Raw genomic sequence first — 56,842 nt, 5'->3', positions numbered from 1 at the left:
CAACAGTATCGGCTATACGACCACAGCCGCCGAAGACGGAATCGATGCACTGGAAAAAGCGAAAGATCAAAAATTCGACGTGATTATGACCGACTGGAATATGCCGCGAATGGACGGACTGCATTTGGTACGAGCACTCCGAGCGATGGAAGAGTATAAAAAAACGCCGATTATTATGGTAACGACCGAGGGCGGCAAGCAAGAAGTCCTTACCGCAATCAAAGAAGGCGTGAATAATTATATCGTCAAGCCTTTTACCGCATTTGTTTTAAGAGAAAAACTCAAAGACATCGTCTAAAATCTAAAAAGCCTCGGTTATGATACCGAGGTATCAAAATGAATCGTAAAGAAATTCTGCCCTTCCGCGTAAAGATAACTCAAACGAAACCCGTGTTTTTCGACAATCGCGTTTGCGATGTACAAACCAAGTCCCAAGCCGTTGCTCGCTCCTTCCGTCGTGCGGTTGAACGGACGCGAAAAATCGCGACAACTCTCCAAAAGAGCTTCGCCGAAACTTCCCACCGTTAAAGCGTGTGCGTCGACATCCACTTCAATCGCTTCACACGAATGTTTCAAAGCGTTGTCAAGCAAGTTTTTGACCGCCGTCGCAAAGAGCTCAAAATCGACGTTTATCAAAGGGGCTTCTTCATGATGACGAAAGTGAATGCGTTTCGTATCGCACAACAGTAAATCCATCGCATGATCGAGTACGTCCACCAAACGATACTCCTTAGCTTCGAGCACCCATTCGTTGGAACTTAACTTCTCGATTTTTACCATTTCGCCCAAAAGCGTTTCCAAACGCTCGAAAATACGCTCCATCTGTTCTTGTTTTTGATTGTTTTCCAAAGTGTTTGAGAGCAGTTTCCCTTTCATAATCGGCGTTTTGAGTTCGTGAAGGATATTGCGTAAAAAAAGCGTTCGTGCCTCTTTTAACATGTGAATCTTTTCCATCGCCAAGTTAAATTCGACCGCGATTTCGCCTAACTCGTCTTCGCTTTCAATCGCAATAGGGTGAAATTTTTTTCGTTCGCCCACATACCGGATGTCGCTTTTCAGCTGTCGCAAGCGAAGCAGCTTTTGAAGTACCATCGTAAAAAAAAGAAGCAATAAAACATTAATCACGCCGCCTAAAATCCATAAGCGATACGGCGAGTAGCTTTCGGTATTTTCCAAAACCGACTCTTCCGCAAACCTCGGTTTCATGGGCGCATCAAAAGGCATCGGATGTTCTTTCGCAAAAGGCGGAGGCGGCGGAGGGGGATTGGGAACGAAAAAGAGCCGCTTTTCAAAAAGTACCATATGGAAAAACGGGTCTTCCAAGAGTTTTTCTCCCACGTTATCGAGCAAGTGCTTATCGAGCAAAGAGATACGAACGCCGAGTTTTGCGAGTGACGCGTCTTGATCGTCGGGATGATCGTGTAAGATTTTAACCGCCATAATAAAACGCTGAAACGTAAAGTACCGCAAATCGCTTTGCTGGCGTTTGTATTCGATCATTAAAGCGATGTTAATGACCGTGAACGTTAAGGCAAAAAAGATGCAGATAAGCGTTAAGATAGAAGCTTTACGCATTGACGAATTTATACCCGACTCCTCTTACGGAGACGATAAAACGGGGCTTTTTAGGATCGTCGCCTATTTTCTGGCGAATTCTACCCATAATCACGTCGATACTTTTTAGACTGCTCTCATATTTGATCGAACCGATATTGAGCAGTAACTCCTCTCTGGAAATCACAAAACCCTCTTTTTTTAACATGTACGAAACGATGTCGTATTCCGCCATGGTTAAACGAAGCTCGCGATCGGCTCGCGTGATCGTATGACGTTCCTCATCGATACAAAACGTTTGACATGTCGCCTCGTGATGCGTACCGTTTGCCGTGCCTCTTCGTAAAATGGCCCGTAAGCGAAACGCTAATTCTCTAGGATCGTAAGGTTTGGGTAAAAAGTCGTCCGCGCCCCGCGCAAAACCCATCTCTTTGTCGTTCATATCGGAGCGTGCCGAAGAGATGATGATCGCAAGGGAAGGAAACGTTTCGCGAACGATGCGGCAAATTTCAAGTCCGTCGATTTGCGGTAAGGAGAGATCTAGCACCAAAGCATCGAAATTTTCGTTTTGCAACGCGACAAGTCCTTCCAAAGGCGTACATGTCAAGAGCGTTTTGATCTGCTCTTTCTCAAGCGCGTTTTGAAGCAGTTGTCCCAATTCGACGTCGTCTTCGATCATTAAAATTTTAATCATGGTTTGATTATAGCAAAGCGCAAGTAAATGAAGAGTAACACAAAAACCGCGCTTTGCTTAGAGCGCGGTTCCTAAACTAAGCGTTAAAGCTAACGGACGTTCCCGACAAGGTATTTTGAGAAGCATAGTTGGAAATGATTTGCGCTAAAAGCGTTTTCATCATCTCGTCGTTGCGATCCATCGTACGCTCTTGCGTAGAAGCTACCTCGGAAGTATTTGTCGTCGTATCGCTTGAGTTTTGCGAATCCCGATAAGCACGCGCTTCTACGGCACTTACCTTACCGTCTCCGTCGGCATCGGCATCGTCAAAGTTCGAAGCCAGCGTCTCAAAAAGCGAAGATAAAGCACTATCCGTTGAAGAAACGTCATTTGCCATAGCCGAAAGTTCATCTTCGGTATAGCCCGTATCCTCTTCCTCAGAAGAAGAAGGCGGCGGTGGAGGCGGGGGCGTGCCTCCGGCCGCAGATACGGTACTCATCTTTGTCGTATCGGTGCTAGCTTCAGTCGATTGACTATAGCTCATCGCTTCGGCAAACGTCACTTTTCCGTCTCCGTCGGCATCGGCGGCGTCAAAATTTTCGACCACCGAAGAGAGCAAATCTGCCAAAGGATCGTCCGTAGAGGAACCCTCTTTCAATAAAGAAGTCATCTCCTCTTCGCTCAATCCGGTATCGTGCTCAGACGAGGATGACGGCGGCGGAGGTGGGGGCATAGAACCTGCCGCCGAAGAAGACATTTGCGCTAGCGTAGAGTTCAACTCGTCAAAACTAACGGAACCGTCTCCGTCGCTATCTATAGCAGTAAAAGCACTACTGATAGCACTTTCGTCACTGATGGAAAGCGCCAAAGCGGCACTACTAAACTCGGCACTATCGATTGATCCGCTTGAATCGCTGTCCATAGAAGTAAGCAACGCTTCTGCGAACGAGGACTCGGACGTAGCGGAATTTTTAGTACCGTAACCGTACGTTGCGCCCAAAGACGCTCCGTAAAGAGAATTTGAGCTAAGCGTCATCTTCTCCTCCTGTTTTTGGCTTGGGAATTTCCCGATAGCAATCCTAACGCCAAAGCGGTAAACGGTGGGTAACATCGAAAAAGTTTTTACATGTAAGGGGATTTTGGATAGGAAAAACATCATTGCATAGAGAACTTAAGTACCAAATCGGTACAATCGTAATGCTCATTTAAGGAATATACCGTGTTACAAAAAATCGAATCATCAAAAACAAAAAACAAGAGAGCTTACGATGAATCATCAGTCTCATATGGTTGTCTACAGTGATGGCGAAATAGAATTAAACGTTTCCGTCGATGAAGAAACGGTATGGCTAAATAGAAATCAAATATCTGATTTATTTGGGAAAGATGTCAAAACCATCGGTAAACATATCAACAATATTTTTAATGAGAATGAGCTCGCCAAACCTTCAACTGTCGCAAAATTTGCGATAGTTCAAAAAGAAGGGGAGCGAGACGTTAAAAGAGATGTCGAATTTTATAACCTCGATATGATTATTTCTCTTGGATACCGTGTCAATTCAAAAAAAGCGACCAAATTTCGACAATGGGCAACATCCGTACTCAAACAATATATCCAAAACGGCTATGCGCTCAATTCGCATAAAATGACAGAACAGCGATTATCAGCTCTTGAGAAGGATATAGCTACCATCAAATCGCATATTCAAAACCGCTCACTTGAAATTAAACAAGGTATCTTTTTTAACGGGCAGATATTTGACGCATACGTCTTTTTATCCGACCTCATTAAAAGTGCCAAAACAGCAATCACTCTCATAGATAACTACATCGATGAGTCTATCTTGACACTCTTTTCAAAAAATAAAACGATAAAATTCACCATTTATACGGCAAATATCTCCAAACAACTCCAATTAGATATTGAAAAATACAACAAACAATATAACAATTTAACCGTCCAAACTACCAAAAACTTTCATGACAGGTTTCTCATCTGCGATGAAACCGTGTATCATTTCGGTGCAAGTTTGAAAGATTTGGGTAAAAAAATATTTGCGGTCAATCAAATAAACATCGAAGTAAATCAACTATTAAAAAATATATAGGAATTCAAAAATGGCACAATCGATAGAACCAAATATTGCAGATCTGGCTAACGGCTGGCTAAAGTCTTACAAATTAGATTATAAATTAGAACAAGAGTCGCTAAACAGCGAAATAGACAAAGCCCTTTCCGATTATTTTACGAAAAACGGTGGAACAGGGGCAAACCGCCCCGATGCAAAACTACTCTTGCAAGATAAAAATTTAGATTATTACCCTATCCTCATTGAGTACAAAGGCTATAAAGGCAAACTCGAAAAACTTGATGCCAACAAGCAAGTTGAAAATAAAACAGCTAAAAACGAACCCCATTTTAAAAATATCAACTCCTTTGCCGTAAACGGTGCAGTACATTACGCAAACGCTCTACTTCATCATACGAGTTACACGGACATTATCGCTATTGGTATGACAGGTTATAAAGATGAAAATAATGGGAAAATCCATCATCAAATCGGTGTCTATTACGTTTCAAAATCCAATTTTGGTGTGGGACAAAAAGTTGGAGACTTCTCAGATTTTTCATTCTTGAAAAAAGAAAATTTCGATGCGTTTATCAAACAAGTAAAAACTTTGAGTCTATCGCAAGAAGAACTCGATCAACTCAAAGAACAACGCGAAAAAGAGATAGACATTAGTTTGGTAAAGCTCAATAACGATATTTACCAAAAAGAAAAAGGCTTGGGCGAAAACGACCGTGTTTATCTTGTTGCCGCTTCTATTATTGCGACACTAGGAATTCCCGGAAAAGTTACGCCACTTGAAAAATCCGATTTAAAATCTTCAATCGAGGAAGGTAATACCGACGGTGAAATCATTGTCCGAAAAATCAAAGCGTTTTTGAGTGAGAAAAAGCTACCCGAAGAGAAAAAAGAACTTATTATTAGAACCTTACAAAACACGCTTCTAACAGAGAATATCAACAAAGTTGAAAATGGCGAAAGCCAACTTAAAAGGGTTTTTACAAAAATAGTCGATGATTTAGGCATTTACTACAAAATAGGTTTAACCACGGATTTCACGGGAAAACTTTTTAACGAAATGTACGGTTGGCTTGGTTTTACGCAAGACAAACTCAATGACGTAGTGCTAACGCCTTCTTACGTCGCAACACTCCTCGTAAAATTAGCCAGAGTCAATAAAGACTCCTTTGTCTGGGATTTTGCCACAGGCTCAGCCGGTCTTTTAGTTGCGGCGATGAATGAAATGCTAAACGATGCTAAAAACACTATCACGTCACCTGAAGAGCTCTCTCAAAAAGAGATTCACATCAAAGCCGAGCAACTTTTAGGACTAGAGTTACTTTCAAGTGTTTACATGTTAGCCATTCTCAATATGATTTTGATGGGCGATGGAAGCTCAAATATCTTAAATAAAGACTCCTTGAGTGACTTTGACGGCAAGTATGGTTTTGGCAAAACAGATGCTACCTTTCCCGCCGATGCGTTTGTCCTCAATCCGCCTTATTCGGCAAGCGGAAACGGTATGAACTTTGTGGAACGTGCGTTAAGCATGATGAACAAAGGCTATGCCGCTATCATCATCCAAAATTCAGCAGGTTCTGGAAAAGCCAAAGAGTACAACAAACGCATTTTAGAAAAGCACACGCTTATCGCTAGTATCAAAATGCCGATAGACATCTTTATCGGCAAATCAAGCGTACAAACCAATGTGTATGTATTTAAAGTAAACGAAAAACACCATAAAGACGAGATGGTCAAGTTTATCGACTTTTCCAATGACGGCTACACACGAACCAACCGCAAAAAAGCGAGCAATAACCTCAAAGATACCGACAAAGCCAAAGAGCGTTACGAAGAAGTAGTAAATCTGGTTCGTTTTGGAAAAAGCAAACTCAATATCTTTACATGTAAAGAGTATTATGAAGGAGTGATTGACCCTCAAAACGGAGCGGATTGGAACTTTAATCCCACTATAGATACAAAGCCTACGCTGGAAGATTTTAAAAAAACCGTCAGTGACTATTTGGCATGGGAAGTCTCAACAATTCTCAAACAACGAGGTGACTCGGGAAAGTAGCTTCCCCACTTAACGAAAAATTGAAAAACGTTAAGTGGGGTGAGTTTAAATTAGGTGAGTTATTTGAAGTTAATTCTTATAAAAAAAGATTTGATGCAAACAAGGTTGAAGTTCTAGATAATGGAAAATTTCCTTACGTTGTGAGAATGGGTTCAAATAATGGACAAAAAGGTTATATAAATGAAGATGAACAATTTCTGAATGATGGAAATACAATTTCATTTGGACAAGATACAGCTACAATGTTTTATCAAGAAAAGCCTTATTTTACGGGTGATAAAATCAAAATTTTAAAGTCAAAATATGAAAGGTTTAGTAAGAAGAACGCTCATTTTTTTATTTTGACAATGTCAAAAGCATTTAGTTCATTTTCTTGGGGAGCTTCAAGTTTTAATATAAAAATAATTGAAAGCCAAAAAATCCAACTCCCAATCAAAAATGGAAAAATAGATTTTGATTTTATGGAAAATTTTATAGCGGAGCTTGAAGCGGAGCGTATAGCGGAGCTTGAAGCGGAGCGTATAGCGGAGCTTGAAGCGTATTTATTAGCAACAGGGCTAATAAATACGACTTTAACAGCTGAAGAACAGAAGGTTTTAAAGAATTTTGAGAATGTTAAATTTGAAGAATTTAATGTCATTGATGTATTTAACGTAAAAAATTCTGGAAATATTTTATCAAGAGATATTGTTGAAAATAGTGGAGAAACTCCCTATTTGTGTGCGAGCAGTGAAAATAACGCGGTAAGTTCTTACATATCCTATGATAAAAAATATCTTGATAGAGGAGATTGTATTTTTATTGGAGGAAAGACTTTTGTTGTTACATATCAAGAAAAAGATTTTTATTCAAACGATAGTCACAATTTAATTTTATATCTCAAAAATGAAGAGAAAAAAAGCAAATTAAACCAGCTATATTTAGCAACGTGCATCAATAAAAGCTTAGGACATAAATACTCTTGGGGAGACAGTATAAGCAATAAAAAAATTCAAAAAGATAAGATGACACTTCCAATCAAAAACAACCAACCCGATTATGCAACCATGAATACTTTTATCTCGGCTATTCAAAAGCTCGTTATCAAAGATGTAGTTTTATATGCCGATAAAAAAATAGCCGCTACCCAACAAGTCATCGCATAATTTTTTACACACATGTCAAAGAAAAGTTTGAAACTTTTCTTTGACATGTAAGCATTTTCCACAACCTACTAAACCGCATAAAATTATGCATTGATACGCTTACATGTAACCGTCTGGAAACTCTTTCGTACTACGATTCGCTAAAACAGCGAAGGGGTTTTTATGAAATCAGGGATTCAAGGGGTTATTTGCGATTGGGCGGGGACGACGGTGGATTTCGGGTCGCTCTCTCCGGTTGCGGCGTTTGCCGAAGCGTTCGATCGTTTCGGGTTTAGCGTGAGTTTTGAAGAGATTCGGACGTTTATGGGAATGCTCAAATTTGACCATACCCAAGCGATTTTAGAGTTGACGAAAGAGCGTTTTTCGGAGCAGTTTGGACGCTTTCCGGACGAAAAGGACGCGCGAGCGATTTACGCATATTTTGAACCGGCACTTTTTGACGTTTTGGCAAGCCATAGCGTGCCGATCAAAGGTGCGGTGGCGTTTGCCGAAACGTTGAAAAAACGCTCGATAAAGCTTGGTTCTACGACGGGCTATACCGCTTCGATGATGGACGTCGTGACGCGCGAAGCGGCAAAACACGGTTACAAACCGGATTGTTACGTGAGCCCATCGGCTTATCTTCCCGGACGCCCGCACCCTTTTATGATCTACAAAAACGCCATCGAATTGGAAATCTATCCGTTAAGTTCCATCGTGAAAATCGGCGACACCTTAAGCGATATACGTGAGGGCTTAAACGCGGGATGTTGGAGCATCGGCGTGGCGTTAAGCGGCAACGAAACGGGCATCTCGCACGACGCGTACGAACACCTTCCCAAATCCGTTTTGGACGAAAAACGCCGCCAAGCGAAAGAGAAGCTGGAAAATGCCGGAGCGCACTACGTCATCGACGGTATTTGGGACGCGTTGGAGGTTCTTGAACGCATCGAAGAAAAGATCAAAAACGGAGAAAAACCATGCCGCATTCATGCCTAAATACGATTGATCCGACACTCATACCGGACAACCCTTACCTTCTTTTAACACCCGGTCCTTTAAGCACGAGTAAACGTGTTCGCGCGGCTTTACTGAAAGATTGGTGTACGTGGGACAAGGAGTACAACGACGTCGTACAGGAGATTCGCTCCCGTTTGGTCGCTTTGGCGTCCAAAAGCGGTGCTTATACCGCCGTATTGATGCAAGGAAGCGGCACGTTTAGCGTCGAGTCCGCAATGACGACGCTCCTTCCGCCGATCGACGCGAAAGTGCTGGTCTTAACCAACGGCGCGTACGGCGAACGCATCGCGCAAATCGCTTCGTACGCCAAAATTCCGTGCCTTACATGTAACGTTGAAGAGACGACGACGTTTTCGCTCGAAGCCCTTGAACACCTGCTTTGCAACGATCCGTCCATCCGTGCCGTCGCCGTGGTGCATTGCGAAACGACGACGGGCATTTTAAATCCCATTGTCGAGATCGCGCGCATCGTTAAAGCGCACCGCAAACTGTTGATCGTCGATGCGATGAGCAGTTTCGGCGGCATCGAAATCGACCTTGACGCGTTGGACGCCGACGTGTTGATCTCAAGCTCCAACAAGTGCATTCAAGGGGTTCCGGGATTTGGCTTTATGCTCTTTAAAAAGACGACCTTAGCGACATGTCAGGGCAATGCGCGCTCTTTGAGCCTTGATGCGTACGAACAATACGCGACAATGGAAAACGGCGGCGGCAAATGGCGTTTTACGTCGCCGACCCACGTCGTGCGCGCTTTTGCCGAAGCTTTGTGCGAACTCGAAGACGAAGGCGGCGTCGCGGCGCGATATGAGCGTTACCGCACCAATCAACGCCTTTTGGTCGAAGGTATGGAAGCCTTGGGCTTTGAATGCGTGGTGGAGAAAGCCTTGCAAAGTCCTATTATTACGAGTTTTTACAGTCCTAAGAGCGCTTCGTACGACTTTCAGACCTTTTACGCGCGCCTCAAAGCAAAAGGCTTCGTGATTTACCCCGGGAAAGTCTCACATGTCGAAAGTTTTCGCATCGGCACGATCGGTCACGTTTTTCCCGAAGACATTACGCGCTTGCTAAAAGCGGTACAAGAGGCTATTTTTTGGTAATTCCTTATGCCCTAGAGATCGGCTTTAGTTTCGTTTTTTTAGCATACTTTGCGCAACTCTACAAAATCTTTCGCACCAAACAAAGCGACGGGATCGCCTTAAACGGCTATCTCGTCACGTTTATCACGCTTTTGAGCTACATCGCGTGGGCAAAAAGCACGATCGGTACGGCGAAAATCTTGGAGCTTGGTTTACACACGCTCACCTTTGCATACATCTACAAACACGCGCGTCGCGTCGCTTTTTCCAAAAAAGATTTGGGCGTGTTTGCCGTAGCCTTGCTCGGCTCGTTCAACCTCATCGGCGGCATCGCGCAAGCGTACAAAAGTTACCGCGCCCTCTCCCCTCAAGACGTCAGCTTTTTACACTACGCCTTGATCTTCGTCGCCAATCTTTTTTTCTTACATGTAGCATGGTATGAGCACGAGCGCACGGTCGTATTTGTCGGACTTATCGTGACAAACATCATTTACAGTTACATTCTTTTTCAAACAAGCAGGGCTATCGTTACCAAACGGTTACGGTAACCAAATTGTGGCGATCTCGCGTTAGGATGTCGCTACGATAATTTATACCCAAAGGGGAAACGATGGTACTCAAAAAAAGTATTTTGGCAGTGACGGGTTTAATGTTGGCGACGCACATGTTCGCGGCAAAAGAGAGCATCACGGTTTACACCGCGTTGGAGTCTGATCAAGTTAAGCCCTATTTAGAAGCTTTCAAAAAAGCGCAACCCGACATCGAAGTCAAAATCGTACGTGATTCCACGGGTATCATCACCGCTAAACTCCTTGCCGAAAAAGAAAATCCTCAAGCCGACGTCGTCTGGGGAACCGCCGCGACCAGTTTGGTACTCTTAGAGCAAAACGGTATGCTTGAGCCGTACGCACCCGCGGCACTCAAACACATCGACGCCAAATTCAAAGACACGAAAACACCTCCGGCATGGGTCGGCAACGACGTGTGGGGCAGTGCGATTTGCGTTAATGAAGTCGAAGCTAAAAAACAAAACCTACCGATTCCTACGAGTTGGGAAGATTTAACGAACCCCGTTTATAAAGGCAAAATCGTTATGCCCAATCCCGCAAGTTCGGGCACGGGCTTTCTAGACGTTACCGCTTGGCTTAAAATCTTCGGCGAACAAAAAGGCTGGGAGTATATGGACAAACTCCACGACAATATCGGTCAGTACACCCATTCGGGTTCCAAACCGTGCAAAATGGCGGCATCGGGCGAATTTCCCATCGGTATCAGCTTCGAATACCGTGCCGCCAAGTCTAAAAAAGAGGGCGCGCCGATTGCCGTCGTTTTCCCCAAAGAGGGCTTAGGCTGGGATTTGGAAGCCACGGCGATCATGAAAGGAACGAAAAACCTCAAAACGGCTAAAACCTTCGTCGATTGGGCAACGGGAGAAGACGCGAACAAACTTTACGCCGAAAACTTTGCCGTCGTCGCGTATCAAGGGCTTTCCAAACCGATTGAATTTATCCCTTCCAACTACGCTTCGATGCTGATCGACAACGACTTTGCATGGTCGGCAAAAAACAGAGAGAGCATTCTCAAAGAGTGGTCTAAACGCTACGAATCCAAATCCGAACCCAAAAAATAACAGACGCTAACGGGGAATTTTTCCCCGATGCGTAAGGAAAAAACGTGTCCGATACGACGGCTCTTGCCATTTACAATGTTTCCAAACGCTTTGAAACCTTCCGCGCTTTAGAAGCGATTCATTTAGAAGTTAAAAAAGGTGAATTGGTCTGCTTTTTAGGCCCTTCCGGTTGCGGTAAAACAACGCTGCTTCGCATTATCGCGGGACTCGAGAGTTGCGATGAGGGCGAAATCGTCCAATACGGCAAAACCGTGACGCAGCTTCCGCCTTCCAAACGCGACTACGGCATCGTCTTTCAAAGCTATGCCCTCTTTCCCAACCTCACCGTCGCGAAAAACATCGGATACGGATTGCGAGAAAAAGGGATGGAAAAAAAGGAGACGAAAAAGCGCGTCAAAGAGCTTTTGGCGTTGGTGGGACTAAGCGGTAGCGAAGAGAAATACCCCAGCGAACTCAGCGGCGGACAACAACAGCGCGTTGCTTTTGCCAGAGCCATCGCGACCAAACCCTCGTTGTTGTTGCTAGACGAGCCGCTTTCGGCATTAGACGCACGGGTGCGCGAACACCTGCGACAAGAGATTCGGGAACTGCAAAAAACCCTCGGCATTACGACGATCATGGTCACGCACGATCAAGAAGAAGCGTTAAGCATCGCCGACAAAATCGTCGTGATGAACCACGGCGTAATTGAGCAAATCGGAACGCCTTTAGAGATTTACCGCCATCCCAAAACGCTCTTCGTAGCAGATTTTATCGGTAAAATCAATCTTCTCAATGCCCTTTATCGAGGCGAAAATCTTTTTAGCGTCGGTAAGCTTTCGTTTAGCGTGCATCTGGAAGAAAACGCCCTACCCGTTGAAGATCAAGCCGCAAAACTGCTGATTCGTCCCGAAGACATTAAACTCTACGACGCCGAAGCGGAAAATATCATCGAAGGTATCGTGCTTAAGATGACGTTTTTAGGGAGCTTTTGTCGGCTTTTCGTATCGATTAACGGTTTATTGGAAAACGTTTTACTGCTCGATCTGCCGCACAAGCTTTTACTGCGCGACGCGATTCGTGAACAAAGCCCGATCAAATTGGCGATCGCCCCTAAAGATATTCGCTATTTTCTAGAGCCGACGCATGCGTAGCGTTTGGGAAGACTCCAACCGTTTGGTTTTAAGCGCGCTCACGCTTTTGCTGACGCTTGGCTTGTGCGTGATGATTTTAGCGCCTCTGGTTCAGATTTTGGCGCAAAGCTTTTTTGATGCGGCGCATCGATTTGTCTTTTTAGACAATTTCATCGACTACCTTTCGCAAGAAAAATCCTTACGCCTCATTCGCAATTCCCTTTTCGTCGCTTTAACCAGCACGCTGATCGTCGTACCCTCGGCGTTTGGTTTTGCCTATGCGCTGATGCGTTCGCGCATGCCTTTGAAACCTCTCTTTCGCTATGTCGCGTTTTTGCCTTTGCTCGCTCCGTCCTTGCTTCCCGCCATTTCGTTCGTGTATCTTTTCGGACACCAAGGCTTTTTCAAACCGTGGATGGGCGGCAGTACGATTTACGGGGCGTGGGGCATCGTCTTGGGCGAATGCTTTTACGTTTTTCCGCATATCGTGATGATCTTTTTAAGCGCGCTTTCGCTCTCCGACGCACGGCTTTACGAAGCGGCACAAAGTATGGGTGCGAGCAGTTTGAAAAAATTTTTTACGATCACGCTTCCCGCACTCAAATACGCGCTCGTTTCGGCAACTTTGGTGAGTTTTACGCTCGTCGTTACCGACTTTGGCGTTCCTAAAGTTATCGGCGGCGATTTTAACGTTTTGGCGACGGAAATCTACAAACATGTCATCGGTCAGCAAAACTTTGCGCTCGGGGCGACCGTCGGCGTTTTACTGCTCGTTCCTTCCGTCGTTACGTTTATCGTAGATAGCTTCGTGCAACGCAAACAAAAGGCGGTTTTAGGCTCGAAATTCGTTCTTTACGTGCCCAAAAAAGCTCCGATTTTCGATACCGCGATGTTGATTTTTGCCCTTGTAATCGCCCTGTTTTTTCTCATCGTCTTAGGCGTTTCGTTCTTTGCTTCGTTCGTTAAATTTTGGCCTTACGATCTCAGCCTCGTTCTCAAACATTACGACTTTTCGTCGATGGACGGCGGCGGTTGGGATTCGTACTTTAACAGTCTTTCTTTGGCATTTTGGAGTGCTTTGCTCGGAACGATTGCGGTTTTTACGACCGCGTATGTTGTCGAACGCGGAAAGGTTTTCCCGCACTTACGCGCATTTTTAAAGCTTTTGGCTCTGCTTCCTATGGCAGTTCCGGGCTTGGTCTTGGGGCTTGGGTATATCTTTTTTTTCAACCACCCCGACAATCCCTTAAACGCGTTGTATCAAACGATGGGCATTTTGGTCGTGTGTACGGTCGCACACTTTTTTACCGCAAGCTTTATCACTGCAACGACGACGATCAAACAAATCGACGACGAATTTGAAGACGTCGCCGAGTCGATGGGTGTTGCCTGCTACGAAACGTTTTTCAAAGTCATCGTCCCGATCGCGACGCCTTCTATTTTGCACATCGCGCGTTACTTTTTCGTCAATGCGATGACCACGGTTTCCGCAGTCGTTTTTCTCTATGCACCCTCCACGACGCTCGCATCGGTCGCGGTTTTAAATATGGACGACGCGGGAGACATCAGCTCCGCCGCGGCCATGGCAAGCTTGATCGTCGCCACCTCTCTTGGCATCACGCTTCTTTTCGACGCACTTTCCCACGTCGCCCTCAAACAAAGCCAACAATGGCGTAAGGCGCGTTAATTGCGTCTTGCGTACTCGTCGTACCCGAACCGACTCGTCACTTCGTAGCGTCCGTCTTTATGAAGCACGGCAAGATCGGGAAGTTTGACGCCGTTAAAGGTCGTATTTTTCACAATCGTATAGTGGATCATATCTTCAAAAATCAGCTTATCGCCGATCTTAAGCGGTGCGTCAAAACTGTAATCGCCCATGATGTCACCCGCTAAACAGGTAGGGCCTCCAAGACGGTACATGTAAGGTTTTTCGCCGACCTCTCCCGCACCTCGAATTTGTGCGCGATAAGGCATCGCAAGGGTGTCGGGCATATGCGCTTCGGCGGAAATATCTAAAATAGCGATGTCGATGCCGTTGTGTACGATGTCTAAAACACTTGCCACGAGCGGGCCTGTTTGCCAACCCACCGCTTCGCCCGGCTCCAAATAAACCGTAATGCCGTTGTAACGCTCTCTAAAATCTTGAATCAGCGCGATGAGTTTTTCCACATCGTACCCTTCACGCGTGATGTGATGCCCACCGCCGAAATTGACCCATTTCATGCGCGGTATTAAGTCGCCAAAGCGCGCTTCAAACCCTTTTAAGACTTCTTCTAAAGCACTCGCGTCTTGTTCGCACAGCGCGTGAAAATGAAGCCCTTCGATGCCCTCTAGTTTGTCATACTGCATATTCTCTTTGGTGATACCAAGGCGACTGTAAAGACCGCAGGGATTGTACAAATCGACGGGGCTGGAAGAGACCTCAGGGTTGAGTCTTAGACCGCAACTGGTTTTACCCATGGCTTTATGCTTGTATTTTTCCCATTGGTTAAACGAGTTAAAAATCAGATGATCGCTTAAAGCGACGACCTCATCGATATCTGCTTCTTTGTACGCGGGCGAATACGTACACACCGAACCTTTGAAAAATTCTTTGGCAAATTTAGCTTCATGCAATCCGCTACATGTACAACCGCTAAGGTATCGGTCTACCAACGGGGCAAGTGCTTTAAATGCAAAGCCTTTAAGAGCAAGTAAAATCGTCGCACCCGAACGCTCGCTTACCTCTTTTAAAAGCTTTAAGTTTTGCTCTAAAAGTGCCTCTTCACAGACGTATGCGGGGGTTTGAATCTGTTTCATAATCGTTTCTATTTTGCTTTGTTTTTCCACGGCGCTTCTCCCAAAATAACTTAATTTAATGTAACATTTTTCCTCTTAATAAAGCCCTATATATTTTTTAGAGTAAACTTTTGGCACAATTACGTTATTAGAAATACCGATATTAAAAAGAAGGAAACGTAATGAATGCTTTAAGTATTCGAGTCAAAACGCTAATGCTTTTCATCGCGGGGATTTTTTTTGTCGTGGCAAGTTCCCTATGCGTCACGATTTACAAGTCCAACGCATTAGCAAAAGTTCAAGTCGCCGACGAGCAAGAATTGATCTTAGAAACCAATAGAAACGAACTTAAAGCCTACACGATGATGGCGGAAAAGGCGATCGACGCCTTTTACAAAGCCTCGTCTTCGCAAGAACAGATTGCCGTAAAAATCAAAGCCGATGCATTAAGATTTAAAAAAATTTTAGACGACATGTACAAAAACAATCGTGACAAGCTTTCCAAAGAAGAGCTTCGTACGATGCTCTTAAGCCTCATTGAGGGGTATCGCTACAACAACGACGTAGGCTATTTTTACGCTTATACGACCGAGGGCATCAACGTCGTTCATCCGATCAACAAAGCCTTAGTCGGAAAAAACTTGATCGAGATGAAAGACAAAGAGGGCAATTTCGTTATCAAAGACCTCATTAAGGCGGCAAAAGAAGGAAACGGCGTCACGCGTTTTATCTGGCCTCATCCGCTCAGCAAAAAAGACGAACCCAAACTTTCGTACAATTTTTATTACGAGCCGCTTGACATCGTTATCGGAACGGGCGACTACGCTTCGGATATAAAAGCTTCTTTTCAAGCACAAGCCGTCAAACTATTGCAAGAACTTCGCTATGCGGGAGACGGCTATTTTTACGGTATTCAAAAAACCGATAAAGGCTATAGCTACGCATTTCACGGTATCAATCACGACTGGATCGGCAAAGAGATTCCGATTGACGGGAAAGATTCCCAAGGACGCCCTTTTAGAAAACAAATCATCGAAGGAGCGACGGGATCGAAAGACGGAGCGTTTATCACGTATAATTTTATGAATCCGGAAACCCAAAAAGACGAACCCAAACTCACGTACGCTAGGTACTATAAAGAGTGGGATTGGATATTGGTTTCGGGTGTTTACATCGGACATATCGATACGCACGTCGCACAAAAGAGCGATAAAATCAACGCCAACATCAACTCCATGATCTCCGATACGATCGTTCTTGGTAGCTTAACGGCATTAATAGCGATCGTGTGCATCTATTTTCTTATCAACTCTTTGATCGCCAAACCGCTCGTGAACCTCAAAACGACCGCCAATAACTTGGCTTCGGGGGACGGCGATTTGACCAAACAACTCGAAGTCAAACACCGCGACGAAATCGGCGAAGCCTCTTTGGAAATCAACCATTTTATCGAAAAAGTACGCTCAACCATTGCGCTTGCAAAAAATACGAGTAGCGAAAACGCCTCCATCGCGCACGAACTCTCCGCAACAACCTTACAAGTCGGCAAACGCGTCGAAGAATCTTCATTGATTATCGCCCAAGCAACCGACATGTCAAGCGCAACCAAAAAAGAGATCGTTACTTCCGTCGATGAAGCGAAAACCTCCAAAGAAGAGATCGTCAAAGCCAACCTTGAACTCCAAACCGCACGCGGTTTTATCCAAGACTTGGGAGATCGCGTGGAGAACAGCGCAGCGACCGAAATGGATCTCGCAAACAAAATTCAACAATTAAGCAATGACGCCGAACAAGTCAAAAGCATTTTAACCGTTATCAGCGACATTGCCGATCAAACCAATCTTTTAGCACTGAACGCCGCCATCGAAGCCGCACGCGCGGGCGAACACGGACGTGGCTTTGCCGTCGTTGCCGATGAAGTGCGAAAACTCGCCGAGCGAACGCAAAAAAGCCTTTTGGAGATTAATGCGACGATTAACGTCATCGTTCAAGCCATTAACGACAGTAGCGAACAGATGAATCGCAACTCCAAAGAGATCCAAGAACTCAACCGCGTCGCGAACGACGTCGAAGCCAAAATAAACCAAACGGTCGAGCGTATGAATACGGCAACCCGCCTTAACGAAAAAACGGTCAACGACTACATCCGCACCGGCGAACAAATCGACACCATCGTCGTCAAAATCGAAGAGATTAACACGCTCGCCAACCAAAATACGCGAAGCGTCGAAGAGATCGCAGGAGCCAGTGAACACCTCAACGACCTCACCGAAAAACTCAACGCGATTTTAAGTAAATTTAGAACCTAACGTAAAAGCCTCAAAAAGGCTTTTACTCTCCCGCTTTGCGTGCGATAACATCCATCATGCACGTAGGTAAGAGGCGTTTGAGTAGTGCAAAAAGTTTTGTAGGAAACGTTACGCCGTAGCGCGCTTTGGGGTGTTTGGATTTGATGGCGCACACCAAAACTTTTAAAACCGCCTCCGCACCCAACGTAAAAGGCGCATCGCCCGTTTTTTGAAGACGCTCTAGCGTTTTAGCGTAAATGTCTTTGTGGGCGGAGCGTTCTTGGTCGATGTTGCGTAAAAATTTGGCTAAAGCGTTTTTGCGAAAAGCACTTCGAATGGGTCCGGGTTCAATGAGCACAACCTCCACGCCGCTACCTTTTAGCTCCAGACGCATCGTATCCGCAAAGCCTTCGATCGCAAATTTGGAAGCGTTGTACGCCCCTCGATAGCTCATCGCCGCAAACCCCAAAATGGAACTATTAAAGACGATGCGACCGCTTTTTTGCGCGCGCATGTACGGCAAAACGAGGTTGCTCAGCTCCAGCGTACCGAAAACGTTAGTTTCAAACTGTTCTCGTAAAACCTCTCGTCTCAAATCTTCCACGGCGCCGGGTTGTCCGTACGCGGCATTGTTGAAAAGCACGTCGATGCGACCGCTCGTTTGAGAAAGCATCCACGCAAGTGCTACATGTAAGCTTTGCGAGTCACACAAATCAAGCCTAAATGCGTTCAGTCCTTCCTTTTTCAAGCGAGCGACGTCCTCTTCTTTGCGGCACGTCGCAAAAACGTCGTAACCGAGTTTTTTGAGTCCGTGTGCGCACGTATAGCCGATACCGCTCGAACAGCCGGTGATCAAAATCGTTTGAGCCATCATACGCTCACAACGGTTTCGCCGGAATGAATCCACGCGCTTAAGAGTTCGCCCGTATAGTACACGTTCACGCCGCAACTTTCCAAAGACGAGGTAACGCTCATCGTATCGGCGCATTTCAGACACGCAACCACTTTAACGCCCTCTTTTACCATCGCTTCGACCTTGGCTCGCACCTCGGCATCTTCGGCGATCAAGCGTTGCGAAGCACCCCAAACGAGCACCTCCACTTCGTCCATCCAGCCTTTTACGAGGGCGTTGTGCGCATAAAGACACACCATATGCATCGCGGTTTCTTTGTTATCGGTCGTCCAGAGAATTTTTGCTTTTCGTGACATGTCGATCCTTTATTCGGCAGAAAAGAAAGAGACCAAAAACCTTACATGTAAGGTTTCTGGATAGAGTGTTTTATTTGACTTCGTAAGTCTCTTCAGGTTTCATTTCGATGATTTTCCACGGAAGCCCCTGAACGTTAAGCTCGTCCATAAAAGGCTTGGCGTCGAATTGTTCCATGTTGAACACACCACGTCCGCTCCACTTGCCCTCTAACATCATTTTTGCGCCGATCATCGCGGGCACACCCGTAGTGTAGCTGACCGCTTGCGCACCCGTTTCACGGTAGCATGCTTGGTGATCGCAGACGTTGTAGATATAGACTTTGCGTTTTTTTCCCTCTTTAAGTCCTTCGATCACGCAACCGATATTCGTAAAGCCGACCGTTCGAGGACCCAAACTTGCGGGGTCGGGAAGTAAGGTTTTGAGAAATTCCATCGGGACGATTTTCATGCCTTTGTGTTCGACCTCATCGATTCTGAGCATACCGACGTTTTCTAAACATTTCATATGCGTGAGGTAACTTTGACCAAACGTCATAAAGAAACGAATGCGCTTTAAGCCTTTGATGTTTTGACACAAAGATTCTAGCTCTTCGTGGTAAAGCAAATAGCTGTCTTTTGCGCCCACTTCAGGGTAATCCCAGACCATTTTAATCGCCATCGGCTCGGTTTCGATCCATTTGCCCTCTTCCCAGTAACGCCCTTTGGAACTCACTTCGCGAAGGTTAATTTCGGGATTGAAGTTGGTTGCAAACGCATAACCGTGATCGCCCGCATTACAATCCAAAATATCGATGCTCTCGATGCTCTCAAAAAGATACTGTTGTGCATACGCGCAAAACACATTCGTCACGCCCGGATCAAATCCACTGCCCAAAAGCGCCATAATACCCGCATCTTTAAACGCTTTATCTCTTGCCCATTGCTCTTTGTACTCAAATTTTGCAAGGTCCGGATGCTCGTAGTTTGCGGTGTCCAGATAAGGCACTTTGGTTTTGACGCACGCATCCATGATGGTAAGGTCTTGGTACGGAAGAGCGATGTTAAGCACCAAAGCGGGTTTGACTTTCTCGATGAGATCCACCAACGCATCCACATCGTCCGCGTCAATCGCAGCCGTTTCGATGTTTACATGTAAAGACTCTTTGATCTCTTGAGCGATCTGGTCGCACTTGGATTTGGTACGGCTCGCTAAGACGATATGTGAAAACACATTGCTGTTCATTGCGCATTTTTTGGTAACCACGCGGCTCACGCCGCCTGCTCCGATAATTAAAACGGTTGCCATGATTTTCCTTTTGGAGTTCATTATGAGGCTTCTTTAATAAGAGCTATTGTCTCATAGCCATTATCAAAAAAGCCTGATTTACATTGTAATCTGTTTTGATTACGTTTTTATTTCAAGCTTTTCAGTACGATGTGCGCGAGTTCAAGTGCTCGCGCTCGGTGCGAAAAGGCTTTTTTCACGCTCTCGTCTAGTTCGCCTAACGTTTGCTCGTAACCTTCGGGTATAAACATCGGATCGTATCCAAAGCCGTTATTGCCGCGTCCCCCAGCTATCGCTTCGCCGTGCATCCATCCGTGCACGCAAAACTCGCCTTTGGCGCACACGAGTGCAATCGCCGCCGTATAAAAAGCGGGCGTTCTGGTAAGCGCGTTGTCTTTGAGCGTTTGAATCAATTTGTTTAAATTCTCTTGCGCTCCGGCATTCGCTCCGGCAAAGCGCGCACTGTAAATACCGGGAATCCCTCCCAAAGCGGGTACACTAATGCCGCTGTCGTCGCTCAAAACCGTAACGTTTTTATCGCCCAACCGCTCATACACCGCGCGTGCTTTAATCAGCGCGTTTTCTTTAAAGCTCAATCCCGTCTCTTCAATCTCGAAAGGTTCTATGACGTCACTGTACGCAAGCACTTCGTGCTCACCGATCCATGCTTGGAACTCTCTTACTTTGCCTTGGTTGGACGTTGCTAAAATAATTCTCAAACCTTACTCCGTTACCTCATTTCAAAGCGCGGCTATCTTCGTTAGCGACGAAAATCAACCGCTTTGATGGAGGGTTATTCTAGGTCTAGTGTACCTTTTTTTAGTTTAAAACTTGGGTTCCATAATCCACACTTCAAGCGGAGCTTTTAACTGTCCCGCGACATACTCCGCTCTTTGTCCATACCCCATAAACATATCGGCTCGGTTAGGCCCTTTAATCGCGCCGCCCGTATCTTGCGCAAAAACGAAGCGATCGACGTCGTACGTTTCGGAACGACTTTGAATCGCCAAGAGCGAACCCAAGGGAATGTAGCTTCTATCTACCGCCACCGAACGCTCCGGCGTTAAAACCAATCCTAAACTTCCCGTAGCGCGTTGTTCCATTCGACGGAAAAAAACATAGCTGGGGTTCGTATTTAAAAGCGTATCGATTTGCGTAGGATGCGCCAATAACCATGCTTTCATCGCCTGCATCGAGACTTCGTCCACGCTGGCGAAAATGCCGCGGTTGATCATCTCTCGTCCCAACGATTTGTACGGATGTCCGTTGGTATCGGCGTAACCGATGAAAATAACCCGTCCGTCTTCGAGTTCAACGCGCCCAGAGCCTTGAATCTCCATCACGTATAGATCAATTTTATCGTCAACGTAGCATAAAATTTCGGCATTGAGTTTACGTTTGCCGATCTCTTCGCGCGTGTAATACGGAAGCATCTTTCCTTTAACGGAACGTCCGCGCATCTTTTTGTCGTTTTCGCCGACGATCATGACCAAATCTTTCGGTTTGCCGTAAACGGGATATTTATAACGTTCTGTCTTTTTTAAACTTCCGTGCAAAAGAGGCTCGTAATACCCCGTCAGCATGGAACGTTGCTCGTTGGGTTCGACTTTTTTCAAGGTAAAAGAGTGCTTGAAGAAACTCTTGGCGTCTTGAACGTCGTTGGCTTGGCGGCAGACGTTTGTATAGACTTTTTTCGTCAAAGGAGCTTTACAGTTCTCTTTAAAAAGCTCTAAAAGCTGATCGAAGTTTTCATTTTGACTCAACGCTTCAAAGCGGGCGTTGCTACCCTCTAAAGAATCGACGAAAGCTTGGTCTTGGGGCGTAGGAGCCGTTTTGGGAGCACAACCGCTCAACACAAACACGCAACAAACGAGGAAGGAAAAATAATAGCGCATACATATCCGGTGAAAAGAGGCGTATCGCCTCTTGATTTAGGCAGATTTCTTGAGTCCCGCCAACTCTTTTTTAATCGCATCAAACTCGTCGTAAATTTTATTGTGTTCCATAACGATCCAGTGGTTCAACCCGACGTAATAGAGCGAAATAAAATAAGCCGACACGCATCCAAGAAAACCTAAAATATGAGAAATATTGAGTTCCATAATGCATCCTTTGAAATGACGTGAAAAATTATAACATAAAAGAAGCTTCTTAAACTGCTTTAAACCTCATAGAATTTTCAAAGTTTAGGGAGTGTAGAATATGTCACAAAACTATTACGAGGATTTTTTCACCGATGTTCAAAACGCTCATGCCTTTAAATTTGATTATTTCACTTCGTTTTTTAGGTCTTTTTATCGTTCTTCCCGTCCTTTCCGTTTACGCACTGCATTTGGAGGGTTCCAGCGAACTTTTAGTCGGTATCACCATCGGCGGATACGCCGCGACGCAAATGCTCTTACAAATTCCTTTCGGTATTATGTCCGACAAGCTCGGACGAAAAATCACGATTTTTATCGGCTTGGTCATTTTTCTGATCGGCTCGTTGATCTGCGGTTTTTCCGAACATATCTACATGTTAATGTTCGGACGCTTCTTACAAGGTGCTGCTGCGATCGGAGCGGTCGGCACGGCGATGATCAGCGATATGGTCAAAGAAGAAGTGCGCGGTCATGCGATGGCGCTGATGGGCGGAACGATTGCGGCAAGCTTTGCGATTTCCATGATGGCGGGTTCGTTGATCGGCGGCTATTACGGCGTCGATAAACTCTTTTTTATTACCGCCGCACTTTCCGTTTTTTCCATGATCGTACTTTACACCAAAGTGCCCAATCCACCGAAAATCGTCCACCACTACGGTGCGGACGAGACGGATTTGAAAGAGATTTTAAAAGATAAAGATTTGATGAAAATGAACATTACCAACTTGCTTCAAAAAGGCATGATGACGCTTGCGTTTATGGTGATTCCTATTTTGATGCTTCAAGAGTTCGGATTCGTCAAGAAAGAACTGTGGATGGTTTACCTACCCGCCATGATCTGCGGCGTCTTAGCGATGGGACCTTCGGCTATCATGGGAGAGAAAAAGCATAAAGCCAAAGAGATGCTCATGATCGGCATCGCTTTATTTGCGATCAGCTACGTCATGATGGGATACGCGAAAAGCGCTTCGTGGTTTATCGTCGGCGTCGTCATCTTTTTTATCGGTTTTAACATGCACGAACCGTTGATGCAATCGATGGCAAGCAAATACGCCAAAGTTCATCAAAAAGGTGCGGCACTCGGCGTTTTCAATACCTTCGGTTACGCCGGAACGTTTATCGGCGGCGTTTTCGGCGGTTTCTTTTTAGAGCATTTCGGTATTATGGAAATTGCATGGGTCATCTTTATCGCCTGTATCTTTTGGCTCGTACTCATCGCCACGCTTAAAAATCCGAGCATCAATAAAAACCTCTATTTGCCCTTCGATACGATCGATTTAACACGTATGATGCACCTTAATCACGTTAAGGGCGTCATCGAATGGTACCGAAACGAAAGCGAACGCCTCCTCATCGTCAAATACGACTCGAAAGAGACCGATGCGGAGACCATCAAAGCCGTTATTTCGTAACTCACCGGTGGCGTATTTTTCGCTATTTAGCATTGCCTTCGCTTCCGCTACGCTTTTGCCGGGCGGCAGCGAGGCATTTTTTCTTTACCTGCTCACACAAAAAAACTCGCCGATACTTCTTTTATGCATCGTAACCGTCGGTAATACGTTAGGTTCTTACACGAATTATCTCTTAGGAAAATACATGCTTTGGCTTGCCCAAAAAAGAGACTATATGAACCAACGGTGGATCGATAAAGCAAATGCATTGTTCGGCAAATACGGCTTTTGGACATTATGGTTTTCATGGATGCCCGTTATCGGCGATCCGTTGACGCTGGTCGCCGGTATTGCACGTTATTCTCAAATCAAATTTTTTCTTATTGTTTTTTGCGCAAAACTGCTCCGCTACGGTATCGTTTATGCGAGTTTTTTAGCTATCGTGTAGCATGGTTATTTTTTTCAAAAGACTTTTTTCACAACCGCACGAGAGACGAAGTTTTCTTCGCTCAAACGTGCATTGAACGATCTTTTGACAATACTTCCATCAAGAGACATCTTCAAAAAGAACGTCGATACGCACCCTATTTAACGTTTGTGAACGCTTTTAGACGTGTCGTAAGCCAATTCGTAGTAGGTGTTTGCATTAAACGAAAATTCGCAGATAACCTCAAGTCCCATTCGCGTGTGCGCCGCGTACGAACGCGAGTTAATCTTGTTGATGAACGTTACCAAAATCGCATAGCGTTTTTGCATACTCTCCAACGCAAAATCAAACAACTTTTCCAAAACGCCGCTGCCGCGTACGCGCTTGTCGACGCACACCGGACCGTATTGATAGGAGTTGTGAATGCTAAGGGTTTGTCCGAGATACGAAAGATTGGGGAGGTTTTCGATCATATGCGCAAAAATCGGCCACGCCGACCAATATTGCCATGAAGCGGACATCACGTAAGCGATCACTTCACCCTCTTCAATCGCAACAAAAATGCCTTGTTCGTGTTCGATAATCTCGCCCAGTTGTTCTTTATTAAACGCCGTCGTGACAAAACCGTCTTTTTTGTCTTCTTCTAAAATCGTGTCGATTTGGTATTTGGAATGAAGGGTAAAGATACCTTCAATATCGTTGATATCGGCAATTTTACAATGCATGTAGCACTCCTAAAATAGATGCGCCATCATACCGCTAAAAAGAGGCGTTGTCATTAACTTAGGTTAATTTCATCGCTTTTCGGATACGAGAAAGTGCAACTTCCGTGATGCCCAGATACGAAGCGATATGATAATTCGCCACCGCACTCTCGATCATCGAGTAGTCGTTAAGAAATTTGAGATAACGCTCTTTCGCGCTTAAGAGCAAAAAATCTGCTTCCCTACGCTCTTTTTTGACGATCAGCCGCTCGTAAATGCGAAGCATAAGGTCATTCCACTCGCGATGCTTCGCACCAAGCGCACGAAAGTCTTCATAGCTGATGCAAAGCACCGTAAATTCACTCAGCGTCTCCACGCCAAAAGGCGAGACCTCGTCTTTCATAGAAACCGAAGAAATACTGCTCAAAAGATGCCCCGTTTTTTCGGCAAACGACTTGTTGAACTCTTTGCCGCTTTCGCTGATGTAGTAATAGCGCGCCAAACCTTGAATCAAAAAGTAAAAATCCTTCACCTTGTCGCCGATGTCAAACAGATGCGCTCCTTTAGGAAGCGTTTTAAGGCTAAAATAACATGTTGCCTCCTCCCAAATGCTTAAAGGCAAAGGGGATATATCCGAGAGAACAGGATAGAGTGTTGAAAGTGCATTTTGAAGGGAAAAAAAGTGCATCATCGGCTATTTATAATGGTTTGTCAACGCCATAATTTCAACTGTTTCGACATCGACATCAATAAAAATAACTCTGTATTTTTTATTGAGCCGAAACAAGTAAACAAGCCTCTCTTTTGGCTCTAAAATTTCAGTATTTAACGAAGGATGAAAAGGATTGTTTTCAAAAAGCATTTTTGCTTTTTCATATTTTTTTGAAAGATTGTGTACTTTGAGATAATCTTCTAAATCACCTCGTAAGGATTTAATGTGCATCGTAAATGGAACTTTTTCTCAAACCGTCTTCAAGGTCTTTGAAAAAATCATCCGAATAATTCTCTTTTTGAAAATCACCCATCAGGTCACCTAAATCATCTTTTTGAAATTTTTTAAAGTAAAGCTCTTTCTTGACAATCGTCTTCTTCACTTCCTCAATTTCATTGAGATTCATCTGCGAAATAAGCTTTAAAATATGAGGTAAGGTTATATCTACGGCTATTTGCATGACCTCTCTTTGATGTTAAATTGGCTTAATTACAACGTGTTTTGTATGAGATTTAAGCCCAGATTGTCTTTCTTTAAAGTGGTATTTCTGTCTGTATTTTACATGTAACCTAAAAAAGCGTTGCCAGACGTTTACACGTCCAGCAATACTACATCCACCATCTCGCCTTTTTCGATTTTTTGGACGTCTTTTTCAACGCGTAAAAGCACGGGGTTGTCTAAAAGATTGTTGAGAATGGCGCTACTGCCCTCTTTTTTGCCTGTCAAGTCAACCACGAGTTGTCCCTCCGTAAAGCGAAGATTGCAGGCGGTAAATTCGACAAATTTAGAGCGTTTTTTGTAGGCTTCGCCCATATAAGCTTTACATGTAGGCAGTGCAAAGTTTTGCGCACGCATTTTGCGAAGCAAAGGCGCGATAAATAAAAACGTACACACCGATGCGCTGTAAGGAAATCCGGGAAGCGCGTAGATGTACTTGTGATCGGCCTTGACGACGCGGATATGACGTCCCGGTTTCATATACGAACCGTCGATGATGTTTTGCGTTTTCATATCGGTCAAGATACTTTGCAAATAATCAAAATCCCCCACGCTTCCTCCGCCGGTCGTCACGACAATGTCGCTCCAACGCAGCGCTTGGCGAAGCTGTTGTTCGATCAATGCGCGATCGTCGCGGATCAGTTTAAAACGCATCGTTTCGCAATGCATCTGTTTTAAAATCGCTTCGACGGTGACGTGGTTGGAGCTGTGTATCTGTGCGTGTGAGGTTTTAGGCTCTCCAAAATCAAGAATTTCGTTACCGGTAGAGAGAATAGCAACGCGAGGACGCATAAAGACTTCGACTTGTACCATGCCAAGTTCCGCCATTACGCCGATTTGCGCGAAACCGATCTTCGTGCCTCTTTTGATAAGCACTTCGCCCGCTTTGTAATTCTCGCCGATAGGACGTACCGCAAAACCTTTGGAAACGGCGGAGGTAATGCGAATCGCGTCGTTTTCGACTTCGACGTTTTCGATGGGAATCAATGTATCGCTTCCTTCGCTCATCAGCGTTCCGGTAAAGGTTTTCACGCATTGACCTTTGGTTACGACGTTGCGCGCTTCTTCTCCGGCGGGAACGTAATCGCTGATCGTCAATTTCCCCAATTGCTGATCGACAAATCGAATCGCATAGCCGTCCATCGAAGCGGTTTCATGGGTTGGATTGTTCTCTTTAGCGACAATATCGACGGCTAAGATGCGCCCTAAAGCATCCGCGACAAAAAGATTTTCGCGCCCAAACTCGCAATCTATCGAAGCCTCTAACGCTTGAAGCGTTTCGTCAAAAGGGGGAAAATGCGTGTTATTCATGCATCCGCCTTTAAAAGACCGTGTCCTTGAAGCAAGTGCGAACGCTCTTTGGCGTAAACACGCTTTCCGCCGATCAGATCGTACTTCCAAATAGGCGCGTTGGCTTTGAAATCTTCCACAAAATCGTTGATCATCGAAAGGGCGACTTTACGTTTGGGAGAGACGACCGCCGCGATGTAAGAAGAGGTATGATTGGGCACGTCTCCGCGTGAATGCGCCATCAACAAGTAAGCGTTTTGTGCTTTGGCTCTCTCTTGCCACGCATCAAACCAACCCTTTAAAATCGGCTCGTAAATATCAAAACTAAGCCCCTCGATGCCGTCTTCGTCGCGCACGATGCCCACAAAGGGAATGAACGCACCGTAATTTTTATCGCTAATTTGATCGTACCAAGAAGCCAAAATACTTTTGACATGTAAGGATCCCTCGTGAAGTTCCAGCATGTTTCAACCTCCGCAAACAGGAGGGAGTAAGGAGATTTTATCGTGAGAAGAGACGGGAACGTCCGCTTCGCAAACCAAGGTATCGTTGATGGCTACGGCGCAGATGCCGAGCCATTCTTGAAGCTCTTTGTCTTCTTTGAAAAAGCTTTTGAGTTCACTGAGGTTTTGAATATCGACTTCGATGCTTGATCGGCCTATCGGGCCTAAAAATTCGACTTTTGCCACGCACTATCCTTCCAAATAAAGAGGCGTTAAAGGCAAAAGCCTTTAACGATTTAAACAGGTAATATTCGTATATTTTTACTTAATTTCTCTTGTAAAACCGCTTCGATAGCAAAAAGCGTCCCCGTAGAGCTGCTCGCACATCCGCTACAAGCGCCCAAATAGCGGATATAAACGTCGCTCATACCCTCACTTTCTTTAATATCGAGGATTTCAAGATTGCCGCCGTCCATTACAAGCATCGGACGAATATTTTCATCGATCACTTTTTCGATCTCTTGGAATTTCTTAACGACGGTCAAGTCGTCGAAATTAACCGTATGCGTGCCCTCGACTTTAACGTTAGACATCGCAAGCAAACGGTCGTGCTCCATCTCGGCGCGCGTATCGCGTAAGATATCTTCCAAATAGTACTCGCGTGCTTCATGACCGCCCGGTTTGATACAGGATTTACAAAACGCACCCGCTTTGGTGTAGTTCGTGATTTGCTCGACGGTCGTGAGATTGTTGATGCGAATCACCTCTTTAATCGTTCCAAGGCTGACGCGCGCACATTCGCATACGATGATTTCGTCCTCAAACGAAGCCGCATCCACACCCTTAAACGAAGCGGCGGCGGCTTTAATAACGTCGTACGCCATGACCGAACAGTGCATTTTTTGCGGCGGAACGGCCGGAACGTCAGGCGTATCGCGCATTGCTTTTTCAACGTCAATGTTGGTGATCTTCACCGCTTCGGAGACGGTTTTGCCGATACAAAGCTCCGCCATCGTATCCGAACTTGCGATCGCCGTACCGCAACCGAAACTTTTAAATTTCGCCGCTTTAATGACTTCGGTCTTTTCGTCGACGATCCAGTAAAGGCGCACGGCATCGCCGCAGCTCTCCGCACCGAAATCGGCGATGATAAGCTTACCGCCCATCCATTTAGCGTCTTCTTCGGTCAACTCGCCCATATTGCGAGGATGATTCATCAAATCTTGTACTTTTTGGCTGTACTCTTCCCAGATAGAGCCGCCGATCAAACTGTCTTTTGCCATTTTTTATCCTTTAAAATCTTTACATGTAAAGTTTTACAATCTACTCACGTGCCACTCGGGCGCGTAAGCGTACGTACTGGAAATTGCTCTTAATCTTTCAACGGCTTTGTAAATCACGTCGATAGCATAATCAATCTCTTCGTCGGTCGTAAAACGCGATAACGAAAGTCGAAGTGCGGTATGTGCAAGGTCGGCTTCCGCGCCGATGGCTTCCATAACGGGATTGGATTCCAATGCTTCGCTGGCACATGCACTTCCCGTACTCGCACCGATACCGTTTTGATTGAGATCCCACAACATTGCTTCGCCTTCAATACCTTTAACGCTGATTAAAATCGTGTTGGGTACGCGTTGTTCTTTGGTTCCTACGACAAACGTTTCGGGAATTTTCAGCAATGCGTCTTCAAGTTTATCGCGCAGACGTCTAACGTTGCTTTTTTCAAAATCAAGAGCGGCAACGGCAAGCTCCATCGCTTTGCCCATACCGACGATACCGGGAACGTCAAGCGTTCCGCTACGGCGTCCACCCATATGCTCGCCACCGTGAAAAAACGGAGTTAAGGCTTGCCCATTACGAATGTAAAGTCCGCCTATTCCTTTAGGACCGTGAAATTTGTGTGCGGAAAAGCTTAAAAAATCAACATTGGCTTTTTTAACATCGACGGGAATTTTACCGACGGCTTGAACGGCATCGGTATGAAACAAGACGCCTCTTTCTTTGCAAATCGCGCCGATCTCCTCGACGGGAAAAATCATACCCGTTTCATTGTTTGCCCACATAATGGAAACCAATGCGGTTTTATCGGTAATTGCGTTTTTAAGGTCTTCCACGTTAATGACGCCGTCGGTATTGACCGGAAGGTAGGTCACGTTAACGCCTAGACTCTCCAAAAATTTACAGGATGCTCCGACTGCCGGATGTTCCACTTCGCTCGTGATGATATGATTTTTATCGCCGTGTAAAATGTAGTCGTTGTACACGCTTTTGATGACCCAGTTATTGCTCTCGGTCGCACAAGACGTCACGACGATATCGTCTTCGTCGTCCGCGTTAATGCCCGCATAAAGTTGATCCATCGCCTTGCGTAATGCCGGATGACTTTCGCTTCCGAACTGATGTAAGGAGTTCGGATTGCCGTATTTTTCGCAATAATAAGGCTTCATCAACTCGAATGCCTCGGGGTCGAGCATCGTTGTCGCATTGTTATCTAAATAGACTCGCATAAATTTCTCCGTCCGAATAGGATAAACTTTATCCTAATTTATTTTTTTGAATACTATTACTTTCTTTATTAAAAAAAACTAAAAATTTTTAACCATTAATTGACTATTTGTTTCAGATCATTTATCGTCGCTTCAAACGCAAACGCTTCTTCGGGGTTTTGTTGTAAAAATTGATTCATCTTCTCTTTTTTGCTAATCGCCAAGTCTAACTCTTTGTCGTTGCCTTTTTCATACGCTCCGATGCGAATGAGCACTTCATTCTCTTTTAAGATCGAACTCAAACGCTTAAAACGCATCGCCGCTTTTTTATGATCGCTATCGATCACGTCGCCCATAACCCTTGAAGCACTGTTTTGAATATTGATCGGAGGGTAAATCCCGTAATCCGTCAACTCCCTACTCAAAACGATATGTCCGTCTAGAATACTTCGGGACTGATCGGCAATCGGGTCACTTAAGTCGTCACCTTCGACCAATACCGTAAAAAAAGCGGTAATCGAACCTTTACCTTCCTCTTTTCCGGCACGTTCCATCAGTTGCGGAAGCAATGCTAAAACCGAAGGCGGATACCCTTTGGACGTCGGAGGTTCGCCCAATGCAAGACCGATTTCCCGTTGCGCCATCGCAAAGCGCGTCACCGAATCCATCATAAAAAGGACGTCTTGACCTTGGTTTTTAAAATATTCCGCGACGCTCATAGCACTAAAGGCTCCGTATTTTCGCATCAACGGCGAATCATCGCTGGTTGCGACGATAATGACGGTGTTTTCCAAATTGCCGCCGAGATTTTTTTCGATAAACTCGGGGACCTCGCGTCCTCGTTCGCCGATAAGCGCAACCACTTTAATCGGAGCTTCCGAACCTCTGACGATCATGCCCATCAAGGTCGATTTTCCGACGCCGCTTCCGGCAAAAATCCCCATTTTTTGCCCTTTTCCGCAAGTCAAAAGTCCGTCAATCGTTTTGACCCCGACGCGAAACGGCTCGTTGATCAACCCTCGTTTCATCGCGTCCAAAGGCGCTTTCATGATCGGTGCTTGAGAGCTTGCACCTATCGTTCCTTTGCCGTCTTTAGGGCGAATGAACGGATCGACCACGCGCCCTAAAAGCTCTTCGCCTACCGGAATCATCATTCCCTGTTCGCTGATAAAGACTTTATCCCCGATTTTAAACCCTTCGATAAAGCCGAACGGTGAGATATAAAATGTCGTTCGATTGACTTCGGTAATCATCCCAAGTTCGCTTTTACGTCCGTCTAAGGAGACGATTTTGACGATATCGCCGATGCTGGGTCTAAGTCCGCATGCTTCGACGGTCGTCGCACTGATCTTCGTAATCGTGCCGAACATCGGAGAGAGGCTTTTGCTTTGCAGTTTTTCGCGTAGACGATTGAGCGGCATTAGTAACGATTCGCCTGCGGTGCATTGATAATATCAAAAAACTCTTTGCGCGTATCAGGTTTAAGGAAAAGCCCGCGTAATGCCGATGTCGTCGTGTTGGAGTGAGTTTTTTCCACGCCGCGCATTTCCATGCACATGTGACGCGCTTGAATCACGACGCCGACTCCTTTAGGTGCGATAACATCGTCGATCGCTTTAGCGATTTGTTCGGTCAGTTGTTCTTGGATTTGAAGGCGTCTGGCAAACACGTCGACCATCCGCGGAATTTTAGAAAGTCCTACAACTTTCCCGTTTGGAATATAAGCGACATGTGCACGTCCGATAATCGGTAAAAGATGGTGTTCGCACATAGAGTAAAACTCTATATCTTTAATGAGAACCATTTGATTGTTATCGCTTTCAAACAATGCTTCGCCTAAAACGTCGTTGGGACTTTGAGTATAGCCTTGCGTCATATATTCATAGGCCTTAAAGACGCGAGTCGGCGTTTTTAAAAGCCCTTCGCGCTTTGTGTTTTCGCCGATGATTTCGAGCATCGTTCTAACGGCATTTTCAAACTCTTCTTGTCTGTGCATTTTTCTTCACTTTATTTCGTAATTAAGACGACTTATTCTATCCGCTTTTTGCTTTTTAATGGATAAAAAGCGAGTTAAAAGCTAATTTTTGCTATATTTGAGCAAAATTTTATATCGAAAAGGGATTTTATGCAAATTAAAGTTAACCGTACCAATAGTGCTAATGCTGCCGTCGAGGCAACCATTTCACCGGCGCTTTTGCAAAAAAAAGAAGAGAAGATGCTCGCATCGGCGGCGTCCACTATGAAAGTTGACGGATTTCGAAAAGGAAAAGTACCTACGCATCTTGTAAAAGCACGCTTCGGCAAAAAAATTAAAGAAGACGCACAAACAGACGCTTTACGCGAACTTTATTCCAAAGCGTTGGAAGCATTAGACGTTAAAGCCGAACTCGTCGTCGGAGAGCCTAGTTTTACAAAATTTGAAGAAAAAGAGGGCGGCTTAGAACTTGTTATGAAACTCTCTTTCAGACCGACGGTTAACGTAGAAGGCTATAAAGAGTGCGTTCCCGAATACAAAGCACCCAAAGTAACCAAAAAAGAGATCTCCGAGCGTCTTGAAAAAACCTTGGCTTTGGTTGCCGATCTTAAAACCGTTGAAGAAAAAAGAGCGGTAAAATCAGGCGATTTCGTCGTTATCGATTTTGAAGGCTTTATCGATGACGTAGCGTTTGAGGGCGGCAAAGCAGAAAATTATACGCTTGAAATCGGAAGCCATTCGTTTATCCCCGGTTTTGAAGACGGCATTATCGGTATGAAAGCCGGCAAAAGCAAAGACATTGAAGTAACTTTCCCCGAAAATTACGGCAAACAAGAACTCGCCGGTAAACTCTCCGTCTTTAAAGTAACACTTAAAGAGATTAAAGTGAAAGACGTTCCCGAAACTCCGAGCGAAGAGATGATCAAACGCTTACTTCCGGGCGTCGAAAATCCTACGCTTGAGACCTTGGAGGAGCAAATCGAAACCGAAATTCGTAACGAAAAATTAGCAAAACTTTTCAACGAAGAGGTTAAACCCAAATTCGTCGAAACGATTTTGGAAAAAATCGCATTAGACCTCCCCGAAAACATCGTCGATCAAGAGATTGATCTTCAGATGAGAAGCGTTTTCGGAAAACTCAGCGAAGATGAGATCAAAGAGTACTCTTCCAATCCCGAAAAAATCAAAGAAAAACGCGAAGAATTTAGAAACGATGCCGAGAAAAGCGTTAAACTAACGTTTATCGTCGATGAGCTTGCTCGTGCCGAAGGCATCAACGTCAGCGATCAAGAAGTGCTTCAAATGATCTACTTTGAAGCAATGCAACAAGGCGCCAACCCAAAAGAATACCTTGAATTCTACGAGAAACAAGGCGTTCTTCCGGCAATTAAAATGTCCATCATTGAAGAAAAACTCTTCAACAAGCTTTTTACTAAAGGTAAATAATGAGCTATTATGTCCCTGTCGTTATTGAAAAAACGGGTCGAGGTGAGAGAAGTTACGATATTTACTCTCGCCTCTTAAAAGATCGTATTATTATGCTAAGCGGCGAAATCAACGACGTCGTCGCTTCTTCCATCGTTGCGCAACTGCTTTTTTTGGAAGCCGAAGACCCCGAAAAAGATATTTATCTTTACATCAACTCCCCGGGCGGCGTGATTACCAGCGGCTTTAGTATTTACGATACGATGAACTACGTCAGACCCGATATTTGCACGATTTGTATCGGGCAAGCCGCTTCGATGGGAGCTTTTTTGCTCAGCTCCGGTGCAAAAGGGAAACGTTACGCGCTTCCCAACGCACGCATCATGATCCATCAACCTTTAGGCGGCGCGCAGGGACAAGCAACCGACATTGAGATTCAAGCCAAAGAAATTTTACGCATGAAACAAGTGTTAAATGAAATTTTGGCAAAAAATTGTAATCAAAAAATGCCCAAAATCGTCAAAGACACCGAACGCGACTTTTTCATGAGCGCGGAAGAGTCTTGCGAATACGGTCTTATCGATAAAGTATTGGATAAGAGCTTTAAATAATATTTCATAAGAAGGCGCGTTATGGTTCGTTTCAACAAAGAAAAGGGTGCAACGGGTGTTTATACGATCGATACGAAAGAGGATGCCTTAACGGTAGCCCCGACTATCAAAGAGCCCGTCGTTCCGCAACAATCTAACGCCGAACTTGAGAAATTTTCCGCTCAAGTCCTTAAAGTGTTGGGGGATGAAAACATTCCTCCGACACCGAGTAATTTCCAAATTTACTTTGACAAGCTCTTGGAAAACAAACCTGCCGCATTTAAGAAGCGCATTAACGAGTTTTTAGACCTTGAAACGACCAACAACGATGAAAATCACGTGAAAATCGAGCGCGAAATTAAAGAAGGTTTTTCTCAAATTAAAAATATTATGCAAGTCGTCTCAACCGTTTATCGCAACTTGGGCGTTATGCAAGATATCGTGAAAAAACGCTCCAACCAATTGGAAACCAATCCGAACGCGCTAACGTTGCAAAATATTATCGCTTCTTTCACGACGGATTTGAGCAAAATGTTCGAACTCACGACCAAACAATTGGATCTTTTGAAAGAGTATTACCAAAAAGCGACGACCATTTTACAAGAGGTCGATAACCAATCCATTTTCGATATTAAATACGGCGTTTACAACCGACGTTATCTTTTAAAATCACTCGAAGACGAACTGAAACTTATTCAAAATTACGCGCATCCGAGCTCTTTGGTGTTGGCGCGCGTCAAAGAGAGCGTTCTTGATTCGATTGCGGTCAAAAAAGATAAAGATACCGTCGTACGCAATATTGCGAAACTTTTACTGAAAACATCGCGCCGAAGCGATATTGTCGCGCATTTCGGTGACGGTATTTTTGCAATGATTTTAAAGCATACCGACTTAACGGGCGCCAAAAAAGCATGCGATCGTATCAGCGATTTGGTTTATCAAACCAGCTTTTTTGTCGGAACATCCGAAATTGAAACCGATATCGAACTTTCCATCACGGCATTGCAACCCGAATACAGCGCCGAAGAATTTTTAGCGGCAACGCTCGAAGGGCTACCGCATACGGGTAAAAAATTTATCCCTTACGTGGTCTGTACGCCTTCTTTACAGGAAGAGGAAGAATGATTTTAGAGATTTTAGTTTATCCCCATAAACTTTTACGTGAAAAATCCAAAGACGTCACGGTATTTGATAGTACCTTGCATACGCTTTTGGATAACATGTACGATACGATGGTATTTAAAGAGGGTATCGGATTGGCGGCTATCCAAGTCGGCTTCCCGTTAAACGCTCTTCTAATCAATCTCGTCGACGAAGACGGATTGCAAAAAAAAGAGAACCTTTATGAGATTCTCAACCCCGAAATTCTAGAAAAAGACGGTGCCGTCGTTTATCAGGAAGGATGCCTTAGCGTCCCCGGATACTACGATGAAGTCGAACGTGCCGCCCACATCAAATTAGCCTATTACGACCGTTACGGACAACGCCATGAAGAGGAGTTTCGCGATTTGATGGCAATTGCCGTTCAACACGAAATGGATCATCTTCGAGGGCATCTTTTTATTGAAAAGCTCTCCTATTTAAAACGCAAAAAATTTGAAAAAGAGTGGAAGAAAAAACAAAAAGAAAAGGCGTAACGATGGAAGAAGCTTCTGCGCTTTCCAACGTCAAGCATGCCAAATGCGCAACGTTTTACGCCAATAAAGCCTATCGCGTCGACGTCGAGTCGACTTTCGTTCGAGCACTTCCGGGATTCTCTATCGTCGGGCTCGCAGACACGGCCATCTTGGAGTCTCGCGAACGTATAAAATCGGCACTTTCCAGCATCGATTTTCACTTTCCGGCGCAAAAAATTACCGTCAATCTTTCACCCTCCGATCTTAAAAAAGAGGGAAGCCATTTCGATTTGGTCATTGCTTTATTGATCGCAATGCAAAAAGAGCGCTTTACATGTAAGGATTTTTTTGTCTTTGGCGAACTGGGTTTGGACGGCAGGGTCAAAAAAAGCAATGCGATCTTTCCGATCGTTTTATCGCTTGCGTCTCAGCAAAAAGACCTTCACGTCTTGGTTCCCGACGAACTTTTACGGAAAATAGCGCATATTCCGGGTATTCACGCTTTTGGCGTTGAAACGCTTCACGATGCCCTTCTTTTTTTCAAAGAAAAACGTTTTGAGCAAACTGCTCCGGTTCTAAACGAATCTTTTTTATGCGAACATAGTATGAGCATCGGCGGCAAAGAGTACTTTTACGAGGCTCGTTTTCCGCTCGATTTTAGCGATGTTTTGGGACAGCACCGCGCCAAACGTGCGCTTACGATCGCCGCTGCGGGCATGCACAACTTTCTCATGGAAGGTAGCCCCGGATGCGGAAAGAGTATGAGCATTAAACGCTTACGCTATATTTTACCGCCTCTTTGCATCGAAGAAATTTTAGAATCCAACGCTTATGCCTCTTTGGAAAACGAAGAAACGGCACTTTGCGCTCTACGCCCTTTTCGTTCGCCGCACCACACCTCTTCGCGTCCTTCCATTTTTGGAGGCGGATCGTCGCAAAGTAAAGCCGGAGAAGTGGCACTAGCGCATAACGGCATTTTATTTTTCGATGAATTTCCCAACTTTTCTAAAACCGTTTTAGAGAGTCTTCGAGAGCCGCTAGAAGATCATCGCGTTTTGATTTCGCGCGTCAACACGAAAGTCAGTTATGCTACCAAATTTCTTTTTGCCGCCGCACAAAACCCGTGTCCGTGCGGAAACTTACTGAGTCGTACGCACGAGTGTCGTTGCAGCGAAGCCGAAATTGCCCGCTATAAAAATCGTATTTCAGAACCCATTATGGATCGACTCGATTTATACGTACAAATGAGCGAAGAGCATTCCAAAGAGAGCGGATTGAGCTCTTCGGAGATGTTTGAGCAAGTTTTAAACGCCTTTAAGATGCAAAAGGAACGCGGGCAAGAAGAGCTAAACGGCAAACTTTCCGAAGCCGAAACGATGCGTTACTGCCTTTTAGACGACGAAGCACAAGCAAGTCTGGAAACGGCAAGGGAACGTTTAGGGCTTTCGGCTCGAAGCCTGCATAAAGTGCTACGTGTTGCGCGCACGATCGCCGATTTGGCGCAAGCTCGACTCATTGCCAAAGAACATATGATCGAAGCTTTAAGTTTTCGCAAACGTTAGGAGAAACCATGCGCTATATTTACGAAAAAACGGATTTTTTAGACGCTCGTTGTTACGATGCATTTGCGCTCTGCTCCGAAATTTTAATGGAACACGCGGGCTTAGCACTTGCTAAAGCGGTTCAAAAGAAATTGCCGTGGAATAAAAAAGCACTGTTTATCTGCGGAAGCGGTCATAACGGCGCAGACGGCATTGTGGCGGCACGGTTGCTTCACGGCACATGCGACGTCGCGATTTTGTGTCCTTTCGAACTCAAAACGCCGCTTGCACGACTCCAATACGAACGTGCGCAAAAACTAGGCGTACCCGTCGTTTCGGAATTGATCGATGCCGATGTTTACGTCGACGCACTTTTCGGAGCCGGGCTCAATCGACCCTTAGATATACCTACATGTCAGCTTTTAGAAACAATCAACGCTCAAAAAGGCTACAAAATCGCTTGCGATATTCCAAGCGGAATTCAAAGCAACCTCGCTTTAAGCGATACCCTCTTTCGTGCCGACGAAACCGTAACGATGGGCGCATTGAAACTTGCGCTGCTTCACGATAACGTCAAAGACGTCGTCGGTAAAATTAAAGTTGCGACCTTAGGTATCGCCCATACGTTTTACGACGTACCGAGTCCTTACGTTTTGATACAGAAAAAAGATTTGAAGTTACCGTTTCGCCGCTCTAAAAATAGCAATAAAGGCACTTTCGGACATGTTGCGGTGCTGCAAGGCCCTAAAGAAGGAGCGGCACGGCTTGCGGGTATGGGTGCATTTCATTTCGGTGCCGGTTTGGTAACCTTAGTCGGCGAAAAACCGAAAAGATTACCCGTTTATCTGATGCACGACGCTTCCATACCGCACAACGCCAACGTTGTCGTTGCAGGTATGGGATTGGTCGATTTCGATACGTCTACGATCAAACAACGGCTTTTAGACAACGATCTTCCACTCGTCATCGATGCCTCTTTATGCTACCATCCCTTCATTAAAGAGATCGTTGCGTCTTGCAAACCCGTTGTGCTAACGCCGCACCCCAAAGAGTTTAGTGCCCTTTTAAAACTGCTCTGCGATGAAGAGGCCGACGTCGAAAAGATTCAATCCAACCGTTTTGCGTACGCAAAAACCTTTAGCGAACGTTTTAAACATATCGTCCTCGTTCTCAAAGGAGCCAATACGATCATTGCCTATCAAGGCGAACTTTTCATTAACGCATACGGACGACCTTCTTTAGCCAAAGGCGGAAGCGGCGACGTACTCGCGGGCATGATCGGAGCACTTATCGCACAAGGATATGCACTCAAAGAAGCGGCTATTCAGGCTTCTTTAGCCCATGCACTCGTCTCGCGAAAACTTACATGTAACAATTTTGCCCTCACTCCCGTCGACATTTGTAAAGGTCTTAAATGGTTATAAAAAAAATTGCGATTCTCTTTAGCGGTACGGGGAGTAACCTCGAAAAACTCCTCGCCGATTTACATCACAAAACATTTCAACACTGTCGTATCGAAGTAGCAACGACCATCTGCAACCGTCCCGATGCCCAAGGCATTGAAAAATCCCGCCGTTACGGAATTGAACCGTTAATTCTCGACCATACGCAGTATGCTAATCGCGAAGCGTTCGATGAAGCACTTGTGCATGCTATTCGTGCCAGCGGTGCCGAATTAACCGTTTTAGCGGGTTTTATGCGTCTTTTAACGCCCGTTTTTACGCAAAATATTAAAGCACTCAATTTACACCCCTCTTTGCTTCCGCTTTTTAAGGGAGGCAATGCTATAAAGGAAAGCTTTGATTCTCCGATGAAGGTTGCCGGCATTAGCGTGCATTACGTCAATGAAGAACTTGACGGCGGCGAAATCATTGCGCAACGTTGCTTTGAAAAGACGGAAGGGATGAGTTTTGAAGCGTTTGAAGCTAAAATTCATGCTTTAGAGTATGAACTGCTTCCTCTAACCGTCAAAAATTTATTGGATAGGACACACCATGAATCATGATACCCTAAAAGTCGGAAATATCGAATTTGCAAGTCGGTTGATCGTCGGAAGCGGCAAATACCCCGATTTTCAAACCACGAAAGACGCCACGGTTGCTAGCGGCTCAAAGTTAATTACGGTCGCCGTTCGCCGCGTCAATATTACCAATCCTCACGAAGAAAACTTATTGGATTATTTCAAGGGTACGGACATCAAACTGCTCCCAAATTCCGCAGGCTGTACGACCGCCGAAGATGCGATCACGCTTTTTAGAATGGTACGGGAAGCTACGGGAATCGACTTGATTAAACTCGAAGTCATCGGCGATACGGCAAAAACACTTTATCCCGATGTGATGGAAACGCTTAAAGCATGTGAAGTTTTAGCAAAAGACGGCTTTACGATTATGACCTATACCAACGATGATCCGATTATGGCAAAACGTTTGGAAAATGCCGGAAGTGCTGCCGTGATGCCTTTAGCTTCTCCGATAGGAAGCGGTCTTGGCATCCAGAACCGTTATAACGTTCTTTTTATTAAAGAAGCCGTGAGCATTCCCGTCATCGTCGATGCGGGTATCGGCTGCGCCAGTGACGCGGCAATCGCAATGGAAATCGGTGCAGACGGCGTTTTAACGAATACGGCGATTGCTCAAGCTAAGAACCCGATTTTAATGGCTGAAGCCATGAAACATGCCGTATTGGCGGGACGTGCAAGCTATCTCGCCGGACGTATCGCCAAAAAACCGTTCGCTACAGCAAGTTCACCCACCGAAGGCCTTATAGAATTTTCACCCAAAGCTTAATCTTTTAGCTTGACAAAAGGCTGGAATTTGGCTAGAATTTCAGCCTTAAAAAGACCAGTTTGGTTTTTTAAACGTCGGGGCGTAGCGCAGCCTGGTAGCGCACCTGGTTTGGGACCAGGGGGTCGAAGGTTCGAATCCTTTCGCCCCGACCATGTAAAATAATGATAAAAATGATGGTGGGCGTAGCTCAGTCGGTTAGAGCATCAGGTTGTGGTTCTGAGGGTCGTGGGTTCGATCCCCATCGCCCACCCCATTATTTTTAAAGTGCAGTTTATGCGCTCGTAGCTCAATTGGATAGAGCAACGGACTTCGGATCCGTAGGTTGTAGGTTCGACTCCTTTCGAGCGCACCACCTTAAAGCCGAGACTTTGCGCTCTTAGCTCAGCTGGATAGAGCAACGCCCTTCTAAGGCGTAGGTCACACGTTCGAATCGTGTAGGGCGTACCACCTTAATACTTATGTGCGGATATGGTGAAATTGGTAGACACGCCAGACTTAGGATCTGGTGCCGAGAGGCGTGGGAGTTCGAGTCTCTTTATCCGCACCACTTTTTTCTAAAACCCCCTATATATCGACTTTCATGAGCTTAGTATTTTAAAATGTTGCACTTTTTGTTGCACTTTTCATTCGAAAGGTCTCAAAGTGCGCTATCTCTACTTTCAAAAAAATCGTTATTTCTTTAAACGTAAACTTCCCTTTACAGCGGATAATATTGTAATTTCTCTGCAAACAGATAGTTTATCTGTGGCTAAAACCCTTTTAGCTATGATAACTCCTAAAATCCATAAACTTTTTATCTATTTAAAGGGCAACCCCATGTATAGCGAAAATGTTAAAAAACTGATTGAAACATACATTAAAGAAGCCATTGTTGAGTATTCGGAATTAGAAAATGCGAGGCATACAGCATTTAACTTTATGGACGAAGAAGGCAAAAAATTTGGAGGGCATAGCGAAAAAGCGATTGATAGAGCTTTAGAGTATATTATCGAAATTCTCCAACGCCCCGAAGACGACACGGAACTTCATAGTTTTGCTCAAAGCATTTTAGAGCGAAGCAATATCAAGTCCAGTGATCTTACAAACTTAACCGAGCAAGAACGAAAGGATTTTATCTTTGAAATAATCAAAGCGGAATTTAATGTCCTAAACTACGATAAAGAACGTAATCAAAAACGCCTTAATGAATATCAAAATTTTAATGTTACACCTTCCTTGTCTTCTATTGTAACGCCACCACAAGATACTCTAAGGCAAGTACCAGAAAAAAACTATTTTGCGAAAACAGCTAAGAAGTGCTTAGAAGAATTCGTAACTTTAAAAACACTCAAAAATAAAGAATTTTTTCGTAATCAGCGTGATATAGAAATTTTCCTTGAATTAACCGATAAAGAATATTTAATTGAAATCACACACGACGATCTTAATACTTTTTTAGAAGATTTCAGATATTTACCACCAAAAGAAAAAGAGTATATTGCACTTTATAAAAAAATCCCTCTGAAAATCATCGCTGCGCGTTCAAAAGAAGAGCATTTTAGAACTTTATCCCCTAAAAGCTTCTCTATGAAGCTCTCTAATATCAATGCGTTTTTAGATTATGCCATTTCCAGTGAACTATTAGATATAAACCGACTCAAAACAAAAGTTAAACTCACAAAACCAAACCCTGCGCATGACAAGCAGAACGATATTCGCAAAGAATATACAAACGAACAACTAGAAAAACTCTTTAATGAATCAAGTGCTTACACTAAAGATTTCGAAAAAAATCTTTCTACTCGTCCTTCACGAATTTGGATACCACTGATTTTGCTCTATCATGGATTTAGAATTAATGAAATTGCCCAAATTAGACTAGATCAAATCACCGAAAGGCAAAATATCCCTATTTTTAAAATTTCTTCTGAATATGCTGATCAAAAACTAAAAAATAACAGCAGTGAACGCAAAGTTCCTATTCACCCCAAACTCATTGAATACGGATTTTTAAAATTTGTGGAAAACCAACGCCAAAAGAAGTATGAACGATTATTTCAAGACTTATATCATACAAAAAGGAAAGGTTACGGGCAAGCATTTTCCAAATTCTTCAATAAAAAACCATTTAAGCAAGAGTGGCTTTCTGCCGAGACACTTGAAAAAATGGAAGCCGAAGTAATTATGCTTGATTTGCATTCATTCAGGCATAATTTCAGTAGCTCATTAAAAGGAAAAGTTGAAGACAGTGTCCTTGACGAATGTATGGGACATGAATCACCTAAAGGCTATAAATACGGGAAAATCTCACTGGAAACATTATTAGAAGGTATTTCCAAATGCAGTTATAATCTTAATATCTCTGAGCTTGAAAATAAACTCAAAAACCATTATTTTAAATTTTAGGTTTATAAATTTAATTATAAAAGGCTATCCAATAAACTATTTAAACCAGAAACTTGCTCTTGTACGCGCTTATACAAATCGTGAACAGAAGAGCTATACTGAGTATTTTCCCAGAGAATTGTATCAGATTCCACTATTGCGATTTTAACCTCTTCAGTCCAATGTAAAATATCAAATTCTCCGTTATATTGTCTAGTACGTCTTATAAATAACGCTATTGTTTTATCTTTATATTTCACTGAAAAATAAATAGGAACAATATCGTCAGTACCTTCTATTAAATATCTTGGAGGAGTTTTTGATTCCCACTGAATTTCATTCTTTATTGTTAATCTCATTAACTCTGTGATCAACATTACTAATTTATTTTTAGCTTCTATTTTACTCATTATCATACCTCAAGTCTTTGTCTTCTTGGATTAATGCTTCTTTTATGGAGGAAATTTTAGCATATGAATCATATATATCTTGTTCTGTTAATCTGTCCATTTGATAACATTTGAAAATTTTCCAACAAAGTCGCTTTCTCTTTTGAAAATCGTTTAATAAGGATTTAATTTCACTTTTTATCGCTGAACTTGCTTTTGGAAAAACATTATTTAATATAGATTCACATTTCTTGAATTCAATAAATAAATCGAGTTTATTAGCTTCAATATTTGAAAGCTTACTTGAAATATTAGAAGTAATATTTTCTAAATCTTTAATAATTTCAGGTATTCTGACTTTTTTTATAAATTTTTGCTTAATTTTTTTACTAGTAGTAATAACCATATGTTAAGTATTAAGCCAATTATTGAAGCCCATGAAGCCATATCGTTTAATGTAAAAGAGCAAAACCATTCTATGCTTTTTATTAACCAATTTAAAATACTTTCGTTCACACAATCCTACTTAATTAATAAGATATTATATTATACAATATTATCAGTTACCTATCTGACACTTTATATAAAATAAGTCAAGGGAAGTGAGCCACCGACCTTTTGGGTCGGTTGGCTTCACTTCAAATTCATTCTATCGTAACCTCAAAATACCGTATCATTAAGTTTTGTGCCTTTTCCGATATATAAGGCACTTGTATTAAATGCTTTTCACTCGTGATACCGTCTTTAACAATTGCCCTACCCTTGTTAAAATCTGAAACCTTTGTCTTTGTAATCAGTTGGATATCTTCTTGTGTTCCAATGGTATTATTCACATTAAAATCACTATCTGTTTTCATAAGTACCTTGGATTGTATATTGGTAAGTACATTCGTTGGAATGTTCGTACTATCAATCTTTTGAGCAAAAAGAAGAAGTATGATTTTTGCAGCTCTTCCTTTTTGAAATAACTCAATCATATTCGCAAAGATTGAATCTTTGAGTTTTTTGTCATAGTGCGTGCCAACAGTGCCCACTTCGTCAAATATCACATAGATAGGCTTTCCACTATAAATCAATTCATTATGTTCTTTCATATGCTGAAAGCGTTCATTCATAAGCTCTTTAAGCCTTTGAAACAGCGTATCAACAGCTTCCACGCTATCTATAAAAGTTACATTGGCGATATGTTGATAGCGTGAGAGTTCAGGAGCTTTCAAATCTATCATAACAATATGATCTATCATACTTTGATTATAGAGCAATGACAAGATAAGCAAATTCATAAAGTTAGACTTTCCACTTCCTGATTCTCCAACGGTTATCATGTGGGTTTGATTTTCAAGAGCTACGAGATATTTACCCTCTTTATAGTATCCATAGAAAATTTTGCCATGCTCTAACGATAGTAAAGGGTTATTGCACTCTATAAAAAGAGGCAGTCTATAAAATTGTAGTTTGACTTCTTTCGACTTATGAGGTTTTATATCTACTTCAATGGGTTTATCGTGAATTCCTAAGAAATGTACTATTTCATTTAAACGATTGAGTTGATACTCTTCGCATTTAATGGCATTACGATTATAGAAGTAAGCCGTACTATGCTTTTTATCATAGTGTGTAAACTGATCTAAATAAATTTTGCCCTCTTTGGCTTCGCTTGTTGGTCGTGTAATGAGTTTGAGCGCATAGGGCATAGTGATAAAATCCCAGTATTTGACATAGTAGAAAATACGCTCAACAATAAGAGCACATAAAATAATATAGACATATAATGTTAAATTTTCTATATGAAAAACGTAATTGATCGCTATAAAAGTGATTAGGAGCAACCAGCCCCTAATCATACTATCGAGTATAAATAATTTTAGTCCCTCTATCATGCTCTTTTAACCTCAGTTTTTTTCATGCTATCACTTTGTGTAAAGTATAAATTGCCATTGGCTGAAACAACAGAAACAGGGATTGACACAAATTCACCTTTTTGAAGTAAAGCAATATCAGAATCTACGGTTATTTTAACTTTGATAACTTCCATGCCTTTTACTTCGCTCTCCATAAGAAACTGTGCATAAACTGTTTTTTTACCCTCGAATGATTTTTCTACCACCGCCATGATTTTTCCGTTAATTGTAATTTGTGTTGACATTGTTGTATTTCCTTTGTTAATGTGTTTTAATTTTTACTAGATTGGCTTTTTTATAAAGCAACTTTCTCTTGTGTTTTATGACTAAATCTGTTATACGATAAAAAATTTTGCCATCCGGTGCGCGTATTCTGTTGGATTTTAATTCGATTGTAAAGAGTGCTTTTTGGCTTCCTTGCGTACTTTTCACAGTTTTTGTTGTTTTAGATTCTATATGTGTGACATACTTTTTAATATAGGTATTGTTTTGCAAATAGAGGTAATAAGGAACGCCTAGCTCTTTAATCACCAAATCAATCTTTGACTTTATTTCAGGGGTTAGCGAGTAATAAATCTTTTTATAGAGAAACTGTGTTAGTCCAATATCACTACTTGTAATCACTCTAATTTTATGGGTACGTTTCCAACCGTCCATAGAACGAATTAAAAAATAGTCTTGTCCGTCTTGTAGGTTTTTAGTAATGTATTTGAGTAAATACCTTGAAGCAAATGTTATGTTTTCTCTAAATTTTGGCTCTTCAAAATCAGACTGATTTAGCTCATAAAATGCAACGACACGTTTATAAACAATTTTTACAGCGTCAAGGTGTTCAAGTGGGAAAAACACAAGATAATGAACGTGGGGTATGGTTGTGCTATGTGGCTCATAAACTTTTACATAAAAGAACTCGTCACCAACATAGTTTTTTACACGTTTGTAAAATGTTCTCACAAGCTCATTTAAAAAGCTATACCCCTCATTGATAGCCTCTACAATCGTATCAAACTCAAAATGCTCATTCAATGAAACATAGAGCCTTTTATCGCCTCTTTGTATGGATTTAAAAGGGTGAAAGCGTGAAGGAAGTGTAAAAGTCATAAAGACGCTGATATACTCCAACTCTTTGGCAATGTGTTCGATTGAAGAGACTTTTTGCTCAATCAACTTGGTGTATTTTTTATACTCCAGCTCAAAGTCATAATCAAGTTTAAAGAGTTCACCCGTGCTTATATTGCATAGATCAATGCGTGATAGATACTCTTTTTGTTTTTGCTCTTTTGCAAGGCTTACAGCAAAGTAATCTTTTAGATTGTGTTGTAGCTCTTGGTAGAGTTTGGTGTTTTGTAATTTCTTCGTTGCATAGATTGACTTCATTTTTTTTCCTTTAGGTTTGGCTTCAAAACCTAAAAGGAGTTGTGTAAAATTTTTCTCTACAACGTTATAGGGTGCTCAAATGAAAAAAAGTGCGATCTTGGAAAAAAAAGTGTTAAAAAATGCAAATATTTTAAATTTGTGCAATTTATATGAAATGTGAAGTATTAATTATTATAATTTTAGGATTCAAAAAGGAGATATTTTTGAAATATATAGCTCATGATTTAGAAACAGTCGTTTTAAATTCTTTTTATAATTACAACGAGCCAACACATAGATATGCTTCATTTGATTATTGCTTTAATTTTTTTCAAAATACAACATACGTAGAATTAGAAAATGATATTGAAAAAGCTTGTCTACAACTTTCTTTTTATTTAGCGAGTTGGGGTATGTTAAGAGGCTCCAGTTTCTTACTTCAAAAAAGTGCTAAGCATTATGAACCTTTAATCAAGTATCTTATAAATCTGAAAAAAGAGGATAACGATATTTGGAATATTGACGTCGATTGTTATACAAAACGTAATATAAAAACAATTCTTACTATATATGAAGGCATTACAACAAATATCTTAGATAAGGACTCAACAAATCAAACATTAACACTTAATACAAAAATTATGTTGGGAGTTTTTGGCTGTATTCCTGCATTTGATCAATATTTCACAGAAACATTCAGGCAAATATTTAAGCATGAGTGTGGTTTCCGTTCTGTCAGCGAAAAAGCTCTTCTTGCACTAAAGAAGTTTTATGAAGAGAATAGTGATTCTGTCAATTCACTACAAGATAAAATTACTACTTTAGATTTTGCGACAAGTAGCAAAGGTTCATTAAATTATACAAAAGCAAAGATTATTGATATGTATGGTTTTGCTAAGAGAAATCAACTTTCTTTAATGACTTCAGAAATTTAAGATTATTTCGGTTATGATTGCACCCAATGTTGCACAATTTGTTGCACTTTTAAGGTTATAAACTCACTAAAGCCCTAAATATAGGCACTTTAAAAATTGGTTACGGAGTCTCTTTATCCGCACCACTTTTTTATAAAACAACTTTCCCTTACTTTTACACAATTTTTTAGCTAAACTGCTGACTTCATTTTACATTCTAAAACGAAAGAATATGCCATGCAAACAATTTATCTCGCGGGACCGGAAGTTTTTTTACCCAATGCCGTAGAAATCGGAGAAAGATTAAAAAAATGCTGTCGAGATTACGGTTTTGCGGGAAATTTTCCGCTCGATAATGTTATCGTGGGTTCATCGCCGAGTGAAATCGCATTGAAAATCCGCGAAGCCAATCAAAAAATGATTCAGGCAAGCGATATCGTCATTGCCAACCTTTCGCCTTTTCGCGGACCTGAACCCGATAGCGGTACGGTTTGGGAAGTAGGATTTGCGGAAGGGCTCGGTAAAACCGTCGTCGCTTACTCTAACGATAGACGAAGTCTTAAAGAACGAACTCAAGCGATGCTGCATTTAGGCGATAAAACCGTCGACGACAAGGGCATGTATCTCGAAGACTTCGGCTTAAGTCACAATCTGATGTTTGCCCATAAAATTATCGCATCAACGTTTGAAGCATGTCTACAAGCTTTACGTCGCTAAATCATAATTTTTCAATGCCTGCTCTGACAATATCGACACCGTATTTGTCACGCAATTGCGTCAGTTTTTCACTTAAACGTTTTGCTTTGTTATCTTCCTCAGACGAAAAAAGCGAAAACGTTTTGACATGTGAACGCGATACGAAGTTGGAAGCATAGAGTGCAAGATGATGGACGCGCTCATTGGGGAAGGTATCGAGCTTGACGAGAAAGTCTATCGCCAAGTTACGATAAAACGACTCGCTAAAAGCACGATCGACACTCAGCGAGCCTTGAGATTTGACTCCGTTTTCGTAACGAATCTTGAAAAAATAAGTTGTCGGATGAAGGCTTAGCTTCATCATCGTATGCGAAAGATGGCGCGCCAAAATAATCATACGCCGTTTTAGCTCTTCTCGATCTTTAATCGGCGCAAAATTGCGTGCGATGCCGATAGAACTTCTTGCACGATCGGTACAAACGGATTCGTTGTCTTCTCCGAGCACTTTAGCGTACAACTCTTTTCCCATTCTTCCCCAACCGCTGACCAGCCGACGATACGCAATCAAATCGCCTAAAGTTTCAATACGGTATTCATGCAATTTTTGAGATAAGACTTTCCCGATACCCGGAAAATTTTCGATCGGCTGAGGCGATACGAAAGCGACGATCTGCTCTTTGGGAACAATTTTGAGACCAAAAGGTTTTGCAAAATCGGTCGCAAGTTTGGCAATCCACTTGGACGTCGAAGCACCTATAGAGACGGGTAAATCAAACGTATCCATTATTTCTTGTCGTAACGTATGAATAAAATCATACGTTTTCTCTTCAAACACCCAACCGTGTAAATCTCCCCAAAATTCATCGATACTGTACTGTTCCAAGACCGGAATTTTCATCTTTAAAAACGCTTTTAATTGCGTGGAAAGGAGTTGATAGAAAAGATGGTCGCTCGAAACGACAAGCACATTCGGACACATCGCCAAAGCGTCGCGCAAAGGCGTTCCCGTTTTAATTCCGTAGGCTTTGGCTTCGTAGCTTTTTGCGATGACAATACCGTGTATATGTCCTTCTTCATTGATAAATTCTTTTTTCCATGCCGTTTTATCAAAGCCGTTAAACGCTTTTTTATGTTGAAAAAGACTGTTAAATCCACCGACCGATTCGGTCATAACGCAGTCGGTGTCTTCACGCGAAAAAATCTTCGTATCACTACTTTTACACACTACTACGGGTTTATTTTTCAAAAAAGGGGTACGGGTACGCTCCGCCGAAACAAAAAAACAATCCAAATCCAAATGAATAATCACGCGCCGTCCTTGTCTTTAAACATTCAAAAGGATTATAGGCTAAACGAAAAAAAGAGCTGGGAACTATTTCAAAATGAAATAAAACGCTCGAATCGGGCAAATTCGAGCGTTCAAGGAAAAAAGGTTGAGTGATTTTTAAAAAGGAGGTGTCTTGGTAGTGAAAGTATAGGACAATAGCATAAACGACCTCTTAATCGTTTGTAAATAAAAAGCAAACGTCACATAAAGTAAAAACGTTATCTACAAATTAATATAATTTTTAATGGGCGATTAAAGAGATCTGCACTAGAGTTTTTTCTAAAGATATTTTTATCTTTTACTTTAATTAGAAAGGTGCAAAAATGGCATATTCAAAACCAACGTATAAGCCTCGTTACGAAAATTTTATCGGCGGCGAATGGGTTCCACCCTTAAGCGGCGAGTATTTTGACAATCTTTCTCCGGTTGACGGTGAACTTCTTACCAAGATACCGCGCTCTTCCACGGCAGACGTCGATATGGCGGTTGCGGCGGCTAAAAAAGCATTTGAATCTTTTAAACACATGTCGGTCGTTCAACGAAGCGATATGCTCAATAAAATTGCCGACAAAATCGAAGCAAATTTAGAATTTCTCGCTATCTCCGAAACGCTAGACAACGGTAAAGCCGTACGCGAAACCCTCGCGGCCGATATCCCGCTTGTCGTCGATCATTTTCGCTATTTTGCTTCCGTCATACGCAGCGAAGCAGGATCGGTTGCCGACCTTGACGAAAATACGATCTCTCAAGAGATCCACGAGCCTCTCGGTGTCGTTGCACAAATTATTCCATGGAACTTTCCGCTTTTGATGGCGGCATGGAAAATCGCTCCCGCCATTGCCGCAGGGAACTGCGTCGTGATCAAACCTGCTAGCGCGACGCCACTGTCTATCTTGCTTTTAATGGAAACCATTCAAGACGTATTGCCCAAAGGCGTCGTCAACGTCATTAACGGTGCGGGCGGAAAAATCGGTAAACATCTCTCCACGCATCCGGACATTAAAAAAGTCGGTTTTACGGGCGAGACGACGACCGGTCAGCTCATCATGCAGTACGCTACCGAAAATATCATCCCCTCAACCTTGGAACTCGGCGGGAAATCCCCCAATATCTTCTTTGAATCCATTATGCAAAAAGACGACGAATTTTTCGACAAAGCAATCGAAGGTCTCGTACTCTTTGCCTTTAACAGCGGCGAAGTTTGCACATGCCCGTCTCGCGCATTGATTCAAGAGTCTATCTACGAACCGTTTATGAAACGCGTTTTAGAGCGCGTTAAAGCCATCACGCAGGAAAACCCGCTCGATCCGACTACGAAAATGGGTGCGCAAGCCTCCGTCAATCAAAAAGAGAAAATCTTAGATTATATCCGCATCGGTAAAGAAGAGGGAGCGCAGTGCCTTATCGGCGGTGAAGCGTACGAGAACAAAACATTCCCGAAAGGCAACTACATCCAACCGACGATCTTCAAAGGTCACAATAAAATGCGCATTTTCCAAGAAGAAATTTTTGGGCCTGTTTTATGTGTCACAACCTTTAAAGACGAGGATGAAGCGCTTGCCATCGCGAATGATACCATTTACGGTTTAGGTTCGGGTGTTTGGTCTAGAGATGCACATCAACTCCACAAAATGTCACGCGGCATCGAAGCCGGACGCGTATGGGTCAACTGCTACCATCTCTATCCGTCTCATGCCTCTTTCGGCGGCTACAAAAAATCGGGTATCGGTCGTGAAACGCATATGATGATGCTCAATGCGTATCGCCATACGAAAAATATTTTGACGTCATACAACAAAAATAAACTCGGATTTTTTTAAATCGCTTTATGCATGGGCTTTTGCCCATGCTTTTTTTCAAGGAGTCCTTTATGATGATTCATCGTCTGAGCGCAACCTCCGAAGCGCTCAAAGTTATCGAAATGCTCAAAAACGAATACGGCGAGCTGGTTTTCAACCAAAGCGGCGGCTGTTGCGACGGCACCGCGCCGATGTGTTACGAAAAAAAAGATTTTCACGTTCCTTCCCGTAACGTCAAATTGGGTACGGTGGGTGGTTGCGATTTTTTTATCGATCCGGATCAGTTTGAGTATTTTCGTTACTCGCAGATTATTTTGGACGCAAAGGAAGAAAAGAGTGCTTTTGGGAACTCGTTTTCGCTTGAAATCGACGAGGGATATCAATTTATCACGCGTTCGCGTATCTTTAGCGATGAAGAAAATCGCCTGTTAAAAGAGCAAGAGGGAAACTGATCCCCTCTGTTTAAAGAGCTTCTTTAAAGTCGATTTGCGTTATACGAAGGTTATCCAACGATAAAACGGTAAGTTTATCGTTTTGTTTCGGAAGCGTTTGTGCCGTTTGCTTATCCTCGACCAGCCCTACCGAGTAGCCGTACTTTTTAAATTTCGGCATCATAAACATGCTCATAATCACACTCGGAACTTCCGTAGCATCCATCATGTAAAGCGCGTTATTGTCGCTTAAATAGTGCGGATTTGCTTCTAAAAACACCTTCATCGTTTCACCTTGCGCTTTGGTAAACGCGATAATAATCTGCTTGGTTTGGGCATTAATTACGACCTCTTTTTCAAACTGATCTTTCAGTTTTACGTTTGGGAAGATGCCGTTTTCCTGCAAAACGTCCGCAAAAAGCGACACGGGTATCAGCATCGCGAAAAGCCATTTTTTAATCGTCATGATTTGTCCTTATTGATAATTATTATTTTATTATATCTTTTATACGTTAATAAAATTTAAATCATTGAGAGTAAAAAAGCGTGTTATACTTCGTTTAAATTCCCCGTAAAAGGACTCGTATGCAAATCGCCGTTATCTCGCCTTTGTTTTCGCGATCGCCCAAATTGATGGAGCAGATGCGTGAACGATTCGGAAACGTCAAACATAATGCCGACAACGCGCTTAAAACCAAAGCCGATCTCATCGCGTTTTTAGACGGCATTGAAGTTGCTATCGTCGGACGAGAAGAGATCGACGCGGAAGTTTTGAGGGCGTGTCCTACGCTTAAAATGCTCTCGCGATACGGTGTCGGGCTTGACAATTTAGACCTCGAAGCGATGCAACAATACGGCGTCAAACTCGGTTGGACGGGCGGAACGAATCGCAATTCGGTCGCCGAGATAACCTTGTACTTTATGTTGGCGTTAATACACAATACCTACATCGCCTCAACGCTGCTTAAAAAGCATACGTGGAAAGTAAACGGCGGCATGGAACTCAGCGGCAAAACGATCGGACTTTTCGGCTTCGGAAATATCGCCAAGCGTGTCATCGAACTGCTCAAACCTTTTTCATGTACGATTCTCGTTTACAACCGAACGCACGATGAAGACGAGGCAAAGCGTTACGGCATTACGTTTGCGAGCAAAGCTCAAATTTTACGCGAAGCGGACATTGTTTCGATTCATCTGCCCTTAACCGACGAGAGCCGAAACCTTTTTTCCACGGCCGAATTTGAGGCGATGAAGCCGACAAGCTACATTATCAACACGGCGCGCGGAGGCATCATCGATGAGGAAGCACTCAAAGTCGCTTTAAAAACAGGACAAATCGCCGGAGCCGGCTTGGAAGCATTTTTGGAAGAACCGACTTCCGATTGGGAGCTGATCGACCTGCCTAACCTTATGTGCCTGCCCCACGTCGGCGGTAACTCAAAAGAGAGTATTTTAGCGATGGGAGAGGCTTGCATCGCGCATATCGAAGATTATGTCAACCTTCTTTAAGACTGAGGCTTACTTTGCCTTTTTCTTTGTCTACTTCAAGAACACGAATACGTGTGAGTTGTTGGTTGATGCTAAGCACTTCCAAAGGATGTGCGATGCGCTTGTCGCTCATTTGCGAGATGTGAATCAGTCCGTCGTTTTTCAGCCCAATGTCCACAAACGCGCCAAAATCGGCGATATTGCGCACCACGCCCGAGACGATGCTTCCTTCGCTTAGTTCACTAATGTCCGTTAAGTCGGAGCGAAACGCGATGGGTGGTAAACTCTCTCTGGGGTCAAATCCTGGTTTTAAAAGCTCATGGATGATGTCTTGAAGCGTCGCCTCACCGATACCGTTTTCATGCGCTAGCGCAACGATCTGCTCTTTGGAAAGGCTCGCCAAATCGGAGCGCGCCAAAAGCTTCTGCGCAATGGCATAACTCTCAGGGTGAACACCTGTGTTATCAAGCACACTTTTACCCTCACGAATGCGGAAAAACCCTGCGCATTGCTCGTATGCTTTCGCGCCTAAACCTTTTACATGTAAAAGTTCAGACTTACATGTAAACGCCCCTTTGCTCTCACGATATTCCACAATCGCCTTAGCGATTTTCGCACCCACGCCCGCCACGTAGGAGAGCAGAGAGATAGACGCGCTGTTAGGGTCAACCCCGATGCGATTGACCAAGTCTTCGGTCACTTCACTCAGTTTCTTTTCCAACTGTTTTTGATCGACATCGTGTTGGTACTGCCCAATGCCGAGCGATTTGGGGTCGATCTTTACAAGCGCTGCCATCGGGTCGCGCAGGCGTTGCGCGATGGAGATCGCTCCCCTGATCGTCACGTCTAAGTTGGGGTACTCTTCGGTCGCAATTTTCGACGCGGAGTAGATGGAAGCACCCGCTTCTGAAACGACGGTGTAGGCAAGATTTAACCCCTCTTCACGGTTGAGTCTGGCAAAAAATTCTTGGCTTTCGCGTGAGCCCGTACCGTTGCCAATCGCCACCGCGGCGATGCGATACTTCTGCGCTAGCTCTTTAATGACTTTAGAAGAGCTTTCATAGTCACTTTGAGGCGGTGTCGGGTAGATGACCGCATGGCTCATATATGTGCCGTGTTCATCGACAACGGCGAGTTTACACCCCGTGCGGTATGCGGGGTCAACGCCTAAAATCACGCGCTTGGTCACAGGTGGCGTGTTTAAAAGCTGAGAAAGATTTTTTCCAAACGTGGCAATCGCCTGCATGTCCGCTTTCTCTTTCACAATGGCATGAATCTCGCGCTCTAACGAAGGAAACAAAAGACGCTTAAACCCGTCCAAATACGCTTCTAAAAGGTAGCTTTTGGAACTTCTCGCGTTACGAGGAATACGGTAACGAGTGATGGCACTCTCAACCCTTTCCATCTCAACGGAAATCTTTACATGTAACTCTTTTTCGCTCACACCTCGCATCATCGCAAGGTATCGGTGAGAGGGAATGGACGCGATGCGCTCACTTTTGCCTGCGAGTTTGGCATAGAGTCCATCGGGTTTAAGTGTTTTACTCGCTTTGATCTCAAACGAAGCGTAATCATGCAGTTGTGTGCGCCAATACTCCCGCTCTTTGGGCTCATCGGAATAGCGCTCCGCGATGATGTCTTGCGCTCCTGCTATCGCCTCTTTCACGCTTCCAATTTTCTCGTTTACAAAACTTTGCGCCTTTTTCTCAAACGCTTCAAGTTCCAACTCTGCCTTTTCTAAAACATCCGCCAATGGCGTAAGCCCTGCCGCAATCGCTACCGCCGCACGGGTATTTTTCTTCTCTTTATACGGTCTGTAAATGTCTTCCAACTCTTGAAGTGTTTGCGCTTTTTCAACCGCTTTTTTCACCTCATCGCTCAACACTACTTTTTCAGCAATGAGCCGTAAAATTTCCTCTTTACGATCATGCAATTTCTTCGCATAGGCATAGATGCTATCAAACTCTCTTAGCTGCTCATCGCTCGATCCACCCGTCATTTCTTTGCGATACCGCGCGATAAAAGGGATGGTCGAACCTTCATCAAGAAGCTTTAAAATGTTGATAATATTTTCTTTGGCAATGCCTGTTTTTTGGACTAAAATGGGAATAAGTGGGTTCATACTTTCTGCTTTCCTAAGGTTTACATGTAAAGATTTTTGGAGAGGTATTTTAGCGGAAAAAGTATGAGATGTATAACGGTTTACATCTCATACCGTGATGGTTTTTTTGAGTGACAGTTTTTTACATGTAAAAAATATCACCACTGAATTTTAGGTTCAACATGCCTCCATCAAAAATGAATTAATCAGCGTTTGATAAGGTATACCGACTTTAGCGGATAATGCTTTAAAATAGTCTTTGATTTATCAACAAAAAAATAAATATTTTTCTTAATATTCAAAACTCATTGACCACTGAATACCAGTTAATTCTTTAAAAACTTTCATTTGCATTAATCCATAAAAAGTTCTATATTCTTGAAGATTTGAATACTGCTCCATCAATAAATTGAATGAACGATTATACTCATTGCTTTCTCTCATAACTTCATTGACTGTTGATGTAAATGAAGTTAATTTGTCAAAACTAAAATCTTGACCATCTATATTGTTTAAAGTTTTTAGCAAATCAACATTTTCAATTTCTTCTGGTTGACTAAATGCTTTTGAGATTGTTCCCGCTTGAATAAATGTATTTTTATGATGCCCTGACAAGTTTGACACTTTTTGAAAGTTTGTTTTTTCAATTATCTGTTTTTTTATACTTGCTTCTACTAATTCTTCCACATTTTGAATAGCAGGGGCAGCATATAAAACCAATGCTTGTTGTCCAAACTGACTTTCAAGATGCTCAAGTAATTTTTGCTGTTTTGGATATATTTTATATCTAAAATAGGGTTGCTTCCAATGACTCCATTGTCCACTCAAAGGTGATATCAAATATTCAGAACTTTTGTACTGAAATAATAAATTGGTTTTTATTTTTGGTATATTGTGAATACTTGCTTGTGTGTGATGCTCCATTTCCTGTGCAATATCCTGTAAATCTCTACCTCTGTAAGGTGGCTGAAACCAAAACCAAGGATAACCGAACATCTGCCATAGGTGCCTATTTTTTGAATATGCTACAGAATCTGCACCTATGACTCCTTCTTGTGTCTGACCAAGAGGGAAATAGACAGAACTTAAATTACCCAATTCTGCATTAAAATAATTTTCAAATGTTTTTTCTTCATACGATGTATTCATTATTTTCCTTCGATAATACATTTATTAAACCCAAACTGCTAGTTAAACAGAAGAGCTTTTTTGTGATCACTAAGCTCTAAAAAGTAGTTGATAGCAAAAAACAACAAAAAAGGTCGGAATTAAACTTTTAAACTTTCATCTTCTTCTAACTCTTTTTTCATTACTTCTATCTGCATTTTAAGTGTTGGAAATTGCTCAGTAATCACTTTCCAGACAATCTCTTCATCGATTTCAAAGTACCAGTGAATGAGTTTATCGCGCATTTTTGCCATAAGTGACCAAGGGATTTGAAGGTATTTTGAGGCTATTTCATCGGGAATTTGTTTGGTGGCTTCGCCGATGACTTCAAGTTCGCGGACACATGCACTCACCGTTTTATCATCGGTTTTGAAGCGTTCAAAGTCATAGCCAGCCGTGAAGGTTTCAATCTTTTGAATGCTTTTAAGAATGTCATCCAGATACAAAAGATAATTGCGTTTCATACCGCAATCGCTTCTTTAAGAATACTTTGTGAGAGTTCAGCTCGTAGTTTTCGTTTGGGGACTAAGTCGACATTTTTACCCAGTGCGATTTTGAGTTTTTCTTCGAGTTCAATAAATGTCAATAAATCAGGTGTTTGCGAAAAATCAATAAGTACATCTACATCACTTTTTTCAGTCGCTTCATCTCGTGCCATAGAACCAAAAAGGGCGAGCGATGTGATGTGATAGTTTGGTGCAAGTTGAGCTTTTAAAGCAGATAATTTTTGTAAAATCAGCTCTTTCTCACTCATACTTGCCTCCTTTAAACTTTTAATTTTATTGTACCAAAACTTTACATGTAAAGCTATTCATCCTTAAACGCAAATCCTTGCGCTTCGAGGTCTTTAGCGGTACTTCGGTAATAAACATCAGCATAGTAATTGGTTGTGATCTCGGCGTAGGTCGGCATCGAGCCGCTGCCTGTTTTATCGCGAAATGCTTTAAGCGTGTGCTCGTATGCCAATGCGCCTTTTTTGACTTTGTCGCTGTCATACACATCTTCCA

Annotated in this window: 60 protein-coding genes and 5 tRNA genes (2 of these 65 only partly in view); 32 read left to right on the top strand and 33 right to left on the bottom strand. The window is 43.2% G+C overall.

Going from position 1 to position 56,842, the window contains the following annotated elements:
• Positions 1-298: the 3' portion of a response regulator gene (locus tag NL930_RS01220; protein ID WP_039673882.1), read on the top strand. It extends 59 nt beyond the left edge of the window; the window shows 298 of its 357 coding nt (coding positions 60-357); the start codon falls outside the window, past its left edge; it ends in the stop codon at positions 296-298.
• A 17-nt stretch (positions 299-315) separates the two neighbouring features.
• Here NL930_RS01220 and NL930_RS01215 read toward each other — a convergent pair whose 3' ends face one another.
• The 3 genes from NL930_RS01215 to NL930_RS01205 form a co-directional block, all read right to left on the bottom strand.
• Entirely contained in the window at positions 316-1,575 is a 1,260-nt protein-coding gene (locus NL930_RS01215; RefSeq protein WP_254377214.1) for an ArsS family sensor histidine kinase, read from the bottom strand.
• The gene (locus tag NL930_RS01210; protein ID WP_254377215.1) at positions 1,568-2,248 is read right to left on the bottom strand and encodes a response regulator transcription factor; all 681 of its coding nucleotides are present in this window, start codon (positions 2,246-2,248) and stop codon (positions 1,568-1,570) included. The genes NL930_RS01215 and NL930_RS01210 overlap by 8 nt, the downstream gene beginning before the upstream one ends.
• Before the next feature lie 76 nt (positions 2,249-2,324).
• A complete protein-coding gene (locus tag NL930_RS01205; protein WP_254377216.1) occupies positions 2,325-3,386 on the bottom strand; it encodes an EF-hand domain-containing protein in 1,062 nt (353 codons plus the stop codon).
• 109 nt (positions 3,387-3,495) lie between these two features.
• Here NL930_RS01205 and NL930_RS01200 point away from each other — a divergent pair, with 109 nt between their 5' ends.
• From NL930_RS01200 to NL930_RS01160, 9 genes are all read left to right on the top strand, one after another.
• Positions 3,496-4,335 (top strand): virulence RhuM family protein, encoded by an 840-nt coding sequence (locus NL930_RS01200; RefSeq protein WP_039673891.1) that lies wholly within the window; start codon positions 3,496-3,498, stop codon positions 4,333-4,335.
• A gap of 10 nt (positions 4,336-4,345) precedes the next feature.
• Positions 4,346-6,373 (top strand): class I SAM-dependent DNA methyltransferase, encoded by a 2,028-nt coding sequence (locus NL930_RS01195; protein WP_254377217.1) that lies wholly within the window; start codon positions 4,346-4,348, stop codon positions 6,371-6,373.
• 20 nt (positions 6,374-6,393) lie between these two features.
• On the top strand, positions 6,394-7,518 hold the full coding sequence (locus NL930_RS01190) for a restriction endonuclease subunit S (RefSeq protein ID WP_254377218.1): 1,125 nt from the start codon (positions 6,394-6,396) through the stop codon (positions 7,516-7,518).
• Positions 7,519-7,680: 162 nt separating this feature from the next.
• Positions 7,681-8,496: a phosphonoacetaldehyde hydrolase gene (gene phnX / locus NL930_RS01185; RefSeq protein WP_039673896.1), complete on the top strand. Its 816-nt coding sequence runs from the start codon at positions 7,681-7,683 to the stop codon at positions 8,494-8,496.
• Positions 8,478-9,614 carry a 2-aminoethylphosphonate--pyruvate transaminase gene (gene phnW / locus NL930_RS01180; RefSeq protein WP_254377219.1) on the top strand — a complete coding sequence of 379 codons (1,137 nt, stop codon included), beginning with the start codon at positions 8,478-8,480 and terminating at the stop codon, positions 9,612-9,614. The genes phnX and phnW overlap by 19 nt, the downstream gene beginning before the upstream one ends.
• The gene (locus tag NL930_RS01175) at positions 9,608-10,141 is read left to right on the top strand and encodes a hypothetical protein (RefSeq protein ID WP_254377220.1); all 534 of its coding nucleotides are present in this window, start codon (positions 9,608-9,610) and stop codon (positions 10,139-10,141) included. Before phnW ends, NL930_RS01175 begins: the two co-directional genes overlap by 7 nt.
• Positions 10,142-10,203: 62 nt before the next feature.
• Complete coding sequence (locus NL930_RS01170; RefSeq protein WP_039673900.1) at positions 10,204-11,223, top strand: putative 2-aminoethylphosphonate ABC transporter substrate-binding protein; 1,020 nt, start codon at positions 10,204-10,206, stop codon at positions 11,221-11,223.
• Positions 11,224-11,267: 44 nt separating this feature from the next.
• Entirely contained in the window at positions 11,268-12,356 is a 1,089-nt protein-coding gene (locus NL930_RS01165) for a putative 2-aminoethylphosphonate ABC transporter ATP-binding protein (RefSeq protein ID WP_254377221.1), read from the top strand.
• Positions 12,349-14,022, top strand: coding sequence for a putative 2-aminoethylphosphonate ABC transporter permease subunit (locus NL930_RS01160; protein ID WP_254377222.1), 1,674 nt, complete (start codon positions 12,349-12,351; stop codon positions 14,020-14,022). The genes NL930_RS01165 and NL930_RS01160 overlap by 8 nt, the downstream gene beginning before the upstream one ends.
• On the opposite strand, the gene nspC is transcribed toward NL930_RS01160, so the two are convergent.
• Complete coding sequence (nspC, locus tag NL930_RS01155; protein WP_254377344.1) at positions 14,019-15,146, bottom strand: carboxynorspermidine decarboxylase; 1,128 nt, start codon at positions 15,144-15,146, stop codon at positions 14,019-14,021. The two genes, NL930_RS01160 and nspC, sit on opposite strands and share 4 nt — an antisense overlap.
• A gap of 149 nt (positions 15,147-15,295) precedes the next feature.
• Here nspC and NL930_RS01150 point away from each other — a divergent pair, with 149 nt between their 5' ends.
• Positions 15,296-17,422 (top strand): methyl-accepting chemotaxis protein, encoded by a 2,127-nt coding sequence (locus NL930_RS01150; protein ID WP_305880142.1) that lies wholly within the window; start codon positions 15,296-15,298, stop codon positions 17,420-17,422.
• A 22-nt stretch (positions 17,423-17,444) separates the two neighbouring features.
• On the opposite strand, the gene NL930_RS01145 is transcribed toward NL930_RS01150, so the two are convergent.
• From NL930_RS01145 to NL930_RS01120, 6 genes are all read right to left on the bottom strand, one after another.
• The gene (locus NL930_RS01145) at positions 17,445-18,272 is read right to left on the bottom strand and encodes an SDR family NAD(P)-dependent oxidoreductase (RefSeq protein WP_254377223.1); all 828 of its coding nucleotides are present in this window, start codon (positions 18,270-18,272) and stop codon (positions 17,445-17,447) included.
• Entirely contained in the window at positions 18,272-18,610 is a 339-nt protein-coding gene (locus NL930_RS01140) for a hypothetical protein (protein WP_039673908.1), read from the bottom strand. The genes NL930_RS01145 and NL930_RS01140 overlap by 1 nt, the downstream gene beginning before the upstream one ends.
• Positions 18,611-18,680: 70 nt before the next feature.
• Positions 18,681-19,895, bottom strand: a complete 1,215-nt coding sequence (locus tag NL930_RS01135; RefSeq protein WP_254377224.1) for a saccharopine dehydrogenase family protein — start codon at positions 19,893-19,895, stop codon at positions 18,681-18,683.
• Between the two features lie 107 nt (positions 19,896-20,002).
• On the bottom strand, positions 20,003-20,593 hold the full coding sequence (locus NL930_RS01130; protein WP_254377225.1) for a non-canonical purine NTP pyrophosphatase: 591 nt from the start codon (positions 20,591-20,593) through the stop codon (positions 20,003-20,005).
• Between the two features lie 105 nt (positions 20,594-20,698).
• Positions 20,699-21,769 carry a murein transglycosylase A gene (locus tag NL930_RS01125; RefSeq protein WP_254377226.1) on the bottom strand — a complete coding sequence of 357 codons (1,071 nt, stop codon included), beginning with the start codon at positions 21,767-21,769 and terminating at the stop codon, positions 20,699-20,701.
• A gap of 36 nt (positions 21,770-21,805) precedes the next feature.
• Positions 21,806-21,976, bottom strand: a complete 171-nt coding sequence (locus NL930_RS01120) for a hypothetical protein (RefSeq protein ID WP_173636947.1) — start codon at positions 21,974-21,976, stop codon at positions 21,806-21,808.
• Between the two features lie 134 nt (positions 21,977-22,110).
• Here NL930_RS01120 and NL930_RS01115 point away from each other — a divergent pair, with 134 nt between their 5' ends.
• Together NL930_RS01115 and NL930_RS01110 are read left to right on the top strand one after the other, a co-directional pair.
• Positions 22,111-23,427, top strand: a complete 1,317-nt coding sequence (locus NL930_RS01115) for an MFS transporter (protein WP_060825093.1) — start codon at positions 22,111-22,113, stop codon at positions 23,425-23,427.
• Positions 23,396-23,854 carry a YqaA family protein gene (locus tag NL930_RS01110; RefSeq protein ID WP_254377227.1) on the top strand — a complete coding sequence of 153 codons (459 nt, stop codon included), beginning with the start codon at positions 23,396-23,398 and terminating at the stop codon, positions 23,852-23,854. The genes NL930_RS01115 and NL930_RS01110 overlap by 32 nt, the downstream gene beginning before the upstream one ends.
• 140 nt (positions 23,855-23,994) lie before the next feature.
• Here NL930_RS01110 and NL930_RS01105 read toward each other — a convergent pair whose 3' ends face one another.
• From NL930_RS01105 to folE, 11 genes are all read right to left on the bottom strand, one after another.
• Positions 23,995-24,558 carry a GNAT family N-acetyltransferase gene (locus NL930_RS01105; protein ID WP_039673918.1) on the bottom strand — a complete coding sequence of 188 codons (564 nt, stop codon included), beginning with the start codon at positions 24,556-24,558 and terminating at the stop codon, positions 23,995-23,997.
• Positions 24,559-24,616: 58 nt separating this feature from the next.
• Entirely contained in the window at positions 24,617-25,225 is a 609-nt protein-coding gene (locus tag NL930_RS01100; RefSeq protein ID WP_254377228.1) for a Crp/Fnr family transcriptional regulator, read from the bottom strand.
• Between the two features lie 6 nt (positions 25,226-25,231).
• Positions 25,232-25,480 carry a hypothetical protein gene (locus NL930_RS01095; protein WP_254377229.1) on the bottom strand — a complete coding sequence of 83 codons (249 nt, stop codon included), beginning with the start codon at positions 25,478-25,480 and terminating at the stop codon, positions 25,232-25,234.
• Complete coding sequence (locus NL930_RS01090) at positions 25,470-25,709, bottom strand: hypothetical protein (RefSeq protein ID WP_254377230.1); 240 nt, start codon at positions 25,707-25,709, stop codon at positions 25,470-25,472. Before NL930_RS01090 ends, NL930_RS01095 begins: the two co-directional genes overlap by 11 nt.
• Positions 25,710-25,840: 131 nt before the next feature.
• Positions 25,841-27,058 carry a molybdopterin molybdotransferase MoeA gene (locus NL930_RS01085; protein WP_254377231.1) on the bottom strand — a complete coding sequence of 406 codons (1,218 nt, stop codon included), beginning with the start codon at positions 27,056-27,058 and terminating at the stop codon, positions 25,841-25,843.
• The gene (locus NL930_RS01080; RefSeq protein ID WP_041963134.1) at positions 27,055-27,501 is read right to left on the bottom strand and encodes a molybdenum cofactor biosynthesis protein MoaE; all 447 of its coding nucleotides are present in this window, start codon (positions 27,499-27,501) and stop codon (positions 27,055-27,057) included. The genes NL930_RS01085 and NL930_RS01080 overlap by 4 nt, the downstream gene beginning before the upstream one ends.
• 3 nt (positions 27,502-27,504) lie before the next feature.
• Entirely contained in the window at positions 27,505-27,726 is a 222-nt protein-coding gene (locus NL930_RS01075; RefSeq protein ID WP_254377232.1) for a MoaD/ThiS family protein, read from the bottom strand.
• A 50-nt stretch (positions 27,727-27,776) separates the two neighbouring features.
• On the bottom strand, positions 27,777-28,763 hold the full coding sequence (locus NL930_RS01070) for an iron-sulfur cluster assembly scaffold protein NifU (protein WP_039673929.1): 987 nt from the start codon (positions 28,761-28,763) through the stop codon (positions 27,777-27,779).
• A 33-nt stretch (positions 28,764-28,796) separates the two neighbouring features.
• Complete coding sequence (locus NL930_RS01065; protein WP_254377233.1) at positions 28,797-29,987, bottom strand: NifS family cysteine desulfurase; 1,191 nt, start codon at positions 29,985-29,987, stop codon at positions 28,797-28,799.
• Positions 29,988-30,082: 95 nt separating this feature from the next.
• Positions 30,083-31,387 (bottom strand): flagellar protein export ATPase FliI, encoded by a 1,305-nt coding sequence (fliI, locus tag NL930_RS01060; RefSeq protein WP_039673933.1) that lies wholly within the window; start codon positions 31,385-31,387, stop codon positions 30,083-30,085.
• Positions 31,387-31,962, bottom strand: a complete 576-nt coding sequence (folE, locus tag NL930_RS01055; protein ID WP_039673935.1) for a GTP cyclohydrolase I FolE — start codon at positions 31,960-31,962, stop codon at positions 31,387-31,389. The genes fliI and folE overlap by 1 nt, the downstream gene beginning before the upstream one ends.
• 129 nt (positions 31,963-32,091) lie before the next feature.
• On the opposite strand from folE, the gene tig reads away from it, so the two are divergent.
• From tig to NL930_RS00985, 14 genes are all read left to right on the top strand, one after another.
• Positions 32,092-33,387: a trigger factor gene (gene tig, locus NL930_RS01050; RefSeq protein ID WP_039673937.1), complete on the top strand. Its 1,296-nt coding sequence runs from the start codon at positions 32,092-32,094 to the stop codon at positions 33,385-33,387.
• Positions 33,387-33,977 carry an ATP-dependent Clp endopeptidase proteolytic subunit ClpP gene (gene clpP, locus NL930_RS01045; protein WP_039673939.1) on the top strand — a complete coding sequence of 197 codons (591 nt, stop codon included), beginning with the start codon at positions 33,387-33,389 and terminating at the stop codon, positions 33,975-33,977. Before tig ends, clpP begins: the two co-directional genes overlap by 1 nt.
• A gap of 21 nt (positions 33,978-33,998) precedes the next feature.
• The gene (locus NL930_RS01040) at positions 33,999-35,081 is read left to right on the top strand and encodes a diguanylate cyclase (protein WP_060825077.1); all 1,083 of its coding nucleotides are present in this window, start codon (positions 33,999-34,001) and stop codon (positions 35,079-35,081) included.
• Positions 35,078-35,593, top strand: coding sequence for a peptide deformylase (gene def, locus NL930_RS01035; protein WP_041963775.1), 516 nt, complete (start codon positions 35,078-35,080; stop codon positions 35,591-35,593). Before NL930_RS01040 ends, def begins: the two co-directional genes overlap by 4 nt.
• A 2-nt stretch (positions 35,594-35,595) precedes the next feature.
• The gene (locus NL930_RS01030) at positions 35,596-37,134 is read left to right on the top strand and encodes a YifB family Mg chelatase-like AAA ATPase (RefSeq protein ID WP_254377234.1); all 1,539 of its coding nucleotides are present in this window, start codon (positions 35,596-35,598) and stop codon (positions 37,132-37,134) included.
• A gap of 8 nt (positions 37,135-37,142) precedes the next feature.
• Positions 37,143-38,537: an NAD(P)H-hydrate dehydratase gene (locus tag NL930_RS01025; protein ID WP_254377235.1), complete on the top strand. Its 1,395-nt coding sequence runs from the start codon at positions 37,143-37,145 to the stop codon at positions 38,535-38,537.
• Positions 38,528-39,118, top strand: a complete 591-nt coding sequence (gene purN / locus NL930_RS01020) for a phosphoribosylglycinamide formyltransferase (protein WP_039673949.1) — start codon at positions 38,528-38,530, stop codon at positions 39,116-39,118. Before NL930_RS01025 ends, purN begins: the two co-directional genes overlap by 10 nt.
• Complete coding sequence (locus NL930_RS01015) at positions 39,108-39,902, top strand: thiazole synthase (RefSeq protein ID WP_254377236.1); 795 nt, start codon at positions 39,108-39,110, stop codon at positions 39,900-39,902. The genes purN and NL930_RS01015 overlap by 11 nt, the downstream gene beginning before the upstream one ends.
• A 75-nt stretch (positions 39,903-39,977) precedes the next feature.
• A tRNA-Pro gene (locus tag NL930_RS01010) sits at positions 39,978-40,054 on the top strand.
• Positions 40,055-40,078: 24 nt separating this feature from the next.
• Positions 40,079-40,155: transfer RNA gene (locus tag NL930_RS01005), tRNA-His, on the top strand.
• A gap of 22 nt (positions 40,156-40,177) precedes the next feature.
• Positions 40,178-40,254: transfer RNA gene (locus NL930_RS01000), tRNA-Arg, on the top strand.
• A gap of 18 nt (positions 40,255-40,272) precedes the next feature.
• Positions 40,273-40,349 (top strand) — tRNA-Arg (locus NL930_RS00995).
• Positions 40,350-40,364: 15 nt separating this feature from the next.
• Positions 40,365-40,449 (top strand) — tRNA-Leu (locus NL930_RS00990).
• A gap of 95 nt (positions 40,450-40,544) precedes the next feature.
• Positions 40,545-42,287, top strand: coding sequence for a site-specific integrase (locus NL930_RS00985; protein WP_254377237.1), 1,743 nt, complete (start codon positions 40,545-40,547; stop codon positions 42,285-42,287).
• Positions 42,288-42,301: 14 nt separating this feature from the next.
• On the opposite strand, the gene NL930_RS00980 is transcribed toward NL930_RS00985, so the two are convergent.
• The 5 genes from NL930_RS00980 to NL930_RS00960 all read right to left on the bottom strand — a co-directional run bounded on the left by NL930_RS00980 (position 42,302) and on the right by NL930_RS00960 (position 45,933).
• A complete protein-coding gene (locus NL930_RS00980; RefSeq protein ID WP_254377238.1) occupies positions 42,302-42,676 on the bottom strand; it encodes a hypothetical protein in 375 nt (124 codons plus the stop codon).
• On the bottom strand, positions 42,669-43,061 hold the full coding sequence (locus NL930_RS00975; RefSeq protein ID WP_254377239.1) for a hypothetical protein: 393 nt from the start codon (positions 43,059-43,061) through the stop codon (positions 42,669-42,671). The genes NL930_RS00980 and NL930_RS00975 overlap by 8 nt, the downstream gene beginning before the upstream one ends.
• 238 nt (positions 43,062-43,299) lie before the next feature.
• The gene (locus tag NL930_RS00970) at positions 43,300-44,535 is read right to left on the bottom strand and encodes an FtsK/SpoIIIE domain-containing protein (RefSeq protein WP_254377240.1); all 1,236 of its coding nucleotides are present in this window, start codon (positions 44,533-44,535) and stop codon (positions 43,300-43,302) included.
• Positions 44,532-44,801, bottom strand: coding sequence for a hypothetical protein (locus NL930_RS00965; RefSeq protein WP_254377241.1), 270 nt, complete (start codon positions 44,799-44,801; stop codon positions 44,532-44,534). Before NL930_RS00965 ends, NL930_RS00970 begins: the two co-directional genes overlap by 4 nt.
• 16 nt (positions 44,802-44,817) lie before the next feature.
• On the bottom strand, positions 44,818-45,933 hold the full coding sequence (locus NL930_RS00960; protein ID WP_254377242.1) for a replication endonuclease: 1,116 nt from the start codon (positions 45,931-45,933) through the stop codon (positions 44,818-44,820).
• Between the two features lie 203 nt (positions 45,934-46,136).
• Between NL930_RS00960 and NL930_RS00955 the strand changes: the two genes are divergently transcribed.
• Entirely contained in the window at positions 46,137-46,847 is a 711-nt protein-coding gene (locus NL930_RS00955; RefSeq protein WP_254377243.1) for a hypothetical protein, read from the top strand.
• Between the two features lie 216 nt (positions 46,848-47,063).
• Entirely contained in the window at positions 47,064-47,543 is a 480-nt protein-coding gene (locus tag NL930_RS00950; RefSeq protein ID WP_254377244.1) for a nucleoside 2-deoxyribosyltransferase, read from the top strand.
• Position 47,544: 1 nt separating this feature from the next.
• Here NL930_RS00950 and NL930_RS00945 read toward each other — a convergent pair whose 3' ends face one another.
• Complete coding sequence (locus NL930_RS00945; RefSeq protein ID WP_254377245.1) at positions 47,545-48,831, bottom strand: DNA polymerase IV; 1,287 nt, start codon at positions 48,829-48,831, stop codon at positions 47,545-47,547.
• A gap of 341 nt (positions 48,832-49,172) precedes the next feature.
• Here NL930_RS00945 and NL930_RS00940 point away from each other — a divergent pair, with 341 nt between their 5' ends.
• Positions 49,173-50,669 (top strand): aldehyde dehydrogenase family protein, encoded by a 1,497-nt coding sequence (locus NL930_RS00940; protein WP_254377246.1) that lies wholly within the window; start codon positions 49,173-49,175, stop codon positions 50,667-50,669.
• Between the two features lie 50 nt (positions 50,670-50,719).
• On the top strand, positions 50,720-51,100 hold the full coding sequence (locus NL930_RS00935; protein ID WP_254377247.1) for a DUF779 domain-containing protein: 381 nt from the start codon (positions 50,720-50,722) through the stop codon (positions 51,098-51,100).
• A gap of 10 nt (positions 51,101-51,110) precedes the next feature.
• On the opposite strand, the gene NL930_RS00930 is transcribed toward NL930_RS00935, so the two are convergent.
• Entirely contained in the window at positions 51,111-51,545 is a 435-nt protein-coding gene (locus NL930_RS00930) for a hypothetical protein (protein ID WP_254377248.1), read from the bottom strand.
• Positions 51,546-51,664: 119 nt separating this feature from the next.
• On the opposite strand from NL930_RS00930, the gene NL930_RS00925 reads away from it, so the two are divergent.
• Positions 51,665-52,588, top strand: a complete 924-nt coding sequence (locus tag NL930_RS00925; protein ID WP_254377249.1) for a phosphoglycerate dehydrogenase — start codon at positions 51,665-51,667, stop codon at positions 52,586-52,588.
• Here NL930_RS00925 and NL930_RS00920 read toward each other — a convergent pair.
• The 5 genes from NL930_RS00920 to NL930_RS00900 form a co-directional block, all read right to left on the bottom strand.
• Positions 52,575-54,689: a helix-hairpin-helix domain-containing protein gene (locus NL930_RS00920; RefSeq protein WP_254377250.1), complete on the bottom strand. Its 2,115-nt coding sequence runs from the start codon at positions 54,687-54,689 to the stop codon at positions 52,575-52,577. The genes NL930_RS00925 and NL930_RS00920 overlap by 14 nt on opposite strands.
• A 270-nt stretch (positions 54,690-54,959) precedes the next feature.
• Positions 54,960-55,817: a hypothetical protein gene (locus tag NL930_RS00915; protein ID WP_254377251.1), complete on the bottom strand. Its 858-nt coding sequence runs from the start codon at positions 55,815-55,817 to the stop codon at positions 54,960-54,962.
• A gap of 119 nt (positions 55,818-55,936) precedes the next feature.
• Positions 55,937-56,299 carry a DUF86 domain-containing protein gene (locus NL930_RS00910; RefSeq protein WP_254377252.1) on the bottom strand — a complete coding sequence of 121 codons (363 nt, stop codon included), beginning with the start codon at positions 56,297-56,299 and terminating at the stop codon, positions 55,937-55,939.
• Positions 56,296-56,613, bottom strand: a complete 318-nt coding sequence (locus tag NL930_RS00905) for a nucleotidyltransferase family protein (protein WP_373028066.1) — start codon at positions 56,611-56,613, stop codon at positions 56,296-56,298. The genes NL930_RS00910 and NL930_RS00905 overlap by 4 nt, the downstream gene beginning before the upstream one ends.
• A 29-nt stretch (positions 56,614-56,642) precedes the next feature.
• Positions 56,643-56,842, bottom strand: the final stretch of a protein-coding gene (locus NL930_RS00900) for a nitroreductase family protein (protein ID WP_254377254.1). It continues 556 nt past the right edge of the window; 200 of the gene's 756 nt are visible here — the last part of the coding sequence; its start codon lies off the right edge, out of view; it ends in the stop codon at positions 56,643-56,645.

Origin of the sequence: Sulfurospirillum sp. hDNRA2 (assembly GCF_024206095.2) — a bacterium.
Lineage (GTDB): Bacteria > Campylobacterota > Campylobacteria > Campylobacterales > Sulfurospirillaceae > Sulfurospirillum.
This window is presented reverse-complemented; position numbering and strand designations above follow the sequence as displayed.

What these genes read in the sequence shown, in the direction of transcription:
- NL930_RS01215 (WP_254377214.1), bottom strand. Translation starts at nt 1,575, where the DNA reads ATGCGTAAAGCTTCTATCTTAACGCTTATCTGCATCTTTTTTGCCTTA.
- NL930_RS01210 (WP_254377215.1), bottom strand. Translation starts at nt 2,248, where the DNA reads ATGATTAAAATTTTAATGATCGAAGACGACGTCGAATTGGGACAACTG.
- NL930_RS01205 (WP_254377216.1), bottom strand. Translation starts at nt 3,386, where the DNA reads ATGATGTTTTTCCTATCCAAAATCCCCTTACATGTAAAAACTTTTTCG.
- NL930_RS01200 (WP_039673891.1), top strand. Translation starts at nt 3,496, where the DNA reads ATGAATCATCAGTCTCATATGGTTGTCTACAGTGATGGCGAAATAGAA.
- NL930_RS01195 (WP_254377217.1), top strand. Translation starts at nt 4,346, where the DNA reads ATGGCACAATCGATAGAACCAAATATTGCAGATCTGGCTAACGGCTGG.
- phnX (WP_039673896.1), top strand. Translation starts at nt 7,681, where the DNA reads ATGAAATCAGGGATTCAAGGGGTTATTTGCGATTGGGCGGGGACGACG.
- phnW (WP_254377219.1), top strand. Translation starts at nt 8,478, where the DNA reads ATGCCGCATTCATGCCTAAATACGATTGATCCGACACTCATACCGGAC.
- NL930_RS01170 (WP_039673900.1), top strand. Translation starts at nt 10,204, where the DNA reads ATGGTACTCAAAAAAAGTATTTTGGCAGTGACGGGTTTAATGTTGGCG.
- NL930_RS01160 (WP_254377222.1), top strand. Translation starts at nt 12,349, where the DNA reads ATGCGTAGCGTTTGGGAAGACTCCAACCGTTTGGTTTTAAGCGCGCTC.
- NL930_RS01150 (WP_305880142.1), top strand. Translation starts at nt 15,296, where the DNA reads ATGAATGCTTTAAGTATTCGAGTCAAAACGCTAATGCTTTTCATCGCG.
- NL930_RS01145 (WP_254377223.1), bottom strand. Translation starts at nt 18,272, where the DNA reads ATGGCTCAAACGATTTTGATCACCGGCTGTTCGAGCGGTATCGGCTAT.
- NL930_RS01140 (WP_039673908.1), bottom strand. Translation starts at nt 18,610, where the DNA reads ATGTCACGAAAAGCAAAAATTCTCTGGACGACCGATAACAAAGAAACC.
- NL930_RS01135 (WP_254377224.1), bottom strand. Translation starts at nt 19,895, where the DNA reads ATGGCAACCGTTTTAATTATCGGAGCAGGCGGCGTGAGCCGCGTGGTT.
- NL930_RS01125 (WP_254377226.1), bottom strand. Translation starts at nt 21,769, where the DNA reads ATGCGCTATTATTTTTCCTTCCTCGTTTGTTGCGTGTTTGTGTTGAGC.
- NL930_RS01120 (WP_173636947.1), bottom strand. Translation starts at nt 21,976, where the DNA reads ATGGAACTCAATATTTCTCATATTTTAGGTTTTCTTGGATGCGTGTCG.
- NL930_RS01115 (WP_060825093.1), top strand. Translation starts at nt 22,111, where the DNA reads ATGTTCAAAACGCTCATGCCTTTAAATTTGATTATTTCACTTCGTTTT.
- NL930_RS01110 (WP_254377227.1), top strand. Translation starts at nt 23,396, where the DNA reads ATGCGGAGACCATCAAAGCCGTTATTTCGTAACTCACCGGTGGCGTAT.
- NL930_RS01105 (WP_039673918.1), bottom strand. Translation starts at nt 24,558, where the DNA reads ATGCATTGTAAAATTGCCGATATCAACGATATTGAAGGTATCTTTACC.
- NL930_RS01100 (WP_254377228.1), bottom strand. Translation starts at nt 25,225, where the DNA reads ATGCACTTTTTTTCCCTTCAAAATGCACTTTCAACACTCTATCCTGTT.
- NL930_RS01095 (WP_254377229.1), bottom strand. Translation starts at nt 25,480, where the DNA reads ATGCACATTAAATCCTTACGAGGTGATTTAGAAGATTATCTCAAAGTA.
- NL930_RS01090 (WP_254377230.1), bottom strand. Translation starts at nt 25,709, where the DNA reads ATGCAAATAGCCGTAGATATAACCTTACCTCATATTTTAAAGCTTATT.
- NL930_RS01085 (WP_254377231.1), bottom strand. Translation starts at nt 27,058, where the DNA reads ATGAATAACACGCATTTTCCCCCTTTTGACGAAACGCTTCAAGCGTTA.
- NL930_RS01080 (WP_041963134.1), bottom strand. Translation starts at nt 27,501, where the DNA reads ATGCTGGAACTTCACGAGGGATCCTTACATGTCAAAAGTATTTTGGCT.
- NL930_RS01070 (WP_039673929.1), bottom strand. Translation starts at nt 28,763, where the DNA reads ATGGCAAAAGACAGTTTGATCGGCGGCTCTATCTGGGAAGAGTACAGC.
- NL930_RS01065 (WP_254377233.1), bottom strand. Translation starts at nt 29,987, where the DNA reads ATGCGAGTCTATTTAGATAACAATGCGACAACGATGCTCGACCCCGAG.
- fliI (WP_039673933.1), bottom strand. Translation starts at nt 31,387, where the DNA reads ATGCCGCTCAATCGTCTACGCGAAAAACTGCAAAGCAAAAGCCTCTCT.
- folE (WP_039673935.1), bottom strand. Translation starts at nt 31,962, where the DNA reads ATGCACAGACAAGAAGAGTTTGAAAATGCCGTTAGAACGATGCTCGAA.
- tig (WP_039673937.1), top strand. Translation starts at nt 32,092, where the DNA reads ATGCAAATTAAAGTTAACCGTACCAATAGTGCTAATGCTGCCGTCGAG.
- clpP (WP_039673939.1), top strand. Translation starts at nt 33,387, where the DNA reads ATGAGCTATTATGTCCCTGTCGTTATTGAAAAAACGGGTCGAGGTGAG.
- NL930_RS01040 (WP_060825077.1), top strand. Translation starts at nt 33,999, where the DNA reads ATGGTTCGTTTCAACAAAGAAAAGGGTGCAACGGGTGTTTATACGATC.
- def (WP_041963775.1), top strand. Translation starts at nt 35,078, where the DNA reads ATGATTTTAGAGATTTTAGTTTATCCCCATAAACTTTTACGTGAAAAA.
- NL930_RS01030 (WP_254377234.1), top strand. Translation starts at nt 35,596, where the DNA reads ATGGAAGAAGCTTCTGCGCTTTCCAACGTCAAGCATGCCAAATGCGCA.
- NL930_RS01025 (WP_254377235.1), top strand. Translation starts at nt 37,143, where the DNA reads ATGCGCTATATTTACGAAAAAACGGATTTTTTAGACGCTCGTTGTTAC.
- purN (WP_039673949.1), top strand. Translation starts at nt 38,528, where the DNA reads ATGGTTATAAAAAAAATTGCGATTCTCTTTAGCGGTACGGGGAGTAAC.
- NL930_RS01015 (WP_254377236.1), top strand. Translation starts at nt 39,108, where the DNA reads ATGAATCATGATACCCTAAAAGTCGGAAATATCGAATTTGCAAGTCGG.
- NL930_RS00980 (WP_254377238.1), bottom strand. Translation starts at nt 42,676, where the DNA reads ATGAGTAAAATAGAAGCTAAAAATAAATTAGTAATGTTGATCACAGAG.
- NL930_RS00975 (WP_254377239.1), bottom strand. Translation starts at nt 43,061, where the DNA reads ATGGTTATTACTACTAGTAAAAAAATTAAGCAAAAATTTATAAAAAAA.
- NL930_RS00970 (WP_254377240.1), bottom strand. Translation starts at nt 44,535, where the DNA reads ATGATAGAGGGACTAAAATTATTTATACTCGATAGTATGATTAGGGGC.
- NL930_RS00965 (WP_254377241.1), bottom strand. Translation starts at nt 44,801, where the DNA reads ATGTCAACACAAATTACAATTAACGGAAAAATCATGGCGGTGGTAGAA.
- NL930_RS00960 (WP_254377242.1), bottom strand. Translation starts at nt 45,933, where the DNA reads ATGAAGTCAATCTATGCAACGAAGAAATTACAAAACACCAAACTCTAC.
- NL930_RS00950 (WP_254377244.1), top strand. Translation starts at nt 47,064, where the DNA reads ATGCAAACAATTTATCTCGCGGGACCGGAAGTTTTTTTACCCAATGCC.
- NL930_RS00940 (WP_254377246.1), top strand. Translation starts at nt 49,173, where the DNA reads ATGGCATATTCAAAACCAACGTATAAGCCTCGTTACGAAAATTTTATC.
- NL930_RS00935 (WP_254377247.1), top strand. Translation starts at nt 50,720, where the DNA reads ATGATGATTCATCGTCTGAGCGCAACCTCCGAAGCGCTCAAAGTTATC.
- NL930_RS00930 (WP_254377248.1), bottom strand. Translation starts at nt 51,545, where the DNA reads ATGACGATTAAAAAATGGCTTTTCGCGATGCTGATACCCGTGTCGCTT.
- NL930_RS00925 (WP_254377249.1), top strand. Translation starts at nt 51,665, where the DNA reads ATGCAAATCGCCGTTATCTCGCCTTTGTTTTCGCGATCGCCCAAATTG.
- NL930_RS00920 (WP_254377250.1), bottom strand. Translation starts at nt 54,689, where the DNA reads ATGAACCCACTTATTCCCATTTTAGTCCAAAAAACAGGCATTGCCAAA.
- NL930_RS00915 (WP_254377251.1), bottom strand. Translation starts at nt 55,817, where the DNA reads ATGAATACATCGTATGAAGAAAAAACATTTGAAAATTATTTTAATGCA.
- NL930_RS00910 (WP_254377252.1), bottom strand. Translation starts at nt 56,299, where the DNA reads ATGAAACGCAATTATCTTTTGTATCTGGATGACATTCTTAAAAGCATT.